Source organism: Micromonospora wenchangensis (assembly GCF_002210435.1).
In the GTDB taxonomy this organism is placed as follows: domain Bacteria; phylum Actinomycetota; class Actinomycetes; order Mycobacteriales; family Micromonosporaceae; genus Micromonospora; species Micromonospora wenchangensis.
Genome location: NZ_MZMV01000009.1, coordinates 1 through 57,671, shown reverse-complemented (window position 1 = coordinate 57,671; position 57,671 = coordinate 1). Strand labels below are relative to the sequence as shown.

The window sequence follows — 57,671 nt, the reverse complement described above, 5'->3', positions numbered from 1 at the left end:
CGCTGGACAGCAGCAGGTAGTAGGAGGTCAGCGGGCGGGCCAGCAGGCCGCGCAGCGCCGCCAGGCCGCCGGCCGGGCCCAGCCCGGACAGCCCGCCGGGCGGGTCGGCGGTACGTCCCGTCCCCGCGGCCCGCCGCGGCTGGGTCTCCGTCGTCGTCCCGGTGCTCGTGCCTCGGTCCTCCCCCACCCGCCCATCATCGCCGCTGCGGGCGGCCCGTTCCGGCCGTTCCCCCCGGTCGGCGTGTCGAAATACGAAACGGGGGCCCCTCCGGTAGAGGAACCCCCGTCCGGTACGCCGGCCGGTCAGCCCATGCTGGCCAGGAAGTCGCTGTAGAACAGGCCCAGCGCGATCGCCACCCCGATGCCCGCGATGATCCAGAACCTGACCACGATGTTGACCTCGCTCCAGCCGGCCAACTCGAAGTGGTGCTGCAGCGGGGACATCCGGAACACCCGCTTGCCGGTGGTGCGGAACGAGATGATCTGGATCACCACGGACATCGTGATGATCACGAAGAGCCCGCCGAGGATCGGCAGCAGCAGCACCGTACGGGTGGACATCGCCATCCCGGCGATCAGCCCGCCGAGGCCCAGCGCGCCGGTGTCGCCCATGAAGATCCGGGCCGGGGAGGTGTTCCACCACAGGAAGCCCACGCAGGCCCCGGCCGCCGCCCCCGCGATCAGCGCGATCTCCAGCGGGTCCCGGACGGCGTAGCAGTAGTTGTTCGGGTTGGCGGTGTACGTCGGGTCGGCGCACCAGTGCCGGTACTGCCAGAACGCGATCAGCGCGTACGCGGCCAGCACCATCACCGACGCGCCGGTGGCCAGCCCGTCCAGGCCGTCGGTCAGGTTGACCCCGTTGGTCGCCGCCATCACCACCATGATGATCACGATGACCGAGGCGACCTTGCCGATCTCCAGCGCCGGGATGTCCCGGATGAAGCTCAGCGTGGTGCTGCCCACGGTCTCGGTGTTGGTCGTCGCGCCGCTGGCGTCGGTCATGCTGCTCGGGAAGTACAGCGCGACCACCCCGAAGACCGCACCCACCAGGATCTGCCCGAACAGCTTGCCGCGCTTGTTGAGCCCGCCGCTGTGCCGCTTGCGCACCTTGAGGAAGTCGTCGATGAAGCCGACCGCGCCGGAGAAGACCATCAGCCCCAGCAGCACCAGGGCGGTGATGGTCGGCTCGACCTGGGCGATCTGCGCGTCCGGCAGGGTGGTCAGGGCGAGGTGGCCGGCGACGTACGCGATCACCGTGGCCAGGATGAACACCACGCCGCCCATCGTCGGCGTGCCCTTCTTGCCCTCGTTGCTGGCCAGCCCGAGGTTCGACCGGATCGGCTGGCCGGCCTTGAGCCGGGCGAACACCCTGATCGCCAGCGGGGTTGCCAGCAACGACACCAGGAACGCCACGCCGATGGCGACGATGACCGCCCTCACGCGGCACCCCCCGCGCCGGCCCCGTCACCCGGGACGTCGGCCCGCAGCGCGTCGGCCACCTCCCAGGTCCGGTACCGGGAGCCCTTCACCAGGACGACGTCGCCCGGTCGTAGCTCGCTGCGCAGCACCTCGACGGCCGCCGCCTGATCGGTGAGCAGCACCGACTCTCCTCCCCAGTCACTTACCGCTGTCGCGCCCTCGTGGATCGGCGCGGCCGGCTCACCCACCACGAGCAGCCGGTCGACACCGAGCTCGGCCGCGAGCCGGCCGACCTCCCGGTGCCCCTCGTCCTCGTACGCGCCCAGCTCGGCCATGTAGCCCAGCGCGGCGAACGTCCGCCCGCCCCGGTGCATCCCGGCCAGCGCGCGCAGCGCCACCGCCGTCGAGGCCGGGTTGGCGTTGTACGAGTCGTCGATCACGGTCACCCCGTCGGGACGGGTGAAGACGTCCATCCGGCGGGTGGAGACCAGCCCCAGGTCACCCAGGGCCGCCGCCAGCTCGGCCAGCGGCATGCCCAGCTCCCGGGCCACCGCCGCCGCGGCGAGCGAGTTGGAGACCTGGTGCCGGCCGGTCAGGCCGAGCCGCACCGGGGCCGTCCCCTCCGGGGTGACCAGGGTGTACGCCGGCCGGCCGTGCCCGTCCAGGGTGACGTCCACCGCGCGCACGTCGGCGTCGGCCGACTCGCCGTAGCGGACCACCCGGGCGGCGGTGCGCGACGCCATCGCGGCGACCAGCGGGTCGTCGGCGTTGAGCACCGCCAGCCCGTCGGCCGGCAGCGCCTCCACCAGCTCCCCCTTGGCCAGGGCGATGTTCTCCACCGAGCCGAACTCGCCCAGGTGCGCCACCCCGACGTTGAGCACCACCGAGATCCGCGGCGGCACCACGTCGCAGAGGTAGCGGACGTGCCCGACGCCGCGCGCCCCCTTCTCCATCACCAGGTACCGGGTCTGGTCGGTGGCCTGCAACGCGGTGTACGGGTGGCCCAGCTCGTTGTTGAACGATCCGGGCGGGGCGACCGTCGGGCCGAGCCGGACGGCGAGCTGCGCGACCAGGTCCTTGGTGGTGGTCTTGCCCGACGACCCGGTCAACCCGATCACGGTGAGCCCCGGCAGCCGGTCCACCACGGCCCGGGCCAGCCGGCCCAGCGCGGCCAGCGCGTCGTCCACCAGCACCATCGGCACCCCGGGCAGCTCCCGGGTGCCGAGCACCGCCACCGCGCCGGCGGCGACGGCACCGGCGGCGTAGTCGTGCCCGTCGACCCGTTCGCCGGGGAACGCCACGAACAACGCCCCGGCGACGACCTTGCGGGAGTCGAACTCGACCGGGCCGGTGACCCGGGTGTCCGGGTCGGCGGCGTGCAGCCGGCCGTCGACCGCCGCGGCCACCTCGGCCAGGCTCAGCGGGATCACCGTCGACCCGCCAGGTCGCCGAAGCGGACGCGCAACGCCTCCGCCAGCTCGGTCCGGTCGTCGAACGGGTACACCTCGCCGGCGATCTCCTGACCGCGTTCGTGCCCCTTGCCGAGCAGCGCCACCACGTCACCCGGCCCGGCCAGCCGCACCGCCTCGGCGATCGCCTCCCGCCGGCCCGGCACCTCGACGATCCGGGCGGCCGCCTCGGCCCCGTACGCCCCGGCCAGCACCTCGGCCCGGATCGTCGCCGGGTCCTCGGTGCGCGGGTTGTCGTCGGTCACCAGCACCACGTCCGCGCCCCGGGCGGCGGCGGCGCCCATCGCCGGACGCTTGCCCCGGTCCCGGTCGCCCCCGGCGCCGATGACGCAGATCAGCCGGCCGGTGCCCGAGTCACGCAGCGCGGCCAGGGCGGCCACCACGGCGTCGGTCTTGTGCGCGTAGTCGACCACGCCACGCACCGGGGCGTCCCCGCTGACCAGTTCCAGCCGGCCGGGCACCCCGCCGCAGGCGGCCACCCCGGCGGCGGCGGTCGTCGGGTCGACCCCGGCGGCGACCAGGCAGGCGATCGCGAGCAGCGCGTTGGCCACGTTGTGCCGGCCGGGCAGCGCCACCCCGGCGGGCAGGACCAGGTCGTCCGGGCCGTGGGCGGTGAACCGCTGGGCGTAGCCCTCGCCGTCGACCCGGTCGGCCCACCAGGTAGCGGTCGGGTCGCCGGCCGCCGAGTAGCTGACCGTGGCCGGCCGGTACAGCGGGCGCAACGCCGGGTCGTCGTGGTTGAGCACCTCGACCCGGCAGCGCCCGTCGAACAGCTTCGCCTTCGCCGCGAAGTAGTCGGCCGAGTCGGCGTGGAAGTCGAGGTGGTCGGAGCCGAAGTTGGTGTAGCCGCCGACGGTGAACCGGACCCCGCCGACACGTCCCATCGCCAGGGCGTGGCTGGACACCTCCATGACCACCGCGGTCACCCCGCGTTCCCGCGCGGCGGCGAGCAGGGCGTGCAGGTCGGTGGCCTCCGGGGTGGTCCGCACGCTGTCGGTCACCAGGTCGCCCAGCCGGGTCTCCACGGTGCCGATCAGGCCGGTGACGTGGCCGGCGGCGCGCAACCCGGACTCGATCAGGTAGGCCGTCGAGGTCTTGCCGGCGGTGCCGGTCACCCCGATCACGGTCAGCCCGTCGGTCGGGTCGCCGTAGACGGCGGCGGCCAGCTCGCCCAGCACCGCCCGGGGGTCGGGCGTCACCAGGACGGGCAGCCCGGTCGCGCCGGCCGCCACGGCACCGGCCGGGTCGGTCAGCACGGCCACCGCGCCGGCCGTGGCGGCGGCGGCGGCGAACTGGGCGCCGTGCCGGCGGGCGCCGGGCAGCGCGGCGTACAGGTCGCCGGGGCGGACCTCCTGGCTGGCGTGGGTCACCCCGGTCACGACCAGCGCGGCGGCGTCGGCCGGCGGCGTCACGGCGAGCCGGTCGGCGAGGTCGCCGAGCCGGACTCCGGGCACGGTACGGGGGCGTGGATTGCCGGGCACGGCGTCAGACCCTACCCGGTCGTCCGGTTCCGGCCGCACAGCCGCCCCGGTGGTTCGTCGGCACTCACCGATGATGTCCCGCCGTTCCCGGTCAGCGCGGAAAGACCTCGAAGTTGGGGGATTTCCCGCTCGACGGCGGGACCCGGTAGTGACGCAGCGTGAAGCCCATCATCTCGCGGAACGCCGGGGCGACGACCGCGCCGCCACCGCCCTCGGGGTTCCACACGAAGACCGCCACCACGTACCGGGGCGCCTCGGCGGGGGCCATCCCGATGAACGACCCCACCTCGCCGGGCTGCTGCTTGCCGTCGACGTACCGCAGCCCGGTGCCGGTCTTGCCGGCGATCCGGTAGCCGGGCACCGCGGCGGCCAGGCCGGTCGCGCCGTCGACGGTGGTCACCGCCTCCAGCAGGGTGCGCAGGGCGGCCGCGTTCTGCGGGCTGAGCACCGAGCGGGTGACCGGGGCGGCGGACGGGGTGCGTGTCCCGTCCGCCCCGACCACCTCCTTGATCAGGTGGGGCTGGACGTAGGTCCCGTCGTTGGCGATGGTGGCGTACGCGGCGGCCATCTGCAACGGGGTGGCGTCGACGCTGTGCCCGATCGGCACCGACCCGTACGACGAGCCGCTCCACTGGTCGGCCGGGAGCAGCCGCCCGGACGCCTCGCCGGGCATCCCCTCGCCGGTGGGCTGCCCCAGCCCGAACCGCTTCTGGTAGTCGATCAGCCGGTCGGGGCCGAGCCGGTCGCCGACCTCGATGGTGCCGACGTTGGACGAGTAGGCCAGCATCCCGGCCACGCTCAGCTTCTTGCCGTCGGCCGGGTGGGTGTCGCGGAAGGTGACGTCGCCCCGGGTGATGGTGTTGGCGACCGGCCAGGCGCTGTCCGGGGTGATGATGCCCTCCTGCAGGGCCGCGCCGTAGGTGATCGCCTTGTGCACCGAGCCCGGGTCGACCACGAAGCTGGTGGCCGCGTCCTCCCGGTCGGTGGGCCGGCTCTGCTCCGGCGTGGCCGCGTTGTAGGTCGGGTTGCTGGCCTGGGCCAGCACGTCACCGGTCTTGACGTCGAGCACCACCGCCGCGCCGATCGCACCCCGGGTCTGCGCCATCTGCCGGCTGAGGATCTGCTGCACCTGGAACTGGAGGTCCCGGTCGATGGTGAGCACCAGCGAGCTGCCCGGTTTGGGGTCGGTGGTCTGGCTGTAGCCGCCGGGGATGGGCGCGTTGAGGTCGCCGAGGCCGGCCTCGTACACCCGGCGGCCGTCCTGCCCGCGCAGCACGTCGTCGTAGCGGCCCTCCAGGCCCTCCAGTCCGTCCATGTCCTGGCTGGTGAAGCCGACCAGGTTGGCGGCCAGGTCGCCGCCGGGCACCTCGCGGCGTTCGTCGCGGTGGGTGCCGATGCCGGCCAGGTCGAGCGCCTCGATCTGCTTGGCCCGCGCGATGTCGACGCCCCGGGCCAGGTAGCGGAACTGCAGGCCGCCCTTCCGCTTCATCTTCTCGGCCAGTTCGGAGACGGGGACGCCGAGCAGCGGGGAGAGCAGCTTCGCGGTCTCCGTGCGGTCCTTGACCAGGGTGGGGTCGACGAACACGTACCGGGCCTCGACGCTGCGGGCCAGCGGGGCGCCGGTGCGGTCCTGGATCGAGCCGCGCGGGGCGGGCAGGTCGATCCGGGTGAGCCGGTTGTCGACGCCGCCACCGGCGTACGCCGGGGTGTCCACGGCCTGCAGGACGACCAGCCGGATGCCGATCACGGCGAAGACCGCGAGCACCAGCATGGTGCCCAGGCGCAGCCGGCGACGCGGCTCGGCGAGCTTCGGCGGGCGGCGCGGCTTGCGCACCGGCCGTCGCCCGGCGGGCCGGTCGGTGCGCCGGGGTGCCTCGGTCCGGCGCGGGGCGCCCCGGCCAGGGGTGTCGGTGCGGCGGCCGGGACGGCGGCGGGGCGTGGTCGGTTCGGCGAACTCGTCGTCGTCGGGGACGGCGCGCGGCGGCACGGTACGGATGACGCCGGTGCGCCCGGTCGGGGAGGCCTCCCGCCGGCCGGCCCGGTTGGCGGCGGCCCGACCGCCGTCGAGCACCTGCAGCGCGGGGCGGAACGGGTCGCCGGAGCGGCCGGCCCGGGGGGTACGCCGCTGTCCGCCCCGGTCCTCGCTGCTCTCCCGGATGGTCCGGCCCCGGGGGGTGTACGCCCGCGCGTCGGAGATCCCCCCGACGTCCCCGGTCCGGGGCTGCCCGGTGCGGGGTTCACCGGCGCGGCCCTGTCCCCGGGGCTCACCGGCGCGGGGCCCGGCGGCCGGGGGTTCCCCGCCGCGCTGCTCCGGGGTGCGCGGTTCGGGGGTGCGCGGTTCCGGCGTCCGGGGCCCGCCGCCCCGGGCGGCCCCGCCACGAACCGATCCGCGCCGGGAGCCCGTGGGGTCCCGGCGCGGATCGTCGGATCTCGGTGGCACGGGCGTTACCCCCCGTTGCCCTGCTGGCTGGTGATCGCCGGCTGCCCGTCGGCCGGCTGCGGCACGCCGATCAGCCGACCGTCCGGCAGCCGGATGTACGCCGGCTCGCCCGCCTCGACCAGGCCCAGCTTGCGGGCCTCGGCGGTCAGGTTGCCCGGCTCCTTGGCCTCCTCGATCTCCTTCTCCAGCTGCTGCTGGTCGACGTCGAGGCGGGCCTGCTGCTGCTGGAGCTGCTGGAGCTTGAACGCGTTCTCGTTGATCTTGGTGTTGACCGCGAGGATGCCCAGCACCCCGCCGACCACCAGCACCACGATCAGTGCCGCGAACGGCGCCCGGGGCACCCGGACCGGCGGCGGCGGCGCCACCCGCAGCCGGGGTGAACCGGCGGCGGTGGTGGCGGTACGGGTGGCCGGCTGCTCCGCCGGCCGCAACGCGGCGCTGCCCTGGGTGGGGAACTCGCGCGCCCCCCGGCGCGCCTGCCCCGCTCGACCGGTGAGGTCCGCCGGCGTCGTGGTACGGGTCGTACGCTGCGCCGTGGTCCGGCCCCCCGACCGCGGTGCGCGCTGCCCGACGACCGCGTCGCGGCCGTCACGCTTGTTGACGTTCATGTCCCCTCCCCCTGTTCGTCAGTCCTGCCGTCCCCCGGGGTCGACTCCAGGTCCACTGTGGAACCCCGCGTCGACCCCGTGCCCGGTTGGTGCATCGCCCTGACCCGTCGGCCGGACCGTTCGCGGTCGGTCCGCCCCTGCTGCCCGGTGGCCGGGTCGAGTCGCTCCGCCGCCCGCAGCCGCACGGATGCGGCCCGCGGGTTCGCGGCGACCTCGGCCTCCCCGGCGAGTTCTGCGCCCCGGCTGAGCAGCCGGAACGTCGGACCCGACCCGGGGAGTTCCACCGGAAGGTCGACCGGGCCCTTACTGCGGACCCGGTCGGCGAGCGCCTGCTTGGTGAGCCGGTCCTCCAGCGAGTGGTAGGACAGGACCACCAGGCGACCGCCCACGTTGAGCTTGTCGAGGGCAGCCGGCAGCGCCGTCTCCAGCACCGCCAGTTCCCTGTTTACCTCGATCCGTAAAGCCTGAAACGTTCTCTTGGCCGGGTGTCCCCCGGTTCGTCGCGCTGGTGCCGGAATGCTCTCCCTGACCAGCTCCGCCAGCCGGGCCGAGGAGGTGATCCGACCCCGCTCCCGCTCCCGCAGGATCGCCGAGGCGATCCGGCCGGCGAACTTCTCCTCGCCGTAGACCCGCAGCACCCGGGCCAGGTCCGGATGGGAGTAGCTGTTGACCACCTCTTCGGCGGTCACCCCCCGGGTCTGGTCCATCCGCATGTCCAGCGGCGCGTCCTGGGCGTAGGCGAACCCGCGGTCGGGCGCGTCGAGTTGCAACGACGAGACGCCCAGGTCGAACAGCGCCGAGTCGACGCCCGGGTAGCCCAGCCGTTCCACCACCTCGGGCAACTCGTCGTAGACGGCGTGCTCCAGGTGGATCCGGTCGGCGAACCGGGCCAGCCGGACCCGGGCGTGCGCCAAAGCCTCGGTGTCCCGGTCCAGGCCGATCAGCACCGTGTGCGGATGCCGTTGCAGCACCGCCTCGGCGTGACCGGCCAACCCCAGCGTGGCATCGACGTGGACCGTACGGCCGCCCCGGTCCAGCGCGGGGGCCAGCAGCTCGAGACACCGCTCAAGCAGCACCGGCACGTGCGTGCCGCGAAGCTCCCCCATGTCGACCCCCACTGTGGAATACGTCTCGTCGTGTCGCGCTCTGCTCGTCGGACGACGCCGTGCCGTCGTACCGCCAGATCCCCATCCGCTCCCGCCCCGGCCCCGGGCCGTCGCCCGGAACGGAGATCGTGCCCCTGGCACCGGGGAAGGGGCGCCAGGAACTCGAAAGCGGCTGGAGATCTCGCAGTACGTCGGGCGTCGCCACGCCCTACAGACCGCCGGGCAGCACCCCCTCCTCGATGTCGGCGAAGTCGTCTTCGCTGTCGGCGAGGTAGCTCTCCCAGGCCGTCCGGTCCCAGATCTCCACCCGGGTGGACGCCCCGATCACCACCAGGTCCCGGTCGAGCGCGGCGTAGGACCGCAGGTGGGACGGGATGGTGACCCGGCCCTGCTTGTCGGGGACCTCGTCGTGCGCGCTGGCGAAGAAGACCCGGCTGTAGGCCCGGGCCGCCTTGTTCGTCATCGGTTGCGCGCGCAACTGGTCGGCGATCCGTTGGAACTCGGGCGTGGGGAAGACGTAGAGGCAGCGATCCTGCCCTTTGGTGATCACGACACCCCCCGCCAGCTCGTCCCGGAACTTGGCCGGAAGGATCAAACGGCCCTTTTCGTCCAGGCGCGGAGTGTGGGTGCCGAGAAACATCGGCCCAACCCCCTTGCCCTGAGCGGCGTTCGCGGCGCCGCTGACCCCCTGGGCCGGTGGGCCCTCCCGGCCTCACCATTGCGCCCCACTCTACTCCACTTCCCTCCACCTGCAACCAGAATCGCCGCCCCGGCGCGTCGCCGTCGCGGCTAAAACCGCACGTCAGAGCCGGTGGAGCGGAGTGGAGGGGCGCGCCGGGCCGCAGCCGCGTCCGCTACCCGACATAGATCGACTCCATCCGGTGGAACGTCCGCCGACCGGATGCCCGGCCCGCCCCGACCGAACGGTTCGCCGTCGGCGGCGATCTGGCGGGCGCGGGGGTCCGGTAACCTCGCTCGCGTGACGGACGCGAAGATGCCCCTGCGGGCGAAGGTGGCCAGCTCCGTGTCGAGGACCGCCGCGGCGCTGTCGCGCGCCGCCGGCCGGGGCGACGGCTCGGTGATCGGCGGATGGATCGGGCTGAAGATCGACCCGGACCTGCTGGCCCACCTCTCGGCCGGGCGTGCCATCGCGCTGGTCTCCGGCACCAACGGCAAGACCACCACCACCCGGCTCAGCGCCGCCGCCGTCGGCGTGCTCGGCCGGGTCGCGACCAACTCGTTCGGCGCCAACATGCCCACCGGGCACACCTCGGCGCTGGCCAAGGCCGGCAGCACCCCGTACGCGGTGCTGGAGGTCGACGAGCACTACCTCGCGCAGGTGCTGGAGGCCACCGAGCCGCACGTGGTGGCCCTGCTCAACCTCTCCCGCGACCAGCTCGACCGGGCCAAGGAGGTCGCCATGATGGCGCAGCTCTGGCGCGCGGCGCTGGTCCGGCACACCGACGTGCGGGTGGTGGCCAACGCCGACGACCCGATGGTGGTCTGGGCGGCCACCCCGCCGGCCGACCCGGCGCAGGGCGTCCGCCCGCCGCACGTCACCTGGTTCAGCGCCGGCCAGCGCTGGCACGACGACTCCTGGGTCTGCCCGGAGTGCGGCTCCACCATCCAGCGTTCCGGTGAGCAGTGGTGGTGCACCGGCTGCCCGCTGCGCCGCCCGGACGCCCAGTGGACGGTGGAGGACGACGGCGTGCTCGACCCCACCGGGGCCTGGCACAAGGTGACCCTCCAGCTCCCCGGCAAGGTCAACCTCGGCAACGCCGCCACCGCGCTGGCCGTCGCCGCCGAGTTCGGGGTACGCCCCGTCGACGCCGTCTCCCGGCTGCACACGGTCACCTCGGTCGCCGGCCGGTACGCCCAGGTCGACCGGGACGGGCGCAACATCCGGCTGCTGCTGGCCAAGAACCCGGCCAGCTGGCTGGAGGCGTTCGACATGGCCGACGAGGCGCCCACCCTGCTGTCCATCAACGCCCGTGACCCCGACGGGCTGGACACCTCCTGGCTGTTCGACGTCGACTTCGCCCCGCTGCGCGGCCGGCAGGTGCTGATCACCGGCGACCGCGCGTACGACCTGGCGGTCCGGCTCGACGTCAACGGGGTGCCGTTCCAGCACGTCCGGGCGTTCGGCGAGGCGGTCCGGGCGGTCCCGCCGGGCCGGCTGGAGGTCATCGCGAACTACACCGCCTTCCAGGACATCCGAGCGGAGTTGGACCGTGTCAACTGAGAGCCTGCGTATCGTCTGGATCTACCCCGACCTGCTCTCCACCTACGGCGACCGGGGCAACCTGCTGATCCTGGCCCGCCGGGCGCAGCAGCGCGGGATGCCGGTCGAGGTGCTGGAGGTCCGCTCCGACCAGCGGCTGCCCGCCACCGCCGACATCTACCTGCTCGGCGGCGGCGAGGACGGCCCGCAGGCGCTCGGCGCGCAGCGGCTGCTCGCCGACGGCGGCCTGCACCGGGCGGTCGCCCAGGGCTCGGTGGTGTTCGGCGTCTGCGCCGGCTACCAGCTCCTCGGCACCTCCTTCTTCGCCAAGGGCACCCGGTGCGCCGGGCTGGAGCTGCTCGACCTCTCCTCCGACCGGGGTCCCACCCGGGCGGTCGGCGAGCTGGCCGGCGAGATCGACCCCCGGCTGGGCGTGCCGCCGCTATCCGGGTTCGAGAACCACGGCGGTCGCACCCACCTCGGCCCCGGCGTGTCGCCGCTGGCCCGGGTCAGTGCCGGGATCGGCAACGACGGCGTCACCGAGGGCGCCTGGCGGGGCAAACTGCTGGGCACGTATTCGCACGGGCCGGCGCTGGCCCGCAACCCCGCCCTGGCCGACCTGCTGCTGCGCTGGGCCACCGGCGCGCACCAGCTCCCGCCGCTGGACGACACCTGGGCCGAGCGGCTGCGCACCGAACGCCGCGCCGCCGTGGCCGCCGCCGCCCGCCCGTGATGTCCGCCGCCCGCCCGTGACCTCCGCCGTCCGGCGGCTGCTTCGCCAGCCGTCGGCACGTCGGTTCGCCCTGCTGCTGGTCATGCTGGCGGGGTTCGTGGTGCTGCTGCTGGTGACGCCCCACCCGGACGTCGCCGAGCTGCCCCGGCTGGCCGACCCGCTCGGCGGGTACGCCCCCGTGGTGGGCGTGGTGGTCGGGGCGCTGCTGCTGGTGGCGCTGGTCCCCCGGACCTTCGTCACGCTGGCGGCGGGGGCGGTGTTCGGCGCGGTGGAGGGCGCGGCGTACGCGCTCGGCGCGGCGCTGCTGGCCGCCGCGCTCGGCTTCGCCGTCGGCCGGGTGCTGGGCCGGGAGTTCGTCGCCGAGCGGGTACGCGGCCGGCTGGCCCGGCTCGACGGCTGGTTCGCCAGGCAGAGCGTGCTCGGGGTGGTCACCGTACGGATGCTGCCGATCGCCGGGTTCGGGCTGGTCAGCTACGGCTACGGCACCACCGGGGCGCGGGTGCTGCCGTTCCTGGTCGGCAGCGTGCTGGCCTCCGCCCCGACCGCCTTCGGCTACGCCGCCATCGGCGCGGCGGCCAGTTCCCCCGGCAGCATCAACTGGTACGCCGCCGCCCCGGCCAGCCTCGGGCTGATCGCCAGCGCGGTGCTGGCGTACCAGTGGTGGCGGGCGGAGCGCGCCCGCCGGTCCGTGGTCGCCGACCCGCGCCCCTGACCGGGCGGAACCGGCCTGAAGGTGGGCGGCGCCCCAGGCGACAGCCAGGCGGCGGGCGGCAGCCCGGGACGGTCCCTGCGGATGGTCGGGTCGGGTGAGCGGTATGCCTGAGCGTCATATTTATGACTCTCGGGCATACCGCTCCACGTCGACAGTTGCCCCGGCCCGCCGTCACCGCACGTTACCGCGGCCCCACAAGCCGACCGGCCGGGCTGGCCACGCGAGTCTCCCGCCACCGGCGGACGGCAGCGTCAGGCGACCACCGAGACCAGCCGGCCCGGCACCACGATCACCTTGCGGGGTTCCTTGCCGGCCAGCGCGGACGCGACCGCCTCCAGGGCCGCCGCCCGGACGGCCTCCTGCGCGGCGTCGGCGGGCACCTCGATCCGGCCCCGGACCTTGCCGTTGACCTGCACCGGGTAGGTGACCGTGTCGGCGACCAGCAGGGCCGGGTCGGCGGCCGGGAAGTCGGCGTACGCCAGCGAGGTGTCGTGGCCCAGCATCCGCCACAGCTCCTCGGCCACGTGCGGGGCGAACGGGGCCAGCATCAGCACCAGCGGCTCGGCCACCTCGCGCGGGGTCTGCTCCAGCCGGGTCACCGCGTTGGTCAGCTCGATCAGCTTGGCGATCGCGGTGTTGAACCGGATGCCGTCCATGTCGGTCCGGACCCCGTCGACCACCCGGTGCAGCAGCCGTCGGGTGGCCTCGTCGGCCGGCGCGTCGGTGACCCGCAGCGCGCCGGTCTGCTCGTCGACCACGGCCCGCCACACCCGTTGCAGGAACCGGTACGACCCGACCACCGCCCGGGTCTCCCAGGGGCGGGACACCTCCAGCGGGCCCATCGACATCTCGTACACCCGGAAGGTGTCCGCGCCGTAGGCCGCGCACATGTCGTCGGGGGTGACCACGTTGCGCAGCGACTTGCCCATCTTGCCGTACTCGCGGGTCACCTCGTGCTCGCCGTGGAACCAGCGGCCGTCGACCTCGACGACCTCCTCGGCCGGCACCGGCGTGCCCCGGGAGTCGCGGAACGCGTACGCCTGGATCATGCCCTGGTTGAACAGCTTGCGGAACGGCTCGAACGACGACACGTGGCCCAGGTCGTACAGCACCTTGTGCCAGAACCGGGCGTACAGCAGGTGCAGCACGGCGTGCTCGGCGCCGCCGACGTACAGGTCGGTGCCCCCGCAGTCGCCCTCGGCGCGCGGACCCATCCAGTACGCCTCGTTCTCCGGGTCGACGAACCGCCCGGAGTTGGTCGGGTCCAGGTAGCGCAGCTCGTACCAGCAGGAGCCGGCCCACTGCGGCATTACGTTGGTCTCCCGGGTGTACCGCTGCGGCCCGTCGCCCAGGTCCAGCTCCACCTCGACCCAGTCGCGCCGCCGCGACAGCGGGGTCTCCGGGTTGCTCGCGGCGTCGTCCGGGTCGAACGTCTTCGGGGAGAAGTCGTCCACCTCGGGCAGTTCGACAGGCAGCATCTCCTCGGGCAGCGCGACCGCCGCGCCGGTGGCGTCGTAGACGATCGGGAACGGCTCGCCCCAGTAGCGCTGCCGGGAGAACAGCCAGTCCCGCAGCCGCCAGGTGACCGCGCCGACGCCGTGGCCGTTGGCCTCCAGCCAGGCGATGATCGCCGCCTTGGCGTCGGCCACCCCCAGCCCGTTCAGGTCCAGGCCGCGCTCGGGCGCGGCGCTGTTGATCGCCGGCCCGTCCCCGGTGTACGCCTTCCCGTCGAACCCGTCGGCCGGCTGCACGGTCCGCACGATCGGCAGGTCGAACACCTCGGCGAAGGCCCAGTCCCGCTCGTCCTGGGCGGGCACCGCCATGATCGCGCCGGTGCCGTACCCGGCCAGCACGTAGTCGGCGATGAAGATCGGGATCTGCGCGCCGGTGACCGGGTGGGTGGCGTACGCGCCGACGAAGACGCCGGTCTTCTCCTTCGTGTCGGCCTGCCGCTCCACGTCGGTCTTGGCCGCCGCCGCCTTCCGGTACGCCTCGACGGCCTCCCGGGGGCCGGCGTGCCCACCGGTCCAGGCGTCCCGCGTCCCGGCCGGCCAGGCGGCCGGGGTCAGCGCGTCGACCAGCTCGTGCTCGGGGGCCAGCACCAGGTAGGTGGCCCCGAAGACGGTGTCCGGCCGGGTGGTGAAGACCCTGATGCGGGCTTCGCCCGCGCCACCGGAACCAGTGGTCCCGGTCGCGAAGTCGATGTGCGCGCCGGTGGAGCGGCCGATCCAGTTGCGCTGTTGCAGCTTGATCGACTCGGGCCAGTCCAGCGTGTCCAGGTCGTCCAGCAGCCGGTCACCGTACGCGGTGATCCGCATCATCCACTGCTTCAGGTTGCGCTTGAACACCGGGAAGTTGCCCCGGTCGGAGCGGCCGTCCGGGGTGACCTCCTCGTTGGCCAGCACGGTGCCCAGCCCCGGGCACCAGTTCACCGGCGCCTCCGAGACGTACGCCAGCCGGTGGTCGTCGACGATCCGCCGCTGCTCGGCCGGGCTCAGCTCGGCCCAGGCCCGACCGTCGGGGGTGGGCCGGTCACCGGCGGCGAACTCGGCGGTCAGCTCGGCGACCGGGCGGGCCCGCCGCGCCTGCGGGTCGTACCAGGAGTTGTAGACCTGCAGGAAGATCCACTGGGTCCACCGGTAGAAGTCGGTGTCGATGGTGGCCACCGAGCGCCGCTCGTCGTGGGCCAGCCCCAGCCGGCGCAGCTGCGCCCGGTACCGCTCGATGTTGGCCACCGTGGTCGTGCGGGGGTGGGTGCCGGTCTGCACCGCGTACTGCTCGGCGGGCAGGCCGAACGCGTCGAAGCCCATCGCGTGCAGCACGTTGCGCCCGGCCATCCGCTGGTAGCGGGCGAAGCAGTCGGTGCCGATGTAGCCCAGCGGGTGCCCGACGTGCAGCCCCGCCCCGGACGGGTACGGGAACATGTCCAGCACGTACAGCTTCTCCGCGCCCGCCCGGGGGTGGCCCGGGTCGGCCAGCGGACCGGTCGGGTTCGGCGCGTGGAAGGTGCCCTCCCGCTCCCAGGTGTCCTGCCACCGACGCTCGATCTCGTCGGCCATGGCCGCGGTGTACCGGTACGGGGGGATGTCGCCCGCCGGTGCGGCTGCCTCACTCATGCCTTCTCCTTGGCGGTCGTCGCGGTCGTGTCGCGCTCACGCGGTCGTCGGGGACCGGTGCCCTCGGGCGGGACCGGCGCGGTCGGGCGGGTCGGGGGGAGCATCGGGCCCGCGCAGACCCTGCCGCGGGCACGAAAAAGCCCCTCGCACAGGAGGGGCCGCCGTGCTGTCGCGCGTCAGCGCATCAGCACGGCCCGGTAAGAAGCAGGAAGACTCCGGCCATGTCCGGGAGTGTACCCCGTGGCGTCGGTCGACCGCCCGGCACATCCACCGCACGGCCGTCACCTTCCGTGGTCGCCCGGCCGCGTCCGGTCCCCCGACCTGACGAATATCCGCTGCGTGACCGGCCGACTTCCGGCAGGGTTCGGCGTTCACCGTAAACATGGTTAGCCTGAGAGACCAGTGCGATTCCTGCGGCAGACGAGGCTTCCCGTTGCGAACCGAACGACGGGTCCAGGTGCTCTTTACCGAGCTGCCGTCGCGACGAGGAGAAGGCCCGTGACACAACAGACCTGGGACGAGGTGGGCGGTGTGCTGCCGCACGACGAGTTCCGCGCCGCCAGCGAGGCCATCGTGGCCAACATCGAGCAGGTCATCGAGGGCAAGACAGCGACCGTACGGCTCGCCCTGGCCGTCCTGCTGGCCGAGGGGCACCTGCTGATCGAGGACGTCCCGGGCGTCGGCAAGACCAAGCTGGCCAAGGCGCTCGCCCGGTCCATCGACTGTTCGGTGCGGCGCATCCAGTTCACCCCCGACCTGCTGCCCAGCGACGTCACCGGGGTCAGCGTCTACAACCAGGAGACGCACGACTTCGAGTTCCGCCCCGGTGCGGTCTTCGCCAACCTGGTGGTCGGCGACGAGATCAACCGGGCCTCGCCGAAGACCCAGTCCGCGCTGCTGGAGTGCATGGAGGAACGCCAGGTCACCGTCGACGGCGTCACCTACCAGTTGCAGACCCCGTTCATGGTGATCGCCACCCAGAACCCGATCGAGATGGAGGGGACGTACCCCCTGCCGGAGGCGCAGCGCGACCGGTTCACCGCCCGGATCGCGATGGGCTACCCCGGCCCGGACGCCGAACTGGCCATGCTGGACGGGCACGGCGCCGCCGACCCGCTGCAGGAGCTGCGCCCGGTCTCCGACGCCGACACGGTACGCCGCCTGATCGCCACCGTCCGCAACGTGCACGTCGCCGACGCCGTCAAGCAGTACGCCGTCGACCTGGTCACCGCCACCCGGGAGGCCCCTGACCTGCGGTTGGGCGCGTCCCCCCGGGCCACCCTCCAGCTGCTGCGCACCGCCCGCGCGGTGGCCGCCCTGGAGGGCCGCGACTACGTGCTGCCCGACGACCTCCAGGCGCTCGCGGTGCCGGTGCTGGCCCACCGGATCATCCCCACGGCCGACGCCCAGCTGGCCCGCCGCACCACCGACGCGATCGTCGCCGAGCTGGTGCACCGGCTGGCCCTGCCGCCGGACCGCAAGCGCCCCACCGGCTACGACACGCCCCGCCCCGCCGCCGGCAACGGCCGCCCGCCGTTCGAGCCGCGGAGGCCGTGACGTGCGGGACGGGCTGCGTGGCCTGACCACCCGGGGCCGTTCGTTCCTGGCGGCGGCCATCGCCGCCACGATCTCGGCCGGCATCCTCGGCGAACGGGACCTGCTCCGGGTGGCGGTGCTGCTCGCCGTCCTGCCGCTGCTCGCCGCGCTCTACGTCGGCCGGACCCGGTACAAGCTGGCCTGCAACCGCTCGCTGGACCCGCACCGGGTGCCGGTCGGGGCCAGCTCCCGGGTGGTGCTGCGGTTGCAGAACATGTCCCGGCTGCCCACCGGCACCCTGCTGCTGGAGGACCGGCTGCCGTACGCGCTGGGCAGCCGGCCCCGGGTGGTGCTGGAACGGCTCGGCGCGCACCAGGCCAGCTCGGTGGCGTACACCGTGCGCGCCGACGTGCGCGGCCGGTACGAGGTGGGTCCGCTGGTGATCCGGATGACCGACCCGTTCGGGTTGTGCGAGCTGAGCCGGGCCTTCCCCAGCACCGAACAGCTCACCGTGATCCCGCAGGTCACCCCGCTGCCCTCGGTACGGCTGCCCGGCGAGTACGCCGGCAGCGGCGACAGCCGGGCCCGGTCGGTGGCGGTGCACGGCGAGGACGACGCCGCCACCCGCGAGTACCGGATGGGCGACGACCTGCGCCGGGTGCACTGGAAGTCGACCGCGCGCACCGGTGAGCTGATGGTGCGCCGGGAGGAGCAGCCCTGGGAGAGCCGGGCCACGGTGGTGCTGGACACCCGGGCGCACGGGCACCGGGGCGACGGCCCGACGGCCAGTTTCGAGTGGGCGGTCTCCGCCGCCGCCAGCATCGCCGTGCACCTGCGCCAGGCCGGGTACAAGCTGCGCCTGGTCACCGGGGACGGGGTCGACATCGACGCCAGCGAGGCCACCGGGGACGGCCTGCTCCTCGACCACCTCGCCGACGTGCGGCTCGACCAGCGCGGCGACGTGGCGACGCTGGTGCAGCGGGTCCGCCAGCGCGCCGACGGGGGCCTGATCATCGCGTTGTTCGGGTCGCTGACCACCAGCGAGGCGGAGCTGCTCGGCGGGTTGCGCGGCAACGGGGCGACCTGCGTCGGTTTCGTGCTGCACAGCTCCACCTGGCTCAGCCTGCCCGAGCGGGCCCGGTTCGAGTCCGAACAGGCCCACGCCGCCGCCGCGCTGTCCCTGTTGCAGGGCGGCTGGCGGGTCATCGGGGTCGACCACGACGGCCGGCTGCCGGCGCTCTGGCCGCAGGCCGGGCGCGGTTCGCAGGGCTTCGCGCTGCGCGCGGCGCTCGCCGAGACGGTCGCCGGGGCCGTCCGGTGAGCCGTCGACCGGCCCCGCACCGGCACCACCGGCCGGTCCGCCGCGCCACCGGCGGGCGTGCCGCCGTCGCCGGCCGCCGTGCGGTGGGCCCCGCCACCGACGCCCGACGACAGAGAGGGTGACGTCGTGATCGCGTCCCGGAACATCGGCTTCGTGGCCGCCGCGGCGACCCTGCTCGCCGCGGCCCCGCTGTCGTCGATCTTCCAGCAGTGGACCTGGCTGATCCAGTCGGCCATCGCGGTCGCCGTGGTGGCCGGCGCGGCGGCGCTCACCCGGCTGGTCCGGGCCCCGCTGTGGGGGCAGGTGCTGGGCATGCTCGCCGGTCTGCTGCTCGCCCTGACCTGGCTCTTCCCTGGCGGCGGCGAACTGGTCGCCTTCCTGCCCACCCCGGCGACGCTTGCCCACTTCGGTGAGCTGGCGCAGGGCTCGTTGCAGGACATGCGCTCCTACGGGGTGAAGGTGCCGGACACCACCCCGCTGCTGTTCATCAGCGTGCTCGGGGTGGGCTCGGTGGCGATCGTGGTCGACGTGCTCGCCGTCGGGCTGCGCCGGCCGGCCCTGGCCGGGCTGCCGATGCTGGCCATCTACTCGGTGCCGGTGGCGGTCTACGTCGACAGCGTCCCCGCGCTGCCGTTCGTGGTCGGCGCCGCCGGCTACCTCTGGTTGCTGGTGACCGACAACGTCGACCGGGTCCGCCGGTTCGGTCGCCGGTTCACCGGCGAGGGCCGCGACGTGGACGTCTGGGAGTCGTCCCCGCTGGCCGCCGCCGGTCGCCGGCTGGCGGTGGTCGGGGTGGTGCTGGCCGTGGTGCTGCCGCTGGCCGTGCCCGGGATGTCCGGCGGGCTGCTGGACCAGTTCAACACCGCCGGCAACGGCACCGGCAACGGACGCCTCGGGCAGGGCGGCGGCCCCGGCCGGATCGACCTCTTCGCCGCCCTCAGCGGGCAGCTCAACCAGTCCGAGGTGGCCGACATGGTCACCGTCACCACCACCGAGCAGAACCCGTTCTACCTGCGCTTCGGTGTCGCCGACGAGCTGCGTCCGGACGGCTTCCGGGTGCGCCCGCCCAACGGCCGGCCGGTGAACCGGGACCTGCCCGACCCGGCCGACCGGGCCCAGGCGGGGGTGGAGCAGCAGACCTACCGGGCGACCGTGGAGGTGAACCGGTCGCTGAACATGCCCTTCGTGCCGGTCTACACCGACCCGGTCAGCTTCGACGGGCTCAACGGCAACTGGTCGTACGACCAGAACCTCGGGGTGGTCTTCTCCAACCGGGACAACTCCCGGGGCAAGCGCTACTCCTTCGAGTACGTGCGCTCGACGTACAGCCCGGCGGCGCTGCGCCGGGCCCGTCCGCTGCCGGCCGAGCACCCGATCCGGCTGCAACAGACCCGCACCCCCGAGGTACGCGAGGTCAGCCTGCTGGTGAACCGGCTGGTGGAGGGGAAGTCCACCGACTACGACCGGGTCCGGGCGCTCTACGACTACTTCTCCCGGGAGAACGGGTTCAGCTACTCGCTGAGCACCAAGGGCGGCACCAGCGGCCAGGAGATCGTCGACTTCCTCACCAACAAGGTCGGCTACTGCCAGCAGTACGCGGCGGCGCTGGCCTGGCTGGTGCGGGAGGCCGGCATCCCGGCCCGGGTGGCGTTCGGCTTCACCAACGGCAGCAGCGTCGACGGCGACACCGCCGTCCTGACCAACCGCAACCTGCACGCCTGGACGGAGGTCTACTTCGACCGGTTCGGCTGGGTGCCGTTCGACGCCACCCCGGCGTACGGCGTCCAGGGGTCGACCCGGTCGGCGTGGGCGCCGGACTCCGACGCCCCGGACCCGGAGCCGTCGGACACGGCCGCGCCCACCGCGCCGGAGGACCCGGGCGCCACGGCCGGGCCGCAGCGCGACGAGGCCGCCGACAAGGACACCGACGCCGGGTTCGACCCGACCACCGGCGCCCCCGTCGAGCGGGCCCCGACCTGGCCCTGGTGGACGGTGGGGGCGGTGTTGGCGTTGGCGGCGCTGCTGGCGCTGCCGGCGCTGCGACGGCGCGCGTTGCGCCGGCAGCGGCACCGTCGGCCCGCCCCGGTGGCGGCCGACGTGGCCCCCGACGACGCGGCGGGCGCGAGCATCCCGATGACGGTGCTGGGCGCGGACGCCGAACGGGCCCGCGCCGACGCCCACGCCGCCTGGGACGAGCTGCTGGACACCCTGGTCGACTACCGGGTCCGGGTCGACCCGACGGAGACGCCCCGGGCGACCGCCGAGCGCCTGGCCCGGGAGGCGGTCGGCGAGGACGCCGGCTCCGCCACTGCGGTACGGCTGCTCGGCCGGGCCGAGGAACGCGCCAGGTACGCCCGGGACCCGCTCACCGGCGAGCCCCTGCATCCGGCGCTGCGGACGGTACGTGGCACTCTCGCCGCGCGGGCCGACCGGCGTACCCGGCTGCTCGCCGCCGTGCTGCCGCCGTCGGTGCTGCTGCGCTGGCGTACCTCGCTGGGCGACAGCTCGGCGCGGCTGGTGACGGCCTCGGGGCGGCTGCGCCGCCTGCTGCTGCGCTGGAACCCGCGTCGCCTGCTGGCCACCCGCCGCGCCTGACCCGCCAGCCTCGGCCGGCAGGTCAGGCGCGGCGGATCGCTCATGGGGCGAGGTAGCGGTATCCGAAACGACTGATACCGCTACCTCGCCCCACATGCGTAGCTACCTCGCCCACCTGCGCGAGCTGTCGCCGGACAGGCAAATGCGACGGAGGTGGCCGGACCATGTCCGGCACCTACCGTCGTCGGTGTCGCCCGCTCACCTCAGGGGTGGACGGGGTTCAACGATGTCCCTCCGGGCGCTGACGCCACCGGTCCTCCATGCGGTCCAGCAGCGACGGCCGCCGGCCGCCGCGGCCACGCGGGCGACGACGACTCGTCGTGCCGCCCACCACGTGCAGGTCAGGTGACTGCCCCCGCCGGTGCGACTGCACCGCATAGCCCAGCGCGGCCAGCATGACGACGAAGCCCGCCACTGCCAGTGGCGGCGTCTTGATCACCGCGCCGTAGACCAACAGGGCCAGGCCGACGACCACCACGCCGGCAGCGACGAGCAGGCGACGCCGCGTGTGGAAACGCGGGTCGCTGGCGCGCACGGCCGAGGCGAATTTGGGGTCCTCGGCAAGCGACCGCTCGATCTGCTCGAACAGCCGCTGCTCGTGCTCCGAGAGCGGCACGGCACTCCTCCCCGGTCACGTTGGTCGGCCCGGTCGGGCCGACAGACCGTGGCAGCCAACCGGCTGCTTGCCGCCAAGTCTACGAGGGGGGTCGCGCGTCGGAAAGCGGGACGACCTATGGCCGACTGCTATTTTCGCCGGGGCGGGCATCGCGCCTGCCGAGCAGACTGGCCGGACCTATGACGGACCGCCCGAAACGGGCAGCCGCGGCGTCGGCGGCGGTTTCCGCCTCCCGCCAACCCCGCTCGGGTGCGCCGAGGGCGAGCTGCCGCGGCGTGTCGACCGCACCGGCCAGACCCTCCACCCGTACGCCCACCAGCCGGACCGGCTCACCCGGGTCGAGAGCGGTCCACAGGCCCCAGGAGGTGTCGAAGATCTCCCGGGCCACGTCGGTGGCCACGCCTAGCGTCCGGGACCGGTTGACGGTGCGGAAATCGGACAGCCGCACCTTCAGCGAGACCGTCCGGCCCACCTGACCGGCCCCGCGCAGCCGGCTGCCCACCTTCTCGCTGAGGGCCAGCAGCGCCCGCCGGATCTGCTGCGGGTCGACGACGTCGACGTCGAAGGTCACCTCGGCCCCGATCGACTTCTCCACGTGCTCCGGGCTGACCGGGCGCGCGTCCCGCCCCCGGGCCAGCTCGTGCAGGTGGGCCGCGGACGCCGCACCGAGCGCCTTGCGCAGCATCCCCACCGGCGCCTCGGCCAGGTCACCGATGGTCCGCAGGCCGAGCCGGCGCAGCGTCTCGGCGGACCGCTCCCCCACCCCCCACAACGCGTCGACCGGCAGCGGGTGGAGGAACTCCAGCACCCGGTCGGCCGGCACCACGAGCAGGCCGTCCGGCTTGGCCCGGGTGGAGCCGAGCTTGGCCACGAACTTGCTCGGACCCACCCCGACCGAACAGGTCAGCCCCTGCTCGGCCGTGACCCGCTCCCGGATCTGCCGGGCGATGGCGGCGGGCGGGCCGAACAGCCGGCGGGCACCCGCCACGTCGAGGAACGCCTCGTCGAGGGAGAGCGGCTCGACCAGCGGGGTGACGTCCCGGAAGATCCGCATCACCGCGTCGGAGGCCGCCCGGTAGCGGGCGAAGTCGGGGGGAAGGTAGACCGCGCCGGGGCAGAGCGCGCGGGCCCGCGCGGTGGGCATCGCGCTGCGTACGCCGAAGCGGCGGGCCTCGTAACTGGCGGAGCTGACCACGCCGCGCGGCCCGACCCCGCCGACCACCACCGGAAGGCCGCGCAGCTCGGGCCGGTGGCGCACCTCGACGGAGGCGTAGAAGGCGTCCATGTCGACGTGCAGGATCGGGCTGGCCGAGTCGTCGGCGTCGGGCCCGAAACGCGGGTCACCACCGCGCGACAACGACTGACTCCGACCCATTGCGGCAGGCTAACCGCCAGGTACGACAACCGGTCCGCCCGCCCCACGGGCGAGGGCCCCGGTCAGCCCCGGACCACCAGCAGCGGCACGGTCATCTCCGCCGCGGTGTCCGCCCCGTGGTACGCCACCAGCCGGGACACCGCCGGCGGCTCCGACCGGGTGGCCAGCACCGCGTACGTGTCGCGGCAGGTCACCACCACGTCACCGACCCGGGACAGGTGCTCCTCGGCGACCGGGCCGAACCACCCCTCGGCCACCATCTCCTCCCGCGTGCACACCCGGGCGGCCGGCCCGAGCACCGCCGACCAGGCGGCCACCACGTCGTCCACCGCCCCCGGGTCGACGTGCAGGTACCGCACCCGGGGCTCGCCGGCGACCACCCGGATGCCGGCCCGCAGCCGTGCGTCGGTGTCCAGGTCGAACCGGTGCCCCGCCGGCACGTCGAGCTGGCCGTGGTCGGCGGTGACCAGCAGCGCGGCGTCGGCCGGCAACCCGTCGACGAGCCGGGCGAGCAGGGCGTCGACCTCGGCGGCGGCGATCCGCCACGGGGCCGAGTCGACCCCGCTGAGGTGACCGTGCCGGTCCAGGTCGGGGTGGTAACCGGAGACCAGGGTGGGTCCGGCCCCGGCGGACAACGCCGCCAGCATCGTCCGGGCCAGCGCGTCCACCCCGCCGGCGCCCCGGTAGTCACCGCCCCGGTTGGCCGCCAGGGTGAGCCCGCTGCCGGCGTACTCGGGGCGGCTCACCACGCTCACCGCGACCCCGGCGGCGCGGGCCCGCTGCCACTGGGTGCGCACCGGCTGCCAGTGCAGCGGGTCCGGGTCGCCGTGCCAGTCGATGTGGTTGAGCACCCGGTCGGTGCCGGGCACCCGGACGGTGAAGCCGAGCACGCCGTGCGCGCCGGGGGCCGCACCCGCCCCCAGGGTCACCAGGCTGGTCGGGGTGGTCGACGGGAAACCGGAGGTCAACGGACGGCCCACCGTCGCGGCCAGCCCGGTCAGGGTCGGGGCGTACCGGGCGGCGGTGGGCAGCTGGTACCAGCCGAGGCCGTCGACGAGCAGCACCGCGACCCGGCGTACCCCGGCCAGGCCGGGGGCGAGCCCGAGCAGGTCGACCGCGCCCGGCACGCCGAGCACGGCCAGCGCGCTGGGCAGCACGTCGGCCAGGCTGCCCCCGCCGTAGCGCGGCGGCACCACCGCGAGCGGGTCCGCCGGCGGCGTCGGCCCGGCCGCCCGGGTCGCACCGGGCGGGGGCACCGGCACGGCGGTCATGCCGGGCGGCGGGCGAACAGGTGCAGTTGGGCGGCGAGGTCCCGGTAGGGCGGACGCCCGGCCAGCGCCCTCTCCAGCTCGACCAGGGCACCCGGCTGGCCGTCGGCGACGGTGGCGGGCAGCAGGTCGGCCAGCACGCGTACCCCGTGGATCTCCTCGACGGTGAGGCCGGCGGCGCGCAACAGGGTGGCGGCCTCCTCGGCGTCGAACCGGCGGCGCAGGGTGTCCCGGGGGCCGGCGGCCCCGTCGGGGGCGGCGGCCAGCGCGGCGGCGACGTCCAGGTGGCCGTTCACGGCCCGCCCCAGCACGGCGGCGGCCCGGCCGGCGACCAGCACACTCGCCGCGCCACCGGGGCGCAGCGCGGCGGCCAGCGCGGTCACCACGGGGGTCGGGTCGTCGACCACCTCCAGCACCGCGTGGCACAGCACCAGGTCGGCGGTGGCCGGTTCGACCAGCCCGGTCAGCGCGTCGCCGTCGCCCTGCACGGCGCGCACCCGGTCGGCGACCCCGGCCTCGGCGGCCCGGCGGGTGAGCGCGGCGAGCGCGTCGGGGCTGGCGTCGACCACGGTCACCAGGTGGCCGGCCTGGGCGAGCGGCACGGCGAACCCGCCGGTGCCGCCGCCCACGTCGAGCACGGTCAGCGTGTCGTCGGCCCGCCGCCGCAGCTCGGCGGCGAGCACCGACCAGATGACGGCGGTACGGGGGGTCAACGGCGGCTCGGCGAACCGGCTGCGGGTGCTCTGTTCCACCCGGTCGAGCCTAGTCACCCACGCCACCCGACCCCCCGTCGGCGGTCCGGTCGCCGGCTCAGATCTCCCCGCCGCCGGCCGGGTCCTCCTCGGCACGGGACCGGCGGATGTTCGCCACCGGACCCTCGGTCACCTGGTACTCGCGCGGCTCGGCGTCCTGGGCGGGCGTCCAACCGGCACCCAGCCGGGTGCGCCGGGCGTTCGCCAGTCCACCGGTGTACGTACTGTCCATCGTCACTGGTCATCCCCCTTGCCGCGCGCGGGCCGCTCTGCCCGCGCGTGCCGGAATTCTCCTGTCTCCCGGCCCGGAAAACCGTAATGTGGATCACTTCACCGGAAGTCGCGGGAGGCGGGTTCCACCGGCGGCGTGATCGGGTCCAGCCGGTCGGCGGTGAGGTTGGTGACCCCCTCGTGCCGCTGCAACCGACCACGGACCACGAGGGCGCTGCTGGTGCGGGCGATTCGACGATAGCGCTGCCACAGCCCCGGCGAACACGTGACATTCAGCATTCCGGTCTCGTCCTCCAGGTTGAGGAAGGTGACCCCGCCGGCCGTCGCCGGCCGTTGCCGGTGGGTGACGATCCCGCCGACCCGGACCCGCCGACCCGGCTCCACCCGTCCCAGCCTGGCGATCGGCACCGCACCCAGCGCGTCGAGCCGGTCCCGGACGAACCGGGCCGGGTGGGTTTCCGGGGACAGCCCGGTGGCCCAGACGTCGGCGACGAGCCGGTCCACCGCCTCCATCCCGGGCAGGGTGGGGGCCGCCGCGCCGGTCACCGTGCCGGGCAGCCGACCCGGCCGGTCCTGGGCCGCCGCGCCGGCCGCCCAGAGCGCCTGCCGCCGGGTCAGCCCGAAACAGGCGAAGGCGTCCGCGGTGGCCAGCGCCTCCAGCTGGCCCGCGGTGAGACCGACCCGCCGGGCCAGATCCGGCATGTCCCGGTACGCCCCGTGCGCCGTCCGCTCCGCCACGATCCGCCTCGCCAGGTCGTCGCCGAGGGTACGGACACCGCCCAGCCCGAGCCGGACCGCCGGACCGCCCAGCCCCCAGGCGTGCGGCGGTTCCCCCGGCACGCTCCCCCAGCGGGTGTGCGGGGTGGACTCCAGCACCGCACCGGCCCCGCTGGCGTTGACGTCCGGCCGGCGGACCTCGACCCCGTGCCGCCGGGCGTCGTCGACCAGGGTCTGCGGCGCGTAGAAGCCCATCGGTTGGGCGTTGAGCAGGGCCGCCAGGAACGCCGCCGGGTGGTGCCGCTTGAGCCAGGAGCTGGCGTACACCAGGTAGGCGAAACTCATCGCGTGGCTCTCCGGGAAGCCGTAGCTGGCGAACGCGGTGAGCTTGCGGTAGACGTCGTCGGCCAGTTCGCCGGTGATGCCCCGCTCGGCCATCCCGGCGTAGAGCCGGTCGGCGAGCTGCGCCATCCGCTGCACCGAGCGTTTCGCCCCCATCGCCCGGCGCAAATGGTCGGCCCCGGCGGCGTCGAAGCCGGCCAGGTCGATGGCGAGCTGCATGAGCTGCTCCTGGAACAGCGGCACGCCGAGGGTCTTCTCCAGCGCGTTGCGCATCAGCGGGTGCGGGTACGTCACCGGCTCCTGGCCGTTCTTGCGCCTGATGTACGGGTGCACCGAGCCGCCCTGGATCGGGCCGGGCCGGATCAGCGCCACCTCCACCACCAGGTCGTAGAACTCGCGGGGTTTCAGCCGGGGCAGGGTGGCCATCTGGGCGCGGCTCTCCACCTGGAACACGCCCACCGAGTCGGCCCGGCAGAGCATGTCGTAGACCTCGGGGTCGTCCAACGTCATGTCGCCCAGGTCCAGCCTGGACCCGATCAGGTCGTAGCCGTAGTGCAGGGCGGAGAGCATGCCCAGGCCGAGCAGGTCGAACTTGACCAGCCCGACGGCCGCGCAGTCGTCCTTGTCCCACTGGAGCACGCTGCGGCCGGGCATCCGCCCCCACTCCACCGGGCACACCTCGATCACCGGCCGGTCGCAGATCACCATCCCCCCGGAGTGGATGCCCAGGTGCCGGGGGAACGTCTGCAACTCGTCGGCGTACGCCACCACCTGCTCGGGGATGCCCTCGACGTCGACCGCCGCGACGGAACCCCAGCGGTCGATCTGCTTGCTCCAGGCGTCCTGCTGGCCTGGCGAGTAGCCGAACGCCCTCGCCACGTCCCGCACCGCCGACCGGGGCCGGTACGAGATGACGTTGGCGACCTGGGCGGTGTGTTCCCGGCCGTAGCGGGCATAGACGTGCTGGATCACCTCCTCCCGCCGGTCGGACTCGATGTCCACGTCGATGTCGGGTGGCCCGTCGCGTTCCGGGGCGAGGAACCGTTCGAACAGCAGCCGGTGCCGGACGGCGTCCACGTTGGTGATCCGCAGCGCGTAGCAGACCGCCGAGTTCGCCGCCGAACCCCGGCCCTGGCAGTAGATGTCCTGCGCGCGGCAGAACGCCACGATGTCGTAGACCACCAGGAAGTAGCCGGGGAAGCCCAGCTCGTCGATCATCCGCAGCTCGTGTTCCAGCTGCGCGTACGCCTCCGGGTGCGCCCCGGGCGGGCCGTAGCGCTCGTGCGCCCCGGCCATCGTCAGGTGGCGCAGCCAGCTCATCTCGGTGTGCCCCGCCGGCACCGGGTACGCCGGCAGCCGGGGCGCGACCAGGTGCAGGTCGAAGGCGAGTTCCGCGCCGAACCGGGCGGCCCGGGACACCGCGCCCGGGTACGCGGCGAACCGGGCCGCCATCTCCGCGCCGCTGCGCAGGTGGGCGGTGGCGGCGGCGGGCAGCCAGCCGTCGATCTCGTCCAGGCTGCGGCGGGCCCGTACGGCGGCCAGGGTGGTCGCCAACCGCCGTCGCCCCGGGCTGGCGTAGTGCACGTTGTTGCTGGCCACGGTGGGCAGCCCGGCGGTGGCGGCCAGTTCGGCGAGCGCGTCGTTGCGGTCGGCGTCGACGGGATGCCCGTGGTCGGTCAGCTCCACCGCCACCGTCTCCGCGCCGAACAGCGCGGTGAGCCGGTCCAGCTCCCGGGCCGCCGCGTCGACCCCCTCGGTGAGCAGCGCCGCCGACACGTGCCCCTTGCGGCAGCCGGTCAGCACCAGCACGTGGTCGCGCAGCTCGGCGGCGACCTCCTCCAGCTCGCCGTAGACCGGCCGGCCCTTCTCACCGCCGCGCAGCTGGGCCCGGGAGATGACCGACGCGAGCCGGGCGTACCCCTCGTGGCCGTGGGCGAGCACCAGCAGGTGCCGGCCCAGCGGGTCGGGTTCGCCCTGCTGCGGGCCGGGCAGCCCCAACGACAGCTCCGCCCCGAAGACCGTGGGCAGGTGCAGCGTACGGGCCGCCTCGGCGAACCGGACCACCCCGTAGAACCCGTCGTGGTCGGTCACCGCGAGCGCGGTCAACCCCAGCCGGGCGGCCTCCTCGGCCAGTTCCTCCGGGTGGCTCGCCCCGTCGAGGAAACTGAAGTTGGTGTGCGCGTGCAGCTCGGCGTACGGCACCGGGTCGTCCGGACGGGTCAGCTCCGGCGGCGCGTACCGCTCGCGGTGCCGGGTCCAGGCCGGTGAGTCGCCGCCGTCGGCCTCGGCGAGCGGGTCCACCACGTGCAGGTGCCGCTCCCCGCGCCGCCGCCCGTCGCCGTGCCCCCCGTCACCCCGGGGCCCGCCGGGGCCCGCACCGCCGTCGGTGGTGGACCGTCCGGACAGCACCCGCTCCAGCTCCGACCAGGGCAGCTTCGGATTGTGGAAACTCATCCGGATCTCTTCCTGTGGCCGGCTGCGCGGTGGGGCAGGGGCGTCGCGGACGGGAACGGATCGCTCGGTGAGCGGTATGCCGCTGAGTCATATTTATGACCGTCAGGCATACCGCTCACCCGGAAACATCGTCGGGACGCGGGATGGCCCCGGACGGAACGCCACACCGACCGGACCAGCACCGACCACCGGTCAGTCATAGATCGCCTCCACCAGCCACCGGCCCGCCTCGACGGCCAGCAGCAGGGCGGCACCGTCGGCCAGGCAGACCTGGAACCGGGCCCGGCGACGGGCCTCGGCGGGAGCCCACCACCGCTCGTCCACCGGCCACGGACCGGTCCAGCCGACGATCTCCGTCGGCGTGGTGCCGCCGACGGCCAGCCGGGCGGGCGCGGCGCTGACCGCCAACCGGGCGCTGACCAGCACCGGCTCCCCGGCTGCGTCGTGCACGGTCGCGGTGAGCGGGACGGGCAGCACCACGGCCGGCGCGGGTGGTGGCAGCCGCCCCGGCCAGGGCGGTACGGGACTCCCCCGCCGCACCCCGCTCCGCCCGGCACCACCCGGCCGCCCGGCACCGTCCAGCCGCGCACCCACCTGCCCGGCACCGCCCGGCTGTGCCTCGCCGACGTCCGGCAGTGGTGGCGGGCCGGGGCGGGCGGGGAGGCGTTCGTCCCCCCACGGGACCAGCCGGGTCTGGTCGGCCGGGGACCGACCGCCGCCCAGCACGGCGGTGACCACCGCCTCCGGGCCGAGGATGCCCTGCACGCGGCTCAACGCCCGGTGCGCCCGGTCCCGTTCCTCACCGGCCTCCCCCCACAGGCCGGGTTGCAGCCCGCCTCGGGCCAGCAGCCCGTCGGGCACCAGCCGCAGCCGGACGATCCCGGCGGTCGGTCGGGGCGGGCGGGCACCGGCCCGACCGGTGCTGCCGGAGAGCCAGCCGTCGAGCTGCCAGCGCACCCGGTCGGCGATGGCGGCGGCGGTGAGCAGCCCGTCGTGCCGCCACACCCGGTGCAGTTCCTGGCCGTGCGCGGTGACCGCCTCGATGCCGAGCCGGGTGCAGGCCAGCCCGTACCCGGCCAACCGGTCGTGCAGCCGTTCGGCGAGCATCCGGGCGGCGAAGGCCGCCGCGTCGACCCGGTCGAGGGGCTCGTCGTGGTGGGCGGTGACGGTCAGGTCGACCGGGGGCTGCCGGACGGCGAGCGGCCGGTGGTCGTGCCCGGCGGCGAGCCGGTGGGCGAGTGCGCCGTCGAAGCCGAACCTGGCCAGCACGTCACCGGCGGGCAGCGCCGCGAACTCGCCGAGCGTGCGTACGCCGAGCCGGCGCAGCAGGTCGGCCAGGGCCGGCCGGCCGATCGCCTCGACGGGCAGCCCGGCCAGGAACCCCGGTGTCCCGCCCGGCGGCACCACCTGACCGGTACGCGCGGCGAGACCGGCGGCGAAGACCCCGTCGGCGATCCCGACCTGACTCTCCACCGCGCAGGACTCGGCGACCTGTTCGATGATCCGCTCGGCGGCGGCCTCCTCACCGCCGAGGTAGCGGGCGGGCCCCCGGGCGGCGAGCGCGCAGACACCGGGGCGGACCACCTCGACCCCGGCGGCGACCTCCTCCACGGCGGCGACGACCGGTTCGAAGGCGCGGGCGTCCCGGCCGGGGTCGTGGTCGACGACGGTCAGCGCGGGGCAGCGCCCCTGTGCCTCCCGGCGGCGCAGGCCCCGGCGTACCCCGGCGGCGCGGGCCGACGCCGAGCAGGCCACCACCCGGTTGGCGTGCAGCACCGCCACCGGGCCGGCGGCGGGCACCCCGTCGACGATCTCGGCGGCGAGCACCGGCCAGTCCGGGCACCAGAGCAGCAGGGTGCGGACGGGCGCGCCGGTCACCCGGACCCAACCACGGTGAATCCGCCCGGCCGGGGCCCGGCGGATGCGGCGGGGACGGCCGGCGCGGCGCGGGGCACGACCCGGGTGAGCCCGTCGCCGGGCAGCCACATCGTGATCTCCTTCGGACGGGCCGCCGCGCCGCGACCGCGTGCCGACACGGTGACCTCGCGTCGACGCAGCCGGCCCCGCCCCGGCCCGAGCCCCTCCCAGACCCCCCGGACCACCTGGAGCGTGACGTCCGCACCGGTCCACCGGCCGTACGGGACGAGCACGCAGCCGCGTTGCCGGGCCCGGGCGGCCAGCCGGTCGGCCACCGGGGCGGAGACGGTGTGCGGGACGGCGGTCACCACCACGTCGACCCCGTCGATCAGGGCGGCGACCACGGTCGGCCACTCCGGACCGGGATGCGGGACGAGGGCCAGCCGGTCCAGGGCGATGCCGACCTCGGCGGCGGCGCCGGCCCCGAAGGTGGGCACCCCGACCACCGCGCACCACGACCCGGCCCGGGACGCCTCGGCGAGCAACGCCAGCACCAGGGAGGTGCCGCCGCTGCGCCGGGGTTGGCCGACGGTGACGGCGACCGTGCTGCCCCGGCGCAGCCCCCGGTGCGGCAGCAGGCCGGTCAACTCGGGTGTCACCGGGAGCACCCGGTGGCTGCCCGCCGGGTCCGGGGCGCTCGCCGGGCGGACCAGATCGGCCAGTGCGGCGGAACCGACCACCATGCGGCCCGCCATCGGACCAACCCCCCGTCGTGTCGTTGCGTGGATCAGGTGCGCTGCGTACTCGCCCCGGACGCGGTGGGACGCTGCGTCGGGGTGCTGCGGCGGGGCCGGTGCCGGCCGGATCAGGTGCCCGGCGGGGACCCGGGCACGGCCGGGTCAGGCGGCGAGACCGTCGAGGGCGGGCTGGTGGGTCACTCCGAGCGCCTGCTCCACCACCGTCACGAACTGTTCGGCGGCCCGGAGCAGGTCGTCGGCCTCCCGGGCGCTCACCACCCGGGGTATGCCGGCCTCGGCGGCGGCCCGCTTGCCGGCGGCGGCGGCGAAGTAGCGGGACCACTCGTCCAGTTCGGGGGCGACCCCGGCGAGCAGCACCCAGACGCTGGTGATCCGGCGGCGGCGGGCGGGCGCGGGCCGGGCCCGGGCGGCCAGCAGGGCGGCGGCGGCGCGGAGCGCGGCCAGGTGGGCGGCGGCGTAGCGCAGCCCGTCGGGGCGGGTCCGGGCGGCCTCGGCCAGCCCGTGTCGGGCCACCGTGAGGAGTTGGGTCGGGGTGCGGTGCGGCAGCACGTGCGCGGGCACCGTCGGCGCCTGCGCCGGGTTGGTCGGCATGACTGTCTCCTCCGCGTGACCGGTTCGGGCGGGACGCCCGGTGGAGGAGGTCCACCGGCGCGACGCCCGGGGCGGGTGGTGCGGAGGAAGACGCACCGCTGGGGGCCGGCCGGGTGCGGAGCTTCCCCACACCACACCCGGCCGGCGAACCGGCGGGTTCGTCGCCCGCCGCCCGGGGGTCGTGGGCGGCGGGCGACGACCTGCCTTGACGGGACCGGGCTCGCGACTGCCCGGAACCCGGTGCGGTCCGCGAAACCGCACCTGCCCGGGCCGACGCCGCGAAACACCGCCCCGGGGGCGTTGGAACGGGTGTGCGAGTGAATCGAACACTCGTTCTAACTGCTCTGACAGTACACCCTGCCCCCGACGAAAACGCAACGTGTGGCGTACGGCGTGCCAGCGACGATTCCCAGCCCGTGCACAGCGACGGCAAAGCCCGGCCCGAGGTCGCCTCCACAGAGTGGAACGCATGAGAAGAGGACCCGCCGGAACGGCCCACGGATGAGCACCACCGTCCTGGACCGGGGTACCCCGCGCCGGCCGTTGCCCACCGCCCCCGACTGGTGGGCCGACCTGGCCGGCAGCGCGGCGGCGCTCAGCCTGCTGGTCGTCGTCGCGCTCTGGACCGCCGACCGGGGGGTGCAGGAACTGCTCTCCGGGGTGGCCACCGGCCTCACCTCCGCCGGCCGGCTCACCGGCCTGCTCAGCGCCGACCTGATGCTCGTCCAGGTGGTGCTGATGGCCCGGGTGCCGCTCGTCGAACGGCGCTTCGGCCAGGACCGGATCGCCCGCTGGCACCGGCTGGCCGGCTTCGCCTCGTTCCACCTGCTGCTGGCCCACGTGCTGCTGACCACCGTGGGGTACGCCGGCACGGCCCGGGAGAACCCGGTGACACAGCTCTGGCTGCTGGTCACCGGATACCCGGGGATGCTGCTGGCCACCGCCGCGCTGGCACTGCTGGTGCTGGTGGTGGTCACCTCGGTCCGGGCGGCCCGCCGTCGGCTGCGCTACGAGTCCTGGCACCTGCTGCACCTGTACGCGTACCTGGGGATCGGGTTGGCGCTGCCGCACCAGTTGTGGACCGGCGCGGACTTCGTCTCCTCGGCCGCCGCACGGGCGTACTGGTGGACGGCGTACCTGGGGGCGCTGGGCAGTGTGCTGGTGTTCCGGCTCGGGTTGCCGGCGTACCGCTCGCTGCGGCACCGGGTCGAGGTGGCCGCGGTGGTCCCCGAGGCGCCCGGCGTCACCTCGGTCTGGTTGCGCGGGCGGGACCTGGACCGGCTGCCGGTCCGGGCCGGGCAGTTCTTCGGCTGGCGCTTCCTGACCGGCCCCGGCTGGTCCCGGGCGCACCCGTACTCGCTGTCCGCCCCGCCGACGGGCGACCTGATCCGGATCACCGTCAAGGACCTCGGCGACGACAGCTCCCGGGTGGCCGCCCTGCGACCGGGCACCCGGGTGCTGCTGGAGGGCCCGTACGGGCGACTGACCGGACAGCACTGGCGCGGCGGCGGGATCACCCTGTTCGCCTGCGGGATCGGCGTCACCCCGCTGCTGGCCCTGCTCTGGGAACTGCCGTACGCACCCGGCCAGGCGGTGCTGCTCTACCGCGTGCGTACCCCGCAGGAGCTGGCCTTCCGGGCGGAGCTGGAGCGGCTCGCGGTCGACCGCGGGGTGTCGGTCCACTACCTGGTCGGTCCGCGCGGCCGGCAGCCCGCCTGGCTGCCCGGCTACGCGGCCGGGCTGCCGGACGCCGAGGCGCTGCGTCGGCTCTCCCCCGACATCGCCGACCACGACGTCTACCTGTGCGGCCCGGACGGCTGGGTCGCCGCGGCGCAGGCCGCGACCCGGGCCGCCGGGGTGCCCGAGCGGCACGTCCATCACGAACGCTTCGCCTGGTGACGGGCGGGAAGGGGGACCCGTGCGACGGATCACCATCTGGCTGCTCTCCACGGTGACCGCCCTGGTGCTGCTGTTCAGCTACCGGACCAGCACCATGGGCGTCGGCGGGGGGACCAGCGCCGTCGCCGGCGACCACGGCGGCGCCACCCCCGACGCCGGGGACACGTCCGCCGAACCGCCCACCGGCGGCAGCGGCAGTGCCGGCGACAACGGGAGCACCGGCGACAGCGGCAACAGCGGCAACAGCGGCGACAGCGGCGACAGCGGCGACAGCGGCGACAGCGGCGACAGCGGCGACGGAAGGTACGACGGGTCGGTGGCACAGACCCGGTGGGGGCCGGTGCAGGTCCGGATCACCGTGGCGGGCGGGCGGATCACCGACGTCACGGCGCTCCAGGTGCCCGACGGCAACTTCCGGGACCAGCAGATCAACGACCACGCGGTACCGATCCTGCGGCAGGCGGCGCTCACCGCGCAGAGCGCCCGGATCGACACCGTGTCCGGGGCGACCGTCACCAGCGACGGTTACCGCGAGTCCCTCCAGGCCGCCATCGACGCGGCGCACCTGAGATGAGCACGCCGACGGGCCTGATGGCGGAGCCGGACCGGCGGGCCTGGGTGGTGCAGGTGATGGGGCTGCCGGTGAGCGTGCACCTGCGCGGCCGGGACGTGCGCGACGACGCGGTCGCCGCCCGGGTGGAGCGGTTCTTCGCCTGGCTGGGCGCGGTCGACGCGACGTTCAGCACCTACCGGCCGGAGAGCGAGATCGGACGGCTGGCCGGGCGGGAACCCGATCCGGCCACCGCGAGCCCGCTGGTGCGGGAGGTGGCGCAGCTGTGCGAGCTGGCCCGGACGCGCACCGGCGGCCGGTTCGACGCCCGGCGGCTGCCGCTGCCCACCGGCGGTGCCGGCTACGACCCGTCCGGGCTGGTCAAGGGGTGGGCGGTGCAGCGCGCGGCCGGCTGGCTGGCCGATCTGGCCGGGCACGACCTCTGTCTCAACGCCGGTGGGGACGTGTTGCTGCGCGCCGGGGCGGACCGGCCGGCCTGGCGGGTCGGCATCGAGGACCCGGACCGCCCCGGCCACCTGCTGGACGTGCTGGACCGGCGCGACGGCGCGGTCGCCACCTCGGGCACCGCCCGGCGCGGCGCGCACATCGTGGACCCGCGTACCGGCCGACCGGCGACCGCGCTGCGGTCGGTCACCGTGGTCGGGCCGGAGCTGCTCTGGGCCGACGTGTACGCCACCGCGGCGATGACCCGCGACGCCGACGACGCGCTGACCTGGCTGACCGGCCTGGCCGACCACGAGGCGCTGCTGGTGACCGCCGGCGGCCGGATCCGGGCCACCCCGCACTGGCCCGGCACCCGTCCCGGGTCGCCGCCCGCCCGCTGACCCGCTCCGACGGACGCCGGGTGCGGGGCGTCGGGGCGTACCGGGGAGAATGGGCCGCATGCAGTCACACCCGAACGTGCAGGCGGTGCAGCGGGCGCTCGACGACGCGGGCGCGCGGGACGCCTCCGGCGTGGCCAGCCGGGTCCGCCTGCTGCCCGAGGCGGTGCACACCGCCGTCGCGGCGGCCGACGCGTTGGGCGTCGCCGTCGGCGCCATCGCCAACTCGCTGGTCTTCGACGCCGACGGCACGCCGCTGCTGGTGCTCACCTCCGGCGCGCACCGGGTGGACACCGCCGGCCTGGCCGCCTCGCTCGGGGTGACCCACCTGCGCCGGGCCACCCCCGACTTCGTCCGCACGCACACCGGGCAGGTGATCGGCGGGGTCGCCCCGGTCGGCCACCCCGGGCCGCTGCGCACCCTGGTCGACACCGCCCTGGCCGGGCACCCGCAGGTGTGGGCCGCCGGGGGCGTACCGCAGGCGGTCTTCCCCACCACCTACCCGGAGCTGCTGCGGATCACCGGCGGCACCCCCGCCGAGGTGGCGTGAACACCACCCCGGAGCTGGTCACCCTGCACGTGTGGCGGGTGCCCCGGGCCGCCGTGGGGCGGGCGTTCGCCCGGATGGCCCGACATCCGTGGCGGCTGCGGCGCACCCCCGGCGTACGGTTCGGCAAGCTGCTCGGCACCGGGACCGGCACCGGCTTCGGCCCGGGGGACACCGACCTGACCCGGTGGGCGGCGCTGGTGGTGTGGGACTCCCCCGCCGCGGCGGCCGGCTTCGACGCCTCCCCGGTCGGCCGCTCCTGGGCCCGGATCGCCCACGCGTCGGCCCGGCTGGAGCTGCGCCCGCTGACCAGCCGGGGCGAGTGGTCGGGCCGGCGGCCGTTCGGCGAGCCGGCGGGCGGCCGGGTCGACGGGCCGGTGCTGGCGCTGACCCGGGCCCGGCTGCGCCCCCGCCGCGCGCTCACCTTCTGGCAGGCGGTCCCGCCGGTCGCCGCCGCGCTGCACGCCGCGCCGGGACTGCTCGCCCGGTTCGGTGTCGGTGAGGCGCCGCTGGGTTGGCAGGGCACGGTCAGCGTGTGGCGCGACCCGACGGACCTCGTGGCCTTCGCGTACCGTCACCCGGAGCACCGCGCGGCGATCACCCGCACCCCCACCGAGGGGTGGTACGCGGAGGAGTTGTTCGCGCGCTTCGAGGTGCGCGCAGTGGTCGGTGACCGGTCGGTGCTGGGATGGGTCGCCGACGGTGGTCCGCAACCGTGAGAGGACGCGCATGAGGTTGGTGCGGTGGACGCCGGAGGATCTCGTCCGGCGGCTCGACGACGTGGTCGCGGTGTACGGGGAGGCGATGGGCTACCGCAGCGACCTGCTGGAGGCCCGACGCGGCTACATCGCCACCCACGCCCGCCGGCCCGGGTTCCGCGCCGTCGCCAGCCTCACCAGCGAGGGTCACCTGGCCGGCTTCGGGTACGGCTACCTCGGTGCGGGTGGCCAGTGGTGGCACGACCAGGTCTACCGGGCGCTTCCCCCGGACGCCCGGCAGCGCTGGCTGACCCGCTGCTTCGAGGTGGTCGAGCTGCACGTCCGACCGCCCGCGCAGGGGCACGGCCTGGGCGCCCGGCAGCTCACCGCCCTGCTCAGCCTCGCCGAGGGCGGCACCACCCTGCTGTCCACCCCGGAGGCCGACGAGCGGACGTCGCGGGCCTGGCGGCTGTACCGGCGGTTCGGCTTCGTCGACGTGCTGCGGCACTTCCGTTTCCCCGGCGACGAGCGGCCGTTCGGGGTGCTCGGCCGGGACCTGCCGCTGCCCCGTCCCGACACGTCCGGGCCGGCCGCGTCGTGACCCGCCGGCACGTCCCCTGGCTGCTGCTGGCCCTGCTGGTGCTGATCCAGATCTGCTACCCGCTCAGCACCGGGGTCACCCGGGCCCGGCTCACCGTCGCCACGGTCGTGCTGGGCTACCTGCTCGCGGTGGGGCACGCGCTGCTCACCCGGGGTCCCCGCACGGCGGCGGCGCTGGTCGCGGTGGCCACCGGCGGCGGGTTCGCGATCGAGGCGCTGGGGGTGGCGACGGGCTTCCCGTTCGGCAGCTACGACTACTCGGGCGAGTTGGGGCCGAAGCTGGCCGGGGTGCCGTTGATCATCCCGCTGGCCTGGACCTGGATGGCCTGGCCCGCCTGGCTGGCCGCCGTCCGGCTGACCACGCCCGCCGCCCGCACGCCCGCCGCCCGCACGCCCGCCGTCCGCACGCCCGCCGTCCGCACGCCGGCGGGGCACGTCGGGCGGGTGGCGTTGGCCACCGTCGGGCTGGCCGGTTGGGACCTCTTCCTCGACCCGCAGATGGTGGCCGAGGGCTACTGGGTGTGGCGCGACGCCACCCCGGCGCTGCCCGGACTGCCCGGCATCCCGGTCAGCAACTACCTGGGCTGGCTGCTGTTCGCGGTGCTGCTGATGAGCGCGCTGCGCCCGCTGGCCGGGCCGGCCGTCGCGGTCACCGGCTCCCGCGACGCCCCGATGTTCGCCCTCTACCTGTGGACGTACTTCTCCAGCGTGCTGGCGCACGCCGTCTTCCTGCGGCTGCCCGCCTCCGCGCTCTGGGGTGCGGCCGGCATGGCGGTGGTGGCGGTGCCGCTGGCGGTGACCCTGCTGCGCGCCCGCCGCCGCCCCGCCGACCGGCCGGCGCCGGCCCGCACCGGCGTCGACACCCCGGCATGAGCCGGCACGGGCCGGTGGGGGCGTGGCGGTGACCGTCATCGCGTTCGTGCTGGCCGTCGCGGTGACCGCGCTGACCGCGCACACCTGGGTCAACGCCCGGTACTGGCTGCGCCGGCCCGTCGACGGGCCGGTCGGGGTCGACGAGACGGTGGCGGTGCTGCTGCCGCTGCGCGACGAGGCCGACCGGGTCACCCCGTGCCTGCGCGCGCTGCTCGCCCAGCAGGGGGTGCCCGACCTACGGATCGTGGTGCTCGACGACGGCTCGACCGACGGCACCGCCGAGGTGGTCCGCGCGGTCGCCGGCGACGACCCCCGGGTCACCCTGCGCACCGGGGTCACCCCGCCGCCGGGCTGGCTGGGCAAGCCGTACGCCTGCCACCAGCTCGCCGGGCACGCCGGGCCGGCCGCCACCGTGTACGCCTTCGTCGACGCGGACGTGGTGCTCACCCCGTACGCGGTCGCGGCGGCGGTGACCGAGCTGCGCGCGGCGCGGGCGACGCTGCTGTCGGCGTACCCGGGGATCCTGGTGCGGACGGTGGGTGACCGGCTGTTGCAGCCGCTGTTGCAGTGGTTGTGGCTGACCTTCCTGCCGCTGCGCGCGATGGAACGCTCGCCGCGGCCGTCGCTGGCCGCCGCCGGTGGGCAGTTCCTGCTGGTGGACCGGGCCGGCTACGACCGGGCCGGCGGGCACGCCGCGGTCGCCGACCGGGTGCTGGAGGACATCGAGCTGGCGCGGGCGGTGAAACGCGCAGGCGGGCGGATCGCGCTGGCCGACGCCTCCCGGCTGGCCGCCTGCCGGATGTACGAGACCTGGCCGCAGCTGCGCGACGGCTACACCAAGTCGCTCTGGGCCACCTTCGGTCACCCGGTGGCCGCCGCGGCCGTGGTCACCGCGCTGCTCCTGCTCTACACCGCGCCGCCGCTGCTGGCGGTGGCGGCGCTGGTGGCGGGTTCACCGCCGGCCGCCGGGCTGGCCCTGACCGGGTACGCGGCGGGAGTCGCCGGGCGGGTGGTCAGCGCCCGCGCCACCGGCGGCCGGGCCTGGCCCGACGCGCTGGCCCACCCCGGCTCGGTCGTGGTGCTCGGCTGGCTGACCCTGCGGTCGTACCATCTGCGGAAGCGGCGTCGCCTGTCCTGGCGTGGCCGCCCGGTCAGCTAGGAGGCGCGGCATGGCGCGGATCGTGGTCATCGGCGCCGGCGTGGGCGGGCTGGCCACCGCCGCCCGGCTGGCCGTCAGCGGGCACGAGGTGACCGTCTTCGAACGGTCCGACACCGTCGGCGGCAAGCTCGGCCGGTACGTCCACGACACCCCGGCCGGCAGCTTCCACTTCGACACCGGGCCGAGCCTGCTCACCCTGCCGCAGGTCTTCCACGACCTGTTCGAGGCCACCGGCGCGAAGCTCGACGAGTACCTCGACCTGACCCCGCTGGACCCGATCGTGCGGCACGTCTTCCCCGGCGGCGGGCCGGCCCTCGACTCGTGCGCCGACCCGGACGAGTTCGCCGCCCGCATCGGCGTCGCCCTCGGCGACCGGGCCGCCGCCGACTGGCGGCGGCTGTGGCGGCGGGCCGCCCGGGTGTGGACCGCGTCGCACCGGGACATCCTGCGGCGTGCCGTCGACTCGCCGCGCGACCTGGCGGCGCTGGCCTGGCGGCTGGGTGACCTGGCCGCGATCGGGCCCGGTCGCACCCTGCGCGGACTGGGCCGCAGCCACCTGTCCGACCCCCGGCTGCGGATGCTGCTCGACCGGTACGCCACCTACACCGGCGCTGACCCGCGCCGCGCCCCGGCCGCGCTGGTCGCCGTCCCGTACGCCGAGCTGACCTTCGGCGGCTGGTACCTGCGCGGCGGGCTGGGCACCCTGGCCGACGCGCTGCTCTCCCGCTGCCTGGACCTGGGCGTGACGGTCCGCACCGGGGAGACCGTCACCCGGATCGACGCCGCCGGGGGCCGGGTGCACGGGGTACGCCTCGCCGGGGTCCACGCGCCCGTCCCCGCCGACGTGGTCGTCGCCAACGCCGACGCGCTCACCGTCTACCGGGACCTGCTGCCGCACCCGGGCCGGCTGGCCGCGCTCACCGACCGCAGCCTGGCCGGTTTCGTGCTGCTGCTCGGGGTACGCGGGGACTCCGGGCTGGCCCACCACAACGTGTTCTTCCCCGCCGACTACGACGCCGAGTTCGACGCCGTCTTCGGCGCTCCCGGGCGGGGGGTGCGGGCCCGACCGGCGACCGACCCGACGGTCTTCGTCACCGTGGCCGACGACCCGATGGTCCGCCCGACCGGGCACGAGGCGTGGTTCGTGCTGGTCAACGCCGCCCGCCACGGCACCGCCCCGGACGCCGTGGACTGGCGTCGGCCGGGGCTCGCCGACGCGTACGCCGACCGGATCCTCGACGTGCTCGCCGCGCGCGGGGTCGACGTACGCGACCGGCTGGTGTTCCGCGAGACCCGTACCCCCGCCGACCTGGACGCCGCGACGGCCGCGCCCGGCGGGTCGATCTACGGCACGGCCGGTGGGCTGCTCCGCCCGGCCAACCGGGGCCCGGCGCACGGGCTGTGGCTGGTCGGCGGCTCCACCCACCCCGGCGGCGGCCTCCCCATGGTCACCCTGTCGGCGCAGATCGTCGCCGACGAGATCGGCCCCGCCTGGTAGTCCGCGCCCGGGCCGCCCGCCGGGGGCCGGTGGGGCGAAAGAGCGGTATCCGGCGCTCGGGTTACCGCTACCTCGACGCCGTTGAGTCGATCATCGCCGGCCGACCCCGGGAGCGGGCGGGTCAGCCGGCGTCGATCAGCGCGCGGCGGACGGTGGACAGCAACTGCCCCAGGCCGAAGCCGGCCAGCAGCACCCAGACGGCGGTGGCCATGGTGATGGTGCCGGCGGCCAGGTCGAGGTCGATCAGCCCGGTCAGCCCGGCCAGCAGCAGCCCGACCAGGGCGACGCAGACCCGGGTGGGCCGCTCCCCGACGGTGACCGCGCCGATCTCCCGCATCCCCGCGGCGACCGCGCGGGCCCGTACGTACTCGTGCAGCCAGGACAGCGCGCCGGCCGCGACCACCAGCGCCCCCGGCGCTCCGACCAGCCAGAACGCCGCCAGCCAGGCGATCTCACCGAGCCGGTCGGCGACCGAGTCGTAGACGTAGCCGAGCCGGGTGGTCCGGCCGGTGGCGACCGCGACCGCCCCGTCGACGCTGTCGGCGACCGAGGCGAGCAGCACGAACAACGCGCCGACGATCGGCCCCTGCCCCGACCGGGCGCTGAACAGCGGCACGCACAGGCAGAGCAGCACCCCACCGACGGTCACCGCGGTCGGGGTCACCCGCAGCCGACCCAGCACGTAACCGACGTGGTACGCGAAGCGCAGCCAGGCACGGACCACCGGCGCGGCGACCCGGGGGTCGAAGCCGCCGTGCAACCGCGCCCACGCGGTCGCGTACTCGTCCCACTTCAGCTGTGTGCCCACCATCGGTCAACCGTCGCGGCGCGGTCGAGGTGTCGGGGCCGGCGCGTTCACACCCGGGCGTCGGCCCGCAGGCTGCGCCACACCTCCCGGGTCGCGGGCGAACGGTTGAGGGTGATGAAGTGGATGCCGGGCACCCCCTCGTCGAGCAGCCGGGCGCACATCTCGCTGGCCTGTTCGATGCCGAGCCGGCGGACCGCCTCCGGGTCGTCGGCGACCCGCTCGAACCGCGCGGCCAGCGCGGGCGGGAACGGCGCGCCGGACAGCTGCACCGAGCGTTCGATGGTGCCGATCTGGGTCACCGGCATCACCCCGGCCAGGATCGGGGTGTCGCAGCCGGCCGCCGCCACCCGGTCGCGCAGCCGCAGGTAGTCGTCGGCGTCGAAGAACATCTGGGTGATGGCGAACTCCGCGCCCGCCCGGCACTTGCGGACGAAGTGCGCGGTGTCGCTGGCCACGTCGGCCGAGCGGGGGTGCTTGTAGGGGAAGGCGGCCACCCCGACGCTGAAGTCGCCGGCCTCACGGACCAGCCGGACCAGGTCCTCGGCGTAGTCGACGCCCTCGGGGTGGCGGACCCATTCGCCCCCCGGGTCGCCGGGCGGGTCGCCCCGGACGGCGAGCACGTTGCGCACCCCCACGCCGGCCAGCCGCCCGATCACGTTGCGCAGCTCGGCGACGGAGTGGTTGACGGCGGTGAGGTGGGCCATCGGCAGCAGCGTGGTCTCGGTGGCGATCCGTTCGGTCACCGCGACCGTGGTGTCCCGGGTCGAGCCGCCGGCCCCGTAGGTGATCGACACGAACGACGGGCGCAGCGGCTCCAGCTCCCGGATGGCCTGCCAGAGCAGCCGCTCCCCCTGCGCCGTCTTGGGCGGGAAGAACTCGAAGGAGAACGTCGGCTGGCGGTCGCGGATCAGCTCCCCGATCGCCGGCTGGGGATTGGGAAGGACGGAGGGAAGACCGAGCGCCACGTGACGACTCTAGCGGGCGTCACCGCCCGGCCCCACGCACTTCCCACCGGAGCATCGACACCCACCGAAGCCGGCGTCGGCCGCCGTGGCGGGTGGCGTCGTACCCCGGGGGTAGAACGAGGGGGCGCGGGTGGCGTCGGTGGGGGGCCGACGCCCGGGGTCACGCGCGGGGGTCGGCAGCACGCGACCGCGGCACGTCGGCCGCCCTGCGGGGCGGGTGGGCCGCGCCGACATCCGCCGGAGGACCGATGACCCCGTCCGACCCCCGCCCGCTCGGGCCGCTGATCACGCAGCTCCGGCTGGCCCGGGGCTGGAGCCAGCGACGGCTCGCCGACGAACTCTGCGCCGCCGCCGGCACGGCCACCCTGACCCGGCACGAGGTGTCCCGCTGGGAACGCTCGGTCCGTGTCCCCGGCGACCGCTGGCGGCGGCAGCTCGCCGTCGTGCTCGACGCCCCGATCGGGCCGCCGGCCCGCCGGGCCGCCCCGCGTCCGGCGCGCCGGGCCGGGAAAGCCGCACCGGGGCCGACGGGCCGAGCGGCCCGCGGACGAGCCGGACGGCGTCCGCAGGGGCCGGTCCGCCACCGGAGCGACGGTGGGCCGGCGCGGTGTCGGGCACCGCCGGCGTCCCGTCCGGCCGGCCGCCCCGACCGTCCGGTCGGCCCTGGCCGGGGCGCAGACCGGGGTGACGCGCCGAGGCGCTGGTGAGGCGGCGGCGGTGGGGACCGGCTAGCGTCGTGGCGTGACCCACGCTGCTCCCGTCTCCCCCGTCGACCGTGCCGGCCTACGGCAGCGGGTCGACAAGGCGCTGACCGAGTTCCTGGCCGGTAGGCGTAACTGGATGGCCGGCATCGACGACGCCCTGACGCCGGTCGCCGAGACCATCGAGGGGTTCGTGCTCGGTGGCGGCAAGCGGCTGCGGCCGGCGTTCGCGTACTGGGGGTTCCGGGGGGCCGGCGGGGTGGACGCCGACCAGGTGGTGACCGCCCTGGCGGCGCTGGAGTTCTTCCAGGCCAGCGCCCTGATCCACGACGACCTGATGGACCGCTCCGACACCCGGCGCGGCGAGCCCGCCGTGCACCGGCGGTTCGCCACCCGGCACCGCGCCCACGGGTGGAGCGGCGACCCGGACGCCTTCGGCGACGCGGCGGCGATCCTGCTCGGTGACCTCTGCCTGGTCTGGTCCGACGAGCTGCTGCACTCCGCCGGGCTGGACCCGCACACGGTGGCGCGGGCCCGGCCGGTCTTCGACGAGATGCGCGGCGAGGTCACCGTCGGGCAGTACCTGGACGTGCTGACCCAGGCCACCGGGGAGGTCTCGCTGGACCGGGCGGGCAAGGTGGCCCGGTACAAGTCGGCCAAGTACACCGTCGAGCGGCCGTTGCTGCTCGGTGCCGCGCTCGCCGACGCGTCCGCCGACGTGCGCACCGCCTACTCGGCGTACGGGTTGCCGCTCGGTGAGGCGTTCCAGCTCCGCGACGACGTGCTCGGGGTGTTCGGCGACCCGGCGCAGACCGGCAAGCCGGCCGGGGACGACCTGCGCGAGGGCAAGCGCACCTACCTGGTCGCGGCGGCGGTCCAGGCAGCCGACGAGGCCGGCCGGGAGCTGCTGCTCGGTCGGCTCGGCGATCCGGAGCTGGACGAGGACGGGGTGACCCGGCTCCGTGGGCTGATCACCGGCACCGGCGCGCTGGCCCGTACCGAACAGCGCATCGTCACCCTGACCGACACCGCGCTGGCCGCCCTGGCCGGCGTCGACCTCGACACCGAGGCCCGGCAGGCGCTGGTGGACCTCGCCATCGCCGCCACCCGCCGCGCCGACTGACGCCCTCAGGCGGTGCGGGCTAGAAGCCCAGGGCCTGGGCGCGGCGTTTGACCTCGCGGGCGTGGTCGCCGCCGAGGGTGGCCGCGCCCGTGCCGCCGGAGAGGGTGTCGTCGGGCTCGTACAGCCAGCGCAGGGCGGCCTCGTCGTCGTAGCCGGCGTCGGCGAGCAGGGTGAGCACGCCGGGCAGGTGCTTGAGCACCGTCTTGTTGGCGACCAGGTCGGCGGGGATCCGGCGCACCCCGTCGCGGCGGACGGCGAGCAGCTCGCGGTCCCGGATCATCTGGTGGACCTTGCTGATCGACAGGTCGAGCCGCTCGGCGACGTCCGGGAGGGTGAGCCACGCGGCCGGGTCGCTGGGGCCGCCGAGGTCGCTGCCGGCGGACTGGTCGGCGGGTACGGGTTCGGTCACCGGACCACCCTGCCACGTCGCCCGGCTGCCCGTGCAACGGCACCCCGTCCGGCCGGGGGCGAGCGCGGCGGGACCGACCGGTGCCGACCCCGGCTGTAGCATCCTGTTCAACCTTCACCCTCAGGACACATAGACTCCCTGCCGATGGACATACAGGTCGCCGACACGTTGCTGGGCTCGCTGCTCGACGGGCGCTACCGCATTCGCGGTCGCGTGGCCCGTGGTGGCATGGCGACCGTGTACACCGCCACCGACGAGCGCCTGGAGCGTACCGTCGCGGTGAAGATCATCCACCCGTCCCAGGCCGCGCAGGCGCGGTCCCGGATGGCCGGCTTCCCGGACCGGTTCACCGACGAGGCCAAGGCCATCGCCCGGCTGACCCACCCCAACGTGGTCGCCGTCTACGACCAGGGCACCCACCAGGGGCTGCCGTACCTGGTGATGGAGTACATCCGGGGCCGCACCCTGCGTGAGGTGCTGGCCGAACGCCGCCGGCTCAACCCCGACGAGGCGCTGGCGATCATGGAGCAGATGCTCGCCGCGATCGCCGCCGCGCACCGGGCGGGGCTGGTCCACCGCGACGTCAAGCCGGAGAACGTGCTGGTGGCCGAGGCACCCACCGGCGGGGTGGCCAACCTGGTCGACAGTGTGGTCAAGGTCGCCGACTTCGGCCTGGCCCGCGCGGTGGAGGCCAGCGCCGAGGAGGGCGACGGCAACCAGCTGATGGCGACCGTCGCGTACGTGGCGCCGGAGCTGGTCACCGACGGACGCGCCGACCCGCGTACCGACGTCTACTCGGCGGGCATCGTGCTGTTCGAGATGCTCACCGGCCGGGTGCCGTACGACGGGGACCGCCCGGTCGACGTGGCCTGGCAGCACGTCGACAAGGACGTACCGGCACCGTCGGTCCTGGTGCCCGGCCTGCCCCGGGTGCTCGACGAGCTGGTCGCGCGGGCGACCCGACGGGACCCGGGCGCCCGGCCGGCCGACGCGGGTGCCCTGCTGGCCGAGGTGCAGGTGGCCCGGGACGACCTGGGCAACCCGAACGCGCACACCGCCGTGCTGGGCCGGGTGGCCGGGGAGCTGCCCGCGGTGGCCGAGCCGACGATGGTGGTCGCGGCGGTCAGCCCGGTGGCCCGGCCGACCTGGGCCCGGTTGCCCGAGCCGGCCGCCCCGCAGCGCCCGCACCGGCGGCGGGCCACCGAGGACACCGGCCTGGGGTCCCGGCTGGCGGAGCTGCGTACCCGGGTGATGGGCACCCCGCGCGGGCGGCTGTCGGTCGCGGCGGCCGTGGTGGTGGTCGGCCTGCTCGCCGCGATGGGCGGCTGGTGGGTGGGGGTGGGCCGGTACACGGTCGCGCCGCAGCTGGTGAACCTGAGCCGGGCAGACGCGCAGGCGCAGGCGGACCGGGCGGGGTTCCAGGTCGCCTTCGCCACGCCGCGCTACGACGAGAAGGTGCCCCGCGACGGGGTGGTCGCCCAGGATCCGGGCTCGGCTGCCAAGATCCTCAAGGGCGGCACCATCACGCTGACCCTCTCCCTGGGCCCGGAGCGGTTCCCGCTGCCGGACGTCGTCGGCAAGGAGTTCGACCTGGCCGAGGCCGACCTGACCAGCGCGAAACTGGTGGTCGCCAAGGGCACCCCCCGCTACGACGACAACCTGCCCGCCGGGGTGGTGGTGGACACCAACCCGAAGGTGGGCACCGAGGTGAAGCCGGGCACCAAGGTGACCGTCATCCTCAGCCGGGGCCGCGCCCCGATCACGGTTCCCGACCTGGTCGGCAAGAGCCTCAACGACGCCCGCGCCGCCCTGTCCCGGCTCGGCCTGGAGCCGGTCGAGACGTACAAGGAATCCGACAAGCCGCGCGACGAGGTCCTCGGGCAGAGCCCGGCCGACGGCGCGGGCGTGGAGAAGGGCACCAAGGTCAAGCTGGACGTCAGCAAGGGCCCGCCGCAGGTGACCGTCCCCCGGGTGGTCGACCTGCCCTGCCAGCAGGCCAAGCAGCAGTTGGAGGGGGCGGGGTTCACGGTGAACGTCCAGTTCAACCCCAACGGCATCGTCCGGTTCCAGAACCCGGGCGAGAACTCGCAGGTGCCCCCGGGCACCCCGGTCACCCTGGGCTGCCTGTGAGCGCCCACCGGCCGGTCGGCTCGCACACCCCGACCTCGGGTGGGCTGGCCAGGGCGGCCCTGCCGTACGTGGACGCGACCGGCTCGCGGGTGGTGCAGGTCTACGTCTCCAACTCGCGGGGCTGGGCGCTGCCGCCCGGCGACCCGGCCCAGGACGCGCTGTTCGCCGAGGGCTGCGCCGCCCGGGGCGTACCGGTCTACATCCACGCGTCGCTGCTGGTCAACCTCGGTTCGCCAACTGCCGCGACGGTGGAGAAGTCGGCGCAGACGCTGGCGCACGCGCTGCGCCGGGGGCGGGCGATCGGGGCGCGGGGCGTGGTGTTCCACGCCGGCAGCGCGGTCGACGCCGGCTATGCCGAGACCGCCCTGCGGCAGGTACGCGAGTCGCTGCTGCCGCTGCTCGACGAGACCACGGCCGCCGGCGGTCCGCTGCTGCTGGTGGAGCCGAGCGCCGGTGGCGGGCGGTCACTGGCCTCCCGGGTGGAGCACCTCGGCCCCTACCTGGACGCGGTCGACAGGCATCCGGGGCTGGGCGTCTGTTTCGACACCTGCCACGCCTGGGCGGCCGGGCACGACCTGGCCGCAGCGGGCGGCATGACGGCCACCCTGGACACCCTGGTCGCCACGGTCGGGGCGGACCGGCTCAAGCTGATCCACGCCAACGACTCCAAGGACCTGTGCGGCTCGACCCGGGACCGGCACGAGAACATCGGCAAGGGCAACATCGGTGAGCCGGCCTTCGCCGAGTTGATGGCCCACCCGGCGACCGCCGGCATCCCCGTCGTCGTGGAAACCCCCACGGAAAAGCACGAGGGCCACGCCACCGACATAGCCACCCTCACCCGCCTGCACCCCTGACTCCCCCGCCCCCTCCCCCACTCGATGCCCCGGCTCCACTCTGACGGCTCGACGCCCGCAGCTCGACGCCCCCGGTGATCAAGAGGTTTGCGTCAAGTTTGATCTTCAGGCTGACGCAAACCTCTTGATCAACACCGGAAGGCGCGGAAGGCGCGGGCGGCGCGAGCGCGTGCGCGTGGAAGGCGCGGGCGGCGCCGGCGGGGTCAGGGGGTCAGGGGGTGAGCAGGTCGGGGAGGATCTTGGCGGCGTGGTCGATGGCGGCGTCGTCGACGTCGAGGTGGGTGACCAGACGGGCGGTACGGGGGCCGAGCACCGACAGCAGCACCCCCTCGGCGCGGGCGGCGGTGGCCAGGGCCCGCGCGTCGAGCCGGTGCCCGGTCAGGTCCAGCGGCACGATGTTGGTGCGTACCGGGCCGGCGAGCACCCCGCACGGGGCGAGCGCCTCGGCGAGCCGGGCGGCCCGGGCGTGGTCGTCGGCGAGCCGGTCCAGGTGGTGGGCCAGGGCGTACCGGCCGGCGGCGGCGAGCACCCCGACCTGCCGCATCCCGCCCCCCATCCGCTTGCGCAGGAACCGGGCCCGGTCGATCCGCGCGGCACTGCCCACGACCAGCGAGCCGACCGGCGCGCCGAGCCCCTTGGAGAGGCAGACCGACAGGGTGTCGAAGAGCCCGCCGTACTCGTGCAGCGGCACCCCGTCGGCGACGTGCGCGTGCCAGATCCGGGCGCCGTCGCAGTGCAGGGCGAGGCCGGCGGTGTCGGCGACCCGGCGCAACTCCCGCAGGGTCGCCAGCGGGATCACCCCGCCACCGCCCCGGTTGTGGGTCTGCTCCACGGCGATAGCCCGGGTCGGCACCGCGAAGTAGCCGTCCGGCCGGATCATCGCCGCCACCACGGCCGGGTCCAGGCCCGCGCCGAGGGTCGGCCAGGTCCGCGTGGAGATCGCACCGTACGCCGCCGCCGCGCCGACCTCGTACGTCACCACGTGCGCGTCGGCGTCGCAGAGCAGCTCGTCACCGGGCGGGACGACCAGTTGCAGGGCGATCTGGTTGGCCATCGTCCCGGTCGGGGCGAACAGCGCCGCCTCGTGCCCGAACAGCGCGGCGACCTCGGCCTCCAACGCGTTGACAGTCGGGTCCTCGGCGTAGACGTCGTCGCCGACCTCGGCGGCGGCCATCGCCTCCCGCATCCCGGCGGTCGGTCGGGTCACCGTGTCGGAGCGCAGGTCGGCCACCGGGCCGCCCCCCGCCGTGGGGTCAGCCACGGAGCATCTCCGCCACCAGGAAGGCCAGCTCCAGCGACTGCTGGGTGTTCAGCCGGGGGTCGCAGGCGGTCTCGTACCGGCCGGGCAGGTCGAGGTCCTCGATGCCCTGGGCACCGCCGAGGCACTCGGTGACGTCCTCGCCGGTCAGCTCGACGTGGATGCCGCCCGGGTGGGTGTCCAGCCCCCGGTGCACCTCGAAGTAGCCGAGGACCTCGTCGACGATCCGGTCGAAGTGCCGGGTCTTGTAGCCGTTGGAAGACTCGTGGGTGTTGCCGTGCATCGGGTCGCACTGCCACACCACCTTCGCCCCGGCGGCGGTGACCTTGGCCACGATCGGCGGCAACGCGTCGCGGACCTTGTGGTTGCCCATCCGGCTGATCAGGGTCAGCCGGCCGGGGATGTTGTCCGGGTTGAGCTTCTCGCACAGCTCGATCGCCTCGTCCGGCCGGGTGGTCGGGCCGAGCTTCACCCCGATCGGGTTGGCGATGCGGGAGATGAAGTCGATGTGCGCGCCGTCGAGCTGCCGGGTCCGCTCGCCGACCCAGAGGAAGTGCCCGGACAGCCCGTACGCCCGGCGGTCGGAGACCCGGGTGAGCGCCCGGTCGTACTCCAGGGCCAGCGCCTCGTGGGAGCAGTAGAGGGTGACGGTGCGCAGCGCCTCGTCCTCGGTCATCCCGCAGGCCCGGATGAACGCGATGGCCCGGTCGATCTCCCGGGCGATCGCCTCGTAGCGCTCCCCCGCCGGGGAGTTCTTGACGAAGCCCTTGTTCCAGTCGTGCACCGCGTGCAGGTCGGCCAGGCCGCCCGCCAGGTAGGCGCGCAGCATGTTCATCGCGGCGGCCGAGTTCGCGTACGCCCGGATCATGCGCTGCGGGTCGGCGACCCGGGCGGCCGGGTCGGCCTCCAGCGAGTTGATCATGTCGCCGCGGTAGGCGGGCAGCCCCCGGGCGTCGGTCGGCAGCGACCGGGGCTTGGTGTACTGGCCGGCGACCCGGGCCACCTTCACCACCGGCAGGGACGCGCCGTAGGTGAGCACGATCGCCATCTGGAGCAGGGTGCGGGCGTTGGCCAGCAGGTGGCTCTCGGTGTTGTCGGCGAAGGTCTCGGCGCAGTCGCCGCCCTGGAGCAGGAACGCCTTGCCCTCGCAGACCAGCGCCAGCTTGCGTCGGAGCTGGTCGACCTCGTAGGGGGCGACCACCGACGGCACGGTGTCGAGCACCTTGCACACCTCGGCGACCTGGGCCGGGTCGGACCACGGCGGGATCTGCTGGCGGGGCAGGTCACGCCAGAGGTCGAGGCCGAGGGCGGCGTCCTCGGCCGAGTCGACGGTGGGGCGGCTGGTCTGCAGCCCGGGGCTGCTCACGGCGGGGTAGCTCAGCTGATGCCACTCATGGCGCATGGGAGAAAGCGTACGGCGACGGTCGGGACGCCGCGTCCCCGAGGGGCGGGGTTCCGGAGGATGGGAGTCAGGGGGTCGGCGACGGCGCGGGGCTGTGCCCGCCGGGTTCCTCGCCCGCGATGCACCAGTCCGCACCGTCGCGGGTGACGGTGAACAGCAGCGGTCGGGTGACCTTCTTCGACCCCACCGAAACGGTCACCGAGGTGCTGACCTCCTGCCCCCGGGCACCGGTGCGGATGTCGGTGATGGTCGCCCCGGGCACCTGGAAATGGTCGGCGAAATCACCGTTCGGCCCGGTCGCGGCGGCGTCGAAACCCTCCTGCATCGTCGCGCAGAGCTGGTTGCGACCGGCGGCCGGGTCCTTGGCGGCCATCGCGTCGAGGTACGCCTGGACCCGCTCCCGGGCCTTGGCCGCCGCCTCCTGGGCGGGCACCCGGGTGGGCCCGCCGTCGGCCTCGCCGTCGCCGCTCTGGCCGCAGCCGAGCAGGGCGAACGGCAGCAGGGCCAGCGGTACGACGCCGGCGGTGCGGAGCCTGCGGCCCATGCGTCCTCCCCGGGTACGGATGTCGACGGTGCGGATGTCGAGCGGCGAGTCTGCCACACCGCACCCGTCCGGTGGCAACCCGTCACGGCCGCGCCGGCCCGGCCGGTCGGCGTTTCGCCAGGCGGGACCGCCGCCGACCGGGCCGGACAGCCGGACGGGGAGGGACCGGTGGCCGGTCCCTCCCCGCGGGTGGTGCGTCGGGCGCTCGGCTCAGCCGAGACCGCCCTTGATGGCGCCGATCAGCTCACCGTTGCCGGTGTCGCCGGAGAGTTCCCAGAAGAACGCGCCGCCGAGCCCCTGGTTCTTGGCGTAGGTCATCTTGCCGCCGATGGTGGCCGGCGTGTCGTAGCTCCACCAGTTGCTGCCGCACTTGGCGTACGCCGTGCCGGCGATCGTGCCGGTGGCCGGGCAGGTGTTCTTCAGCACCTTGTAGTCCTCGATGCCCGCCTCGTAGGTGCCGGGGGCCGCGCCGGTGGCGGTGCCACCCGGGGCCGTCTGGGTCACCCCGGTCCAGCCGCGACCGTAGAAGCCGATGCCGAGCAGCAGCTTGTTGGCCGGCACGCCCTTGGACTTGAGCTTCTGGATCGCCGCGTCGGAGTTGAAGCCCTGCTGCGGAATCCCGGTGTACGAGGTGAGCGGCGAGTGCGGGGCGGTGGGGCCCTGGGCGTTGAACGCGCCGAAGTAGTCGTACGTCATCGGCATCAGCCAGTTGAGGTTGCCCACCGCACCGGCGTAGTCGGTGGCGTCGATCTTGCCGCCGTTGCTGCCGTCGGCGGTGATCGCGGCGGTGACCAGGGCCGACGAGCCGAACTTGGCCCGCAGCGCGGAGATCACGTTCTTGAACGCGTTCGGGCCGCTGCTGTCACAGCTCAGACCGCAGGCGTTGGGGTACTCCCAGTCGACGTCGATACCGTCGAAGACGTCCGCCCAGCGCGGGTCCTCGACCAGGTTGTAGCAGCTCTCGGCGAACGCGGCCGGGTTCTGCGCGGCCTGGGTGAAGCCACCCGACCAGGTCCAGCCGCCGAAGGACCAGATCACCTTGAGGTGCGGGTACATCTTCTTGAGCTTGCGGAGCTGGTTGAAGCTGCCGCGCAGCGGCTGGTCCCAGGTGTCGGCGACGCCGTCGACGCTGTCGGCGGCGGTGTACGCCTTGTCGTAGTCGGCGTAGCTGTCCCCGATCGTGCACCGGCCGCCTGTGGTGTTGCCGAAGGCGTACAGGATGTGGGTGAGCTTGGCGGCCGAGCCGCTGGTGGCGATGTTCTTGACGTGGTAGTTGCGCCCGTAGACGCCCCACTCGGCGAAGTAGCCGACGACCTTCTTGTCCCCGCTGGGCGGCGGGGTGGTGGGCGGTGGGGTCGTCGGGGGCGGGGTCGTCGGCGGCGCGGTGGTGGGCGGGGCGGTGGTCGGCGGCGCGGTCGTCGGCGGCTTCGTGGTGGTGGGCGGGGTGCCACCGCCGCACGCCGCGCCGTTGATCGTGCAGTTCAGCGGCGCCTTGTACGGCCCGGTGCCGTTGTAGCCCCAGCTGAAGCTGGCCCCCGGGGCGAGCGGCCCGGCCCAGCTCTTCTTCACCGCCACGTAGTGGTTGCCGCTGCTGGTGACGTCGGCGTCCCAGAAGCTGCTGATGGTGGTGCCGGACGGCAGGTCGAACTCGATACGCCAGGTGCTGACGCTGGCGCTGGAGCCGTTGGCGACGGTGACCCGCCCTTCGTGGCCGGTCCCCCAGTCCTGGGCCGAGGCGAATGTCGCGGTGACGCTTCCGGCGCCGAACGCCGAGGTCACCGGTACCGCCGCCACGGTCAGCGCCACGACGGCGCCGGCCCAGAGGGCGCGGCGGAGCGATCTCTTCATGAGGCGCCTCCTCAAACAGTTAGGAAACTTTCCAAATCGATCGATGGGGAGACGCTACTCACACCGTCATCACTTCGTCAAGATGCGCATCCGTCGATTCATCAGCAGCACCGGGCGGCGGGGCGGCCAGCCGGCCGGACGGCGGGGCCGGGCGCTAACCTCGCGGCATGACCGTCTTCGACATCGAGATCGACGCCCTGGCCGGCGGCCCGGCCGACCTGGCCGGCCACCGGGGCCGGGCGCTGCTGGTGGTGAACGTGGCCTCCCGCTGCGGCCTCACCCCGCAGTACGCCGACCTCCAGGCGCTGGCCACCGAGTACGCCGACCGGGGCCTGGTGGTGCTCGGCGTACCGTGCAACCAGTTCGCCGGGCAGGAACCCGGCACGGCCGCCGAGATCGGCGAGTTCTGCCAGGTCAACTACGGCGTCACCTTTCCGCTGACCGAGAAGGTCGACGTCAACGGTCCGGCCCGCCACCCGCTCTACGCGGCGCTGGTCGACACTCCCGACACCGAGGGGCACACCGGGGACGTCCGGTGGAACTTCGAGAAGTTCCTAATCGCCCCGGACGGCACGGTCGCCGCCCGGTTCGCGCCGACGGTCACGCCGGACTCGGCCGAGCTGCGCGCCGCCGTCGAGAAGGTCCTCCCCGCCTGAAGGCCCGTCCCTCCTTCCGGGTCGCACCGTCCGGGTCGGTCCCGTTCCGGGGCCGCCCGCCGGTCCGACCCGGACGGTTCGGGCCGACCGCCGGCCGAGCCCCCGTCGCCGGCTCGCCCCCCGCCGGCCGGGTGCCGTCCACGACGCGGACCGCTCCGCCCCCACAAGGGTCTCCTCGCGCCCTTTCGATCTGACGACACCAACGGGTCACCCCGCCCGGACAGGACGACACCCCACTCCCCCGGGCAGGAAACCGGGCCGAGCCGACCGCGGACCCCGACCCACGCCGAGCAGCGCCGCTGGGCCCCGGTGACGACACGCCACGTGATCCCCGGAAGCCGGCCAACCACGCCCGAGAGCCGGCCGACCCGTGCCCGGAAGCCGGCCGGGGCAGGGACACCTGCGGACCGACCGGTGCCCGGCCAGACCGAGATCCGGCCCGCGCCGGTGCCCGCCGTCCCGACCCGGCCAGACCGAGATCCGGCCCGCGCCGGCGCCCGCCGTCCCGACCCGGCCGGACCGGCCGCCGCAGACCCGAGCCGACGACCGTGACCGCGCCGACCCGGGCGGGGCGACGCGGTCACGGTGGAGCCGGCGGGACGCGGTTCGGGTCAGCCGGCGGCGGTGCGGAAGACCGGGTAGTAGCCGCCGGACTGGCCGGCTGCCGTCGGGTGGTACGAGACGCCGAGGTTGGTGAAGTTCAACGCGTGCAGCCACTTCTCGCCGTAGCTGCACAGCTGGTGACCGACGAAGATGGACCGTACGTCGGCGAACGTGAAGCCGGCCGAGGTGGCGGCGGTGCGGGTGATGTCGTCGATCAGGTTGATGCCTTCGTTGATCTTCGCGCGGGAGTTCGCGCTGAGCCCCACGCAGACCGTGCCGAGCTGGTAGAAGACCGGGTAGCCGACGACCACCACCCGGGCCGACGGGGCGCGGGACTTGATCCCGTTGTAGACGGTGGCGAGCTTGGCGGGCAGTTCCGCGCGGGCCTTGTCCTCGGCGGCCTGCACGGCCGCGACACACTGGGTCTCCCCCTGGAGCACGCAGGTCGACATGATCGTGGTGAACCCGACGTCGTTGCCGCCGATGGTGACGCTGACCAGGGTGGTGGTCGAGGTCAGTGCGGAGAGCTGGTTGTTGACCACGTCGGAGGTGGTCGCGCCGGAGCAGGCCACCGACTTGTACGAGGCGGGCTTGATGTTGGTGTTGTACAGCGCCGGGTACGCGTTGGTGCTGCGCTGACAGGAGCCGCTCTCGGAGGTGTAGCTGCCGGCGCCGACACCGGAGGCGTACGAGTCGCCGAGGGCCACGTACCGGTCGGTGGGGGCGGCCTGGACGGGCACCGCCGCGCCGAGGGTCACGCCGATGGACGCCGCGAGACTCACGGCGAGGGTCACGAGTCGGGATCTCCGCACGTCGCACTCCTGGGGGTGGGGAAGTGGTGGTGGGAGATAGATATCACTCGATCATATGTTTAGGGAAGATTATCGATGGGCAACAGGGGTGACTAGGGGTTCACCGGCACGCGACGTCCCCGACGCGCGGCCGACCCGTCCGGCCGACCTGGACGGTCGACATCCACCGCATAACCCGTCGATCAGGTCGGGAATACGCACCCGACCGGGCCGGTTGGTCACCGGCATGACAACTGTGGGACTCATCGGCAGCGGCAACATCGGCAGCACCCTGGCCCGGCTGGCGGTCACCGCCGGCCACGACGTGGTGCTCAGTAACTCGCGCGGTCCGGAGACGCTCAAGGACCTGGTCGACGAGCTGGGCATACGGGCCCGGGCGGCCACCCCGGACGAGGCGGCGGCAGCGGGTGACCTGGTGGTGGTCACCATCCCGCTACGGGCCTACCGGGACGTGCCGGCCGCGCCGCTCGCCGGCAAGACCGTCATCGACACCAACAACTACTACCCGGAGCGCGACGGCAGCATCCCGGAGCTGGACGACGAGTCGACCACCACCAGCGAGCTGCTCCAGCGGCACCTGCCGGAGTCGCGGGTGGTCAAGGCCTTCAACAACATCTACTTCAAGCACCTGCTCGCCCTGGCCCGTCCGGCGGGGGCCGCCGACCGCACCTCGCTGCCCGTCGCCGGGGACGACGCCGCGGCAAAGGCCGAGGTCACCGCGTTCATCGACTCCGTCGGGTACGACACGGTCGACGTGGGGCCGCTCGCCGAGGGCTGGCGGTTCCAGCGGGACACCGCCGCGTACGGCGTCTTCTACACGGCCGACCCGGCGGCGGGCTACGAGCAGCCGGGCCTGCCGACCGACGCGCAGCGGCTGCGGGACGCCCTGGCCGCCGCCCGCCGCTACGCCGACGCCTGACCGACGACCCATCGCGCCGGCGGGACGGCAGCCGCGAGGCCCGTCCCGCCCGGCGGGCGGCCCGCCGTGGTCAGCGGGCGGCCCGCCACTCGTCGGCCAGCACCGCCCACACCTCCATGTCGACCCGGCCCGCCGGCCCCGGGGCGACCTGACGCAGGGTGCCCTCGTGCCGCATGCCGAGCCGCCGGGCCACCGCGATGCTGCGGACGTTGCCGACGCTGGTCCGCCACTCGACCCGGTGGATGCCGCGTTCCCGGATCGCCCAGTCCACGATCCGGGTCGCCGCCCGGGTGACCAGCCCCCGGCCCTCGGCTGCCGGTTCCAGCCAGCAGCCGGCCTCGGCCACCCCGGTCGCGGTGCTGAACGACACGAACAGCACCCCGCCGACGAGGACGCCGTCGAGCCAGATCCCCCAGATGCCCCCGGCGTCGTCGGCCCACTTGTCAGCGGAACGACGCAGCACCCGGCGGGCCGACTCCAGGTCGGTGGCCACGAAGGACGCCCCCACCCACGGGGCGATGTGTTCCCGGGCCCGGTCCAGGTGGGCCAGGAACTCCTCGGCCTGCCACGGTGAGAGCGGACGCAGCTCGGCGTCCTCGGTCAACGGCAGCGCGAACATCGCTCAGTTCCTCCGGTGCGCGACGGCCAGGCTCAGCCGCAGCGTCGGCCCGACGGTGGGCACGAACCCCAGCGACCGGTAGAGCGGTTCCCCCTGGGGCGAGGCCCGCAGGTCGATCTTGCCGACCCCGCGCTGCCGGTACCAGTCGAGCAGCGCCTCCAGGCAGGCCCGGGAGTAGCCGCGCCGACGGTGCACCGGCTCGGTGACCACGTTGAACACGTAGCCGGTCAGGCCGTCGGGGTTGCCGGGGCCGCCGAGGCGCTGCTCGATGGTCCCGGTCGCGCAGGCCGCCAGGACGCCCGGCCGGTCGGGGTCGTCGACGACGAAGACCGCCATCAGGTCGGCCGGCTCGGCCAGCCGCCGGTGCAGCACCTCCCGGGCCGCCTGCTGCCAGGGCCCCGGCGCGGGGGCCATCTGGTCGATGTCGGCCAGCATCACCCCACGCAGGCGAACGATCTCACCGGCGTCGGCGACCACGGCCCGTCGAACGTTGATCACGAACGGACCGTACCGGATCGCGGGGACGGGCCGCCGGACCGCACCACGCTGATCGCAAACGACGGGGACACGGCGATCGACCAACTTGCGATCGGGTCCCGCCCACGGGACGCTGGGGGTCGGCACCGACACCACCTCCGGAGGCGAGATGCCCCAGCTCCGTCCCGCGCCGCGCCGGCTGCTCGCCGCCGCCGGCACCCTCCTGCTCGGCACCGCACTGGCCACCGTCGGCGGCCCGCCGGCCGGGGCGGCGGCCGGCGACGTCGGCTACGTCCGGCTCGCCCACCTCTCCCCCGACACCCCGGCCGTGGACGTCTACCTCTCCGCCCCGGGCGCGGCGGCACCGCAGGTCTTCCCCGCCGTCGGGTACGGCGTCGTCTCCCGTTACCTGCCGCTGCCCGTCGGCCGGTACGCGGTGGCGATGCGGCAGGCCGGCGCCCCGGCCAGCGAGCCACCGGTGCTCACCACCGAGGTGGCCCTGCGCGCGGGTGAGGCGTACACGGTGGCCGGGGTGGGCCGTTACGCCGACCTCGGCCTGCGGGTGCTCGCCGACGACCTCAGCGCCCCGGCGGCCGGCCGGGCGAAGGTACGGGTCGTCCAGGCGTCCGTACGGGCCCCGGTGGTCGACGTGGCCGCCGAGGACGGACCGACCATCGCCGACGCCGTCCGGTTCGCCACCACCACCGACTACCGGCAGGTCGAGCCGGGACGCTGGCGGCTGCGCCTCGGTGGCGGCGGCGGGCCGGGCACCGACGCCGAGGTGACCCTCACCGGAGGACGGGTCTACTCGCTGCTGGTGCTCGACGGCAAGCGGGGCGGGTTGACCGTCGAGCTGCGCGAGGACGCCCGGGGTGGCGGGACCGCACCGGCGGGCGGGGTGCCGGCCGGGGCCGGCGGGCTGGCCACGGGCGGGCTCGGGGCGTACCCGGTGATGGCCGGCGGGGTGCTCGCGGGGGCCGTGGTGGTGGGCACGACAGTGCTGGTGCGGCGTCGGCGGCGACCGGTCTGGTGACCCGGCCCGGCTTCACGATCCGCCGGCACCGCGCCCGGCCCGCGCCGGCCACCGTCCTGGTCGCGGCCGGCGCGGCGTGCTGCCTCGCCGCCGGTGCCGGCGTCGTGCTCGCCGCCGCCACCG

General features: G+C 74.9%; 50 protein-coding genes (1 of these 50 running past the window's edge). 22 read left to right on the top strand and 28 right to left on the bottom strand.

What is annotated here, in order from left to right:
- The 8 genes from B5D80_RS07420 to mraZ form a co-directional block, all read right to left on the bottom strand.
- A protein-coding gene (locus tag B5D80_RS07420; RefSeq protein ID WP_088643135.1) for an FtsW/RodA/SpoVE family cell cycle protein crosses the window boundary here: on the bottom strand, positions 1-64 show its 5' portion. 1,352 nt of this gene lie to the left of the window's left edge; only the first 64 of its 1,416 coding nucleotides appear in the window; it begins with the start codon at positions 62-64; the stop codon falls past the left edge of the window.
- 239 nt (positions 65-303) lie between these two features.
- Positions 304-1,440: a phospho-N-acetylmuramoyl-pentapeptide-transferase gene (mraY, locus tag B5D80_RS07415; RefSeq protein ID WP_088643039.1), complete on the bottom strand. Its 1,137-nt coding sequence runs from the start codon at positions 1,438-1,440 to the stop codon at positions 304-306.
- Entirely contained in the window at positions 1,437-2,849 is a 1,413-nt protein-coding gene (locus B5D80_RS07410) for a UDP-N-acetylmuramoyl-tripeptide--D-alanyl-D-alanine ligase (protein WP_088643038.1), read from the bottom strand. The genes mraY and B5D80_RS07410 overlap by 4 nt, the downstream gene beginning before the upstream one ends.
- The gene (locus B5D80_RS07405) at positions 2,846-4,408 is read right to left on the bottom strand and encodes a UDP-N-acetylmuramoyl-L-alanyl-D-glutamate--2,6-diaminopimelate ligase (protein WP_088643037.1); all 1,563 of its coding nucleotides are present in this window, start codon (positions 4,406-4,408) and stop codon (positions 2,846-2,848) included. Before B5D80_RS07405 ends, B5D80_RS07410 begins: the two co-directional genes overlap by 4 nt.
- Positions 4,409-4,460: 52 nt before the next feature.
- Positions 4,461-6,440, bottom strand: a complete 1,980-nt coding sequence (locus B5D80_RS07400) for a peptidoglycan D,D-transpeptidase FtsI family protein (protein WP_425437174.1) — start codon at positions 6,438-6,440, stop codon at positions 4,461-4,463.
- A 374-nt stretch (positions 6,441-6,814) separates the two neighbouring features.
- Complete coding sequence (gene ftsL, locus B5D80_RS07395) at positions 6,815-7,417, bottom strand: cell division protein FtsL (RefSeq protein ID WP_088643035.1); 603 nt, start codon at positions 7,415-7,417, stop codon at positions 6,815-6,817.
- Positions 7,414-8,523: a 16S rRNA (cytosine(1402)-N(4))-methyltransferase RsmH gene (gene rsmH, locus B5D80_RS07390; RefSeq protein WP_088643034.1), complete on the bottom strand. Its 1,110-nt coding sequence runs from the start codon at positions 8,521-8,523 to the stop codon at positions 7,414-7,416. The genes ftsL and rsmH overlap by 4 nt, the downstream gene beginning before the upstream one ends.
- A 208-nt stretch (positions 8,524-8,731) precedes the next feature.
- Positions 8,732-9,163 carry a division/cell wall cluster transcriptional repressor MraZ gene (mraZ, locus tag B5D80_RS07385; protein ID WP_088643033.1) on the bottom strand — a complete coding sequence of 144 codons (432 nt, stop codon included), beginning with the start codon at positions 9,161-9,163 and terminating at the stop codon, positions 8,732-8,734.
- 354 nt (positions 9,164-9,517) lie between these two features.
- On the opposite strand from mraZ, the gene B5D80_RS07380 reads away from it, so the two are divergent.
- The 3 genes from B5D80_RS07380 to B5D80_RS07370 are packed head-to-tail and all read left to right on the top strand — an operon-like array spanning position 9,518 to position 12,189.
- On the top strand, positions 9,518-10,765 hold the full coding sequence (locus B5D80_RS07380; protein WP_088643032.1) for a MurT ligase domain-containing protein: 1,248 nt from the start codon (positions 9,518-9,520) through the stop codon (positions 10,763-10,765).
- Complete coding sequence (locus B5D80_RS07375) at positions 10,755-11,477, top strand: type 1 glutamine amidotransferase (protein WP_088643031.1); 723 nt, start codon at positions 10,755-10,757, stop codon at positions 11,475-11,477. Before B5D80_RS07380 ends, B5D80_RS07375 begins: the two co-directional genes overlap by 11 nt.
- A gap of 16 nt (positions 11,478-11,493) precedes the next feature.
- Entirely contained in the window at positions 11,494-12,189 is a 696-nt protein-coding gene (locus B5D80_RS07370; RefSeq protein ID WP_245854315.1) for a TVP38/TMEM64 family protein, read from the top strand.
- Between the two features lie 251 nt (positions 12,190-12,440).
- On the opposite strand, the gene leuS is transcribed toward B5D80_RS07370, so the two are convergent.
- Positions 12,441-15,305 carry a leucine--tRNA ligase gene (gene leuS, locus B5D80_RS07365; RefSeq protein WP_088643030.1) on the bottom strand — a complete coding sequence of 955 codons (2,865 nt, stop codon included), beginning with the start codon at positions 15,303-15,305 and terminating at the stop codon, positions 12,441-12,443.
- Between the two features lie 498 nt (positions 15,306-15,803).
- Here leuS and B5D80_RS07360 point away from each other — a divergent pair, with 498 nt between their 5' ends.
- From B5D80_RS07360 to B5D80_RS07350, 3 genes are all read left to right on the top strand, one after another.
- A complete protein-coding gene (locus B5D80_RS07360; protein ID WP_088643029.1) occupies positions 15,804-16,862 on the top strand; it encodes an AAA family ATPase in 1,059 nt (352 codons plus the stop codon).
- Position 16,863: 1 nt separating this feature from the next.
- The gene (locus B5D80_RS07355; protein ID WP_088643028.1) at positions 16,864-18,162 is read left to right on the top strand and encodes a DUF58 domain-containing protein; all 1,299 of its coding nucleotides are present in this window, start codon (positions 16,864-16,866) and stop codon (positions 18,160-18,162) included.
- A 126-nt stretch (positions 18,163-18,288) separates the two neighbouring features.
- Positions 18,289-20,757, top strand: coding sequence for a transglutaminase TgpA family protein (locus B5D80_RS07350; RefSeq protein ID WP_088643027.1), 2,469 nt, complete (start codon positions 18,289-18,291; stop codon positions 20,755-20,757).
- A 220-nt stretch (positions 20,758-20,977) separates the two neighbouring features.
- On the opposite strand, the gene B5D80_RS07345 is transcribed toward B5D80_RS07350, so the two are convergent.
- From B5D80_RS07345 to B5D80_RS07310, 9 genes are all read right to left on the bottom strand, one after another.
- On the bottom strand, positions 20,978-21,373 hold the full coding sequence (locus B5D80_RS07345) for a DUF3040 domain-containing protein (protein ID WP_088643026.1): 396 nt from the start codon (positions 21,371-21,373) through the stop codon (positions 20,978-20,980).
- Positions 21,374-21,488: 115 nt separating this feature from the next.
- Complete coding sequence (locus tag B5D80_RS07340) at positions 21,489-22,748, bottom strand: DNA polymerase IV (protein WP_088643025.1); 1,260 nt, start codon at positions 22,746-22,748, stop codon at positions 21,489-21,491.
- Between the two features lie 62 nt (positions 22,749-22,810).
- Positions 22,811-24,019 carry an alkaline phosphatase family protein gene (locus tag B5D80_RS07335; RefSeq protein WP_088643024.1) on the bottom strand — a complete coding sequence of 403 codons (1,209 nt, stop codon included), beginning with the start codon at positions 24,017-24,019 and terminating at the stop codon, positions 22,811-22,813.
- The gene (locus B5D80_RS07330) at positions 24,016-24,786 is read right to left on the bottom strand and encodes a methyltransferase domain-containing protein (RefSeq protein WP_088643133.1); all 771 of its coding nucleotides are present in this window, start codon (positions 24,784-24,786) and stop codon (positions 24,016-24,018) included. The genes B5D80_RS07335 and B5D80_RS07330 overlap by 4 nt, the downstream gene beginning before the upstream one ends.
- 40 nt (positions 24,787-24,826) lie before the next feature.
- The gene (locus B5D80_RS32820; protein ID WP_144081605.1) at positions 24,827-25,006 is read right to left on the bottom strand and encodes a hypothetical protein; all 180 of its coding nucleotides are present in this window, start codon (positions 25,004-25,006) and stop codon (positions 24,827-24,829) included.
- Between the two features lie 92 nt (positions 25,007-25,098).
- Entirely contained in the window at positions 25,099-28,512 is a 3,414-nt protein-coding gene (locus B5D80_RS07325) for an error-prone DNA polymerase (RefSeq protein WP_088643023.1), read from the bottom strand.
- Positions 28,513-28,704: 192 nt separating this feature from the next.
- Positions 28,705-30,390, bottom strand: coding sequence for a DNA polymerase Y family protein (locus B5D80_RS07320; protein ID WP_088643022.1), 1,686 nt, complete (start codon positions 30,388-30,390; stop codon positions 28,705-28,707).
- Entirely contained in the window at positions 30,387-31,124 is a 738-nt protein-coding gene (locus tag B5D80_RS07315) for a VOC family protein (RefSeq protein ID WP_088643021.1), read from the bottom strand. Before B5D80_RS07315 ends, B5D80_RS07320 begins: the two co-directional genes overlap by 4 nt.
- Before the next feature lie 144 nt (positions 31,125-31,268).
- Entirely contained in the window at positions 31,269-31,718 is a 450-nt protein-coding gene (locus B5D80_RS07310; RefSeq protein WP_088643020.1) for an SAV_6107 family HEPN domain-containing protein, read from the bottom strand.
- A 501-nt stretch (positions 31,719-32,219) separates the two neighbouring features.
- Between B5D80_RS07310 and B5D80_RS07305 the strand changes: the two genes are divergently transcribed.
- The 9 genes from B5D80_RS07305 to B5D80_RS07265 are packed head-to-tail and all read left to right on the top strand — an operon-like array spanning position 32,220 to position 40,384.
- Complete coding sequence (locus B5D80_RS07305; protein WP_088643019.1) at positions 32,220-33,617, top strand: ferredoxin reductase family protein; 1,398 nt, start codon at positions 32,220-32,222, stop codon at positions 33,615-33,617.
- Between the two features lie 19 nt (positions 33,618-33,636).
- The gene (locus B5D80_RS07300; RefSeq protein ID WP_088643018.1) at positions 33,637-34,191 is read left to right on the top strand and encodes an FMN-binding protein; all 555 of its coding nucleotides are present in this window, start codon (positions 33,637-33,639) and stop codon (positions 34,189-34,191) included.
- Entirely contained in the window at positions 34,188-35,012 is an 825-nt protein-coding gene (locus B5D80_RS07295) for an FAD:protein FMN transferase (protein WP_088643017.1), read from the top strand. The genes B5D80_RS07300 and B5D80_RS07295 overlap by 4 nt, the downstream gene beginning before the upstream one ends.
- Positions 35,013-35,070: 58 nt before the next feature.
- The gene (locus tag B5D80_RS07290) at positions 35,071-35,559 is read left to right on the top strand and encodes a YbaK/EbsC family protein (protein ID WP_088643132.1); all 489 of its coding nucleotides are present in this window, start codon (positions 35,071-35,073) and stop codon (positions 35,557-35,559) included.
- Positions 35,556-36,275: a monooxygenase gene (locus tag B5D80_RS07285; RefSeq protein ID WP_088643016.1), complete on the top strand. Its 720-nt coding sequence runs from the start codon at positions 35,556-35,558 to the stop codon at positions 36,273-36,275. The genes B5D80_RS07290 and B5D80_RS07285 overlap by 4 nt, the downstream gene beginning before the upstream one ends.
- A 10-nt stretch (positions 36,276-36,285) precedes the next feature.
- Positions 36,286-36,855, top strand: coding sequence for a GNAT family N-acetyltransferase (locus B5D80_RS07280; RefSeq protein ID WP_088643015.1), 570 nt, complete (start codon positions 36,286-36,288; stop codon positions 36,853-36,855).
- On the top strand, positions 36,852-37,727 hold the full coding sequence (locus tag B5D80_RS07275; RefSeq protein WP_088643014.1) for a carotenoid biosynthesis protein: 876 nt from the start codon (positions 36,852-36,854) through the stop codon (positions 37,725-37,727). The genes B5D80_RS07280 and B5D80_RS07275 overlap by 4 nt, the downstream gene beginning before the upstream one ends.
- 37 nt (positions 37,728-37,764) lie before the next feature.
- Positions 37,765-38,886 (top strand): glycosyltransferase family 2 protein, encoded by a 1,122-nt coding sequence (locus B5D80_RS07270; protein WP_088643131.1) that lies wholly within the window; start codon positions 37,765-37,767, stop codon positions 38,884-38,886.
- Positions 38,887-38,896: 10 nt separating this feature from the next.
- A complete protein-coding gene (locus tag B5D80_RS07265) occupies positions 38,897-40,384 on the top strand; it encodes a phytoene desaturase family protein (RefSeq protein WP_088643013.1) in 1,488 nt (495 codons plus the stop codon).
- A gap of 121 nt (positions 40,385-40,505) precedes the next feature.
- Here the strand turns inward: B5D80_RS07265 and B5D80_RS07260 are convergent, their stop codons facing one another.
- A complete protein-coding gene (locus tag B5D80_RS07260; RefSeq protein WP_088643012.1) occupies positions 40,506-41,195 on the bottom strand; it encodes a CDP-alcohol phosphatidyltransferase family protein in 690 nt (229 codons plus the stop codon).
- A gap of 44 nt (positions 41,196-41,239) precedes the next feature.
- Entirely contained in the window at positions 41,240-42,157 is a 918-nt protein-coding gene (metF, locus tag B5D80_RS07255; RefSeq protein WP_088643011.1) for a methylenetetrahydrofolate reductase [NAD(P)H], read from the bottom strand.
- Positions 42,158-42,405: 248 nt separating this feature from the next.
- On the opposite strand from metF, the gene B5D80_RS33845 reads away from it, so the two are divergent.
- Positions 42,406-42,864, top strand: a complete 459-nt coding sequence (locus B5D80_RS33845; protein ID WP_211291421.1) for a helix-turn-helix domain-containing protein — start codon at positions 42,406-42,408, stop codon at positions 42,862-42,864.
- 34 nt (positions 42,865-42,898) lie between these two features.
- A complete protein-coding gene (locus B5D80_RS07245) occupies positions 42,899-43,981 on the top strand; it encodes a polyprenyl synthetase family protein (protein ID WP_088643010.1) in 1,083 nt (360 codons plus the stop codon).
- 19 nt (positions 43,982-44,000) lie between these two features.
- Here B5D80_RS07245 and B5D80_RS07240 read toward each other — a convergent pair whose 3' ends face one another.
- Positions 44,001-44,390, bottom strand: coding sequence for an Rv2175c family DNA-binding protein (locus tag B5D80_RS07240; protein ID WP_088643009.1), 390 nt, complete (start codon positions 44,388-44,390; stop codon positions 44,001-44,003).
- A 144-nt stretch (positions 44,391-44,534) separates the two neighbouring features.
- Between B5D80_RS07240 and pknB the strand changes: the two genes are divergently transcribed.
- Entirely contained in the window at positions 44,535-46,520 is a 1,986-nt protein-coding gene (gene pknB / locus B5D80_RS07235) for a Stk1 family PASTA domain-containing Ser/Thr kinase (RefSeq protein WP_088643008.1), read from the top strand.
- Positions 46,517-47,377, top strand: a complete 861-nt coding sequence (locus tag B5D80_RS07230) for a deoxyribonuclease IV (protein WP_088643007.1) — start codon at positions 46,517-46,519, stop codon at positions 47,375-47,377. The genes pknB and B5D80_RS07230 overlap by 4 nt, the downstream gene beginning before the upstream one ends.
- A gap of 211 nt (positions 47,378-47,588) precedes the next feature.
- Here the strand turns inward: B5D80_RS07230 and B5D80_RS07225 are convergent, their stop codons facing one another.
- From B5D80_RS07225 to B5D80_RS07210, 4 genes are all read right to left on the bottom strand, one after another.
- A complete protein-coding gene (locus B5D80_RS07225) occupies positions 47,589-48,608 on the bottom strand; it encodes a threonine aldolase family protein (RefSeq protein WP_088643130.1) in 1,020 nt (339 codons plus the stop codon).
- Between the two features lie 22 nt (positions 48,609-48,630).
- Entirely contained in the window at positions 48,631-50,037 is a 1,407-nt protein-coding gene (locus B5D80_RS07220; protein ID WP_088643006.1) for a class II 3-deoxy-7-phosphoheptulonate synthase, read from the bottom strand.
- A 67-nt stretch (positions 50,038-50,104) separates the two neighbouring features.
- Entirely contained in the window at positions 50,105-50,581 is a 477-nt protein-coding gene (locus tag B5D80_RS07215; RefSeq protein ID WP_088643005.1) for a hypothetical protein, read from the bottom strand.
- 210 nt (positions 50,582-50,791) lie between these two features.
- Positions 50,792-52,429 carry a glycosyl hydrolase family 18 protein gene (locus B5D80_RS07210; protein WP_088643004.1) on the bottom strand — a complete coding sequence of 546 codons (1,638 nt, stop codon included), beginning with the start codon at positions 52,427-52,429 and terminating at the stop codon, positions 50,792-50,794.
- A 167-nt stretch (positions 52,430-52,596) separates the two neighbouring features.
- Between B5D80_RS07210 and B5D80_RS07205 the strand changes: the two genes are divergently transcribed.
- Positions 52,597-53,085 (top strand): glutathione peroxidase, encoded by a 489-nt coding sequence (locus B5D80_RS07205; protein WP_088643003.1) that lies wholly within the window; start codon positions 52,597-52,599, stop codon positions 53,083-53,085.
- Positions 53,086-53,696: 611 nt separating this feature from the next.
- Here the strand turns inward: B5D80_RS07205 and B5D80_RS07200 are convergent.
- Positions 53,697-54,500, bottom strand: coding sequence for an SGNH/GDSL hydrolase family protein (locus B5D80_RS07200; RefSeq protein WP_088643002.1), 804 nt, complete (start codon positions 54,498-54,500; stop codon positions 53,697-53,699).
- Positions 54,501-54,726: 226 nt separating this feature from the next.
- Between B5D80_RS07200 and B5D80_RS07195 the strand changes: the two genes are divergently transcribed.
- Entirely contained in the window at positions 54,727-55,419 is a 693-nt protein-coding gene (locus tag B5D80_RS07195; RefSeq protein ID WP_088643129.1) for an NADPH-dependent F420 reductase, read from the top strand.
- Positions 55,420-55,489: 70 nt separating this feature from the next.
- Here the strand turns inward: B5D80_RS07195 and B5D80_RS07190 are convergent, their stop codons facing one another.
- Together B5D80_RS07190 and B5D80_RS07185 are read right to left on the bottom strand one after the other, a co-directional pair.
- Positions 55,490-56,038: a GNAT family N-acetyltransferase gene (locus tag B5D80_RS07190; RefSeq protein WP_088643001.1), complete on the bottom strand. Its 549-nt coding sequence runs from the start codon at positions 56,036-56,038 to the stop codon at positions 55,490-55,492.
- A gap of 3 nt (positions 56,039-56,041) precedes the next feature.
- Positions 56,042-56,536 carry a GNAT family N-acetyltransferase gene (locus B5D80_RS07185; RefSeq protein ID WP_169733041.1) on the bottom strand — a complete coding sequence of 165 codons (495 nt, stop codon included), beginning with the start codon at positions 56,534-56,536 and terminating at the stop codon, positions 56,042-56,044.
- A 148-nt stretch (positions 56,537-56,684) separates the two neighbouring features.
- Between B5D80_RS07185 and B5D80_RS07180 the strand changes: the two genes are divergently transcribed.
- On the top strand, positions 56,685-57,548 hold the full coding sequence (locus tag B5D80_RS07180; protein WP_088643127.1) for a DUF4397 domain-containing protein: 864 nt from the start codon (positions 56,685-56,687) through the stop codon (positions 57,546-57,548).
- Positions 57,549-57,671: the final 123 nt, after the last annotated feature.

What these genes read in the sequence shown, in the direction of transcription:
- ftsL (WP_088643035.1), bottom strand. Translation starts at nt 7,417, where the DNA reads ATGAACGTCAACAAGCGTGACGGCCGCGACGCGGTCGTCGGGCAGCGC.
- rsmH (WP_088643034.1), bottom strand. Translation starts at nt 8,523, where the DNA reads ATGGGGGAGCTTCGCGGCACGCACGTGCCGGTGCTGCTTGAGCGGTGT.
- mraZ (WP_088643033.1), bottom strand. Translation starts at nt 9,163, where the DNA reads ATGTTTCTCGGCACCCACACTCCGCGCCTGGACGAAAAGGGCCGTTTG.
- B5D80_RS07380 (WP_088643032.1), top strand. Translation starts at nt 9,518, where the DNA reads ATGCCCCTGCGGGCGAAGGTGGCCAGCTCCGTGTCGAGGACCGCCGCG.
- leuS (WP_088643030.1), bottom strand. Translation starts at nt 15,305, where the DNA reads ATGAGTGAGGCAGCCGCACCGGCGGGCGACATCCCCCCGTACCGGTAC.
- B5D80_RS07340 (WP_088643025.1), bottom strand. Translation starts at nt 22,748, where the DNA reads ATGGGTCGGAGTCAGTCGTTGTCGCGCGGTGGTGACCCGCGTTTCGGG.
- B5D80_RS07335 (WP_088643024.1), bottom strand. Translation starts at nt 24,019, where the DNA reads ATGACCGCCGTGCCGGTGCCCCCGCCCGGTGCGACCCGGGCGGCCGGG.
- B5D80_RS07325 (WP_088643023.1), bottom strand. Translation starts at nt 28,512, where the DNA reads ATGAGTTTCCACAATCCGAAGCTGCCCTGGTCGGAGCTGGAGCGGGTG.
- B5D80_RS07315 (WP_088643021.1), bottom strand. Translation starts at nt 31,124, where the DNA reads ATGGCGGGCCGCATGGTGGTCGGTTCCGCCGCACTGGCCGATCTGGTC.
- B5D80_RS07310 (WP_088643020.1), bottom strand. Translation starts at nt 31,718, where the DNA reads ATGCCGACCAACCCGGCGCAGGCGCCGACGGTGCCCGCGCACGTGCTG.
- B5D80_RS07305 (WP_088643019.1), top strand. Translation starts at nt 32,220, where the DNA reads ATGAGCACCACCGTCCTGGACCGGGGTACCCCGCGCCGGCCGTTGCCC.
- B5D80_RS07295 (WP_088643017.1), top strand. Translation starts at nt 34,188, where the DNA reads ATGAGCACGCCGACGGGCCTGATGGCGGAGCCGGACCGGCGGGCCTGG.
- B5D80_RS07290 (WP_088643132.1), top strand. Translation starts at nt 35,071, where the DNA reads ATGCAGTCACACCCGAACGTGCAGGCGGTGCAGCGGGCGCTCGACGAC.
- B5D80_RS07280 (WP_088643015.1), top strand. Translation starts at nt 36,286, where the DNA reads ATGAGGTTGGTGCGGTGGACGCCGGAGGATCTCGTCCGGCGGCTCGAC.
- B5D80_RS07265 (WP_088643013.1), top strand. Translation starts at nt 38,897, where the DNA reads ATGGCGCGGATCGTGGTCATCGGCGCCGGCGTGGGCGGGCTGGCCACC.
- B5D80_RS07260 (WP_088643012.1), bottom strand. Translation starts at nt 41,195, where the DNA reads ATGGTGGGCACACAGCTGAAGTGGGACGAGTACGCGACCGCGTGGGCG.
- B5D80_RS33845 (WP_211291421.1), top strand. Translation starts at nt 42,406, where the DNA reads ATGACCCCGTCCGACCCCCGCCCGCTCGGGCCGCTGATCACGCAGCTC.
- pknB (WP_088643008.1), top strand. Translation starts at nt 44,535, where the DNA reads ATGGACATACAGGTCGCCGACACGTTGCTGGGCTCGCTGCTCGACGGG.
- B5D80_RS07220 (WP_088643006.1), bottom strand. Translation starts at nt 50,037, where the DNA reads ATGCGCCATGAGTGGCATCAGCTGAGCTACCCCGCCGTGAGCAGCCCC.
- B5D80_RS07215 (WP_088643005.1), bottom strand. Translation starts at nt 50,581, where the DNA reads ATGGGCCGCAGGCTCCGCACCGCCGGCGTCGTACCGCTGGCCCTGCTG.
- B5D80_RS07210 (WP_088643004.1), bottom strand. Translation starts at nt 52,429, where the DNA reads ATGAAGAGATCGCTCCGCCGCGCCCTCTGGGCCGGCGCCGTCGTGGCG.
- B5D80_RS07205 (WP_088643003.1), top strand. Translation starts at nt 52,597, where the DNA reads ATGACCGTCTTCGACATCGAGATCGACGCCCTGGCCGGCGGCCCGGCC.
- B5D80_RS07195 (WP_088643129.1), top strand. Translation starts at nt 54,727, where the DNA reads ATGACAACTGTGGGACTCATCGGCAGCGGCAACATCGGCAGCACCCTG.
- B5D80_RS07190 (WP_088643001.1), bottom strand. Translation starts at nt 56,038, where the DNA reads ATGTTCGCGCTGCCGTTGACCGAGGACGCCGAGCTGCGTCCGCTCTCA.
- B5D80_RS07180 (WP_088643127.1), top strand. Translation starts at nt 56,685, where the DNA reads ATGCCCCAGCTCCGTCCCGCGCCGCGCCGGCTGCTCGCCGCCGCCGGC.